Origin of the sequence: Helicobacter pylori (assembly GCF_011175115.1) — a bacterium.
In the GTDB taxonomy this organism is placed as follows: domain Bacteria; phylum Campylobacterota; class Campylobacteria; order Campylobacterales; family Helicobacteraceae; genus Helicobacter; species Helicobacter pylori_DF.
The window spans coordinates 576,355-634,025 of sequence record NZ_SHOW01000001.1; the positions used below are offsets into that span (position 1 = coordinate 576,355).

Annotated in this window: 45 protein-coding genes, 1 tRNA gene and 2 pseudogenes (2 of these 48 only partly in view); 20 read left to right on the top strand and 28 right to left on the bottom strand. The window is 37.9% G+C overall.

Annotated elements, in window-relative coordinates; all coding sequences use genetic code 11:
- Both EXS92_RS02750 and EXS92_RS02755 read right to left on the bottom strand, forming a co-directional pair.
- Positions 1-288: the 5' portion of a YgjP family zinc-dependent metalloprotease gene (locus tag EXS92_RS02750; RefSeq protein WP_165515472.1), read on the bottom strand. It extends 420 nt beyond the left edge of the window; only the first 288 of its 708 coding nucleotides appear in the window; it begins with the start codon at positions 286-288; its stop codon lies off the left edge, out of view.
- A pseudogene (locus EXS92_RS02755) lies at positions 288-3,250 on the bottom strand (type I restriction endonuclease subunit R). The gene EXS92_RS02750 and the pseudogene EXS92_RS02755 overlap by 1 nt, the downstream one beginning before the upstream one ends.
- Before the next feature lie 70 nt (positions 3,251-3,320).
- Between EXS92_RS02755 and EXS92_RS02760 the strand changes: the two are divergent.
- From EXS92_RS02760 to EXS92_RS02770, 3 genes are all read left to right on the top strand, one after another.
- Positions 3,321-5,771 carry a type I restriction-modification system subunit M gene (locus EXS92_RS02760; protein ID WP_165515473.1) on the top strand — a complete coding sequence of 817 codons (2,451 nt, stop codon included), beginning with the start codon at positions 3,321-3,323 and terminating at the stop codon, positions 5,769-5,771.
- 86 nt (positions 5,772-5,857) lie between these two features.
- Positions 5,858-6,634 (top strand): CAAX protease, encoded by a 777-nt coding sequence (locus EXS92_RS02765; protein WP_150181314.1) that lies wholly within the window; start codon positions 5,858-5,860, stop codon positions 6,632-6,634.
- A complete protein-coding gene (locus EXS92_RS02770) occupies positions 6,622-7,896 on the top strand; it encodes a restriction endonuclease subunit S (protein ID WP_165515474.1) in 1,275 nt (424 codons plus the stop codon). Before EXS92_RS02765 ends, EXS92_RS02770 begins: the two co-directional genes overlap by 13 nt.
- Before the next feature lie 333 nt (positions 7,897-8,229).
- Here EXS92_RS02770 and thyX read toward each other — a convergent pair whose 3' ends face one another.
- The 4 genes from thyX to EXS92_RS02790 are packed head-to-tail and all read right to left on the bottom strand — an operon-like array spanning position 8,230 to position 11,499.
- A complete protein-coding gene (thyX, locus tag EXS92_RS02775) occupies positions 8,230-8,856 on the bottom strand; it encodes an FAD-dependent thymidylate synthase (RefSeq protein ID WP_000451936.1) in 627 nt (208 codons plus the stop codon).
- A gap of 22 nt (positions 8,857-8,878) precedes the next feature.
- Positions 8,879-10,672 (bottom strand): glutamine--fructose-6-phosphate transaminase (isomerizing), encoded by a 1,794-nt coding sequence (gene glmS, locus EXS92_RS02780; protein ID WP_165515475.1) that lies wholly within the window; start codon positions 10,670-10,672, stop codon positions 8,879-8,881.
- Positions 10,673-10,912: a DUF2443 domain-containing protein gene (locus EXS92_RS02785; RefSeq protein WP_000461837.1), complete on the bottom strand. Its 240-nt coding sequence runs from the start codon at positions 10,910-10,912 to the stop codon at positions 10,673-10,675.
- Between the two features lie 44 nt (positions 10,913-10,956).
- Positions 10,957-11,499 carry a purine-nucleoside phosphorylase gene (locus EXS92_RS02790; protein ID WP_165515476.1) on the bottom strand — a complete coding sequence of 181 codons (543 nt, stop codon included), beginning with the start codon at positions 11,497-11,499 and terminating at the stop codon, positions 10,957-10,959.
- 152 nt (positions 11,500-11,651) lie between these two features.
- Between EXS92_RS02790 and dnaA the strand changes: the two genes are divergently transcribed.
- Together dnaA and EXS92_RS02800 are read left to right on the top strand one after the other, a co-directional pair.
- Positions 11,652-13,019, top strand: a complete 1,368-nt coding sequence (dnaA, locus tag EXS92_RS02795; protein WP_165515477.1) for a chromosomal replication initiator protein DnaA — start codon at positions 11,652-11,654, stop codon at positions 13,017-13,019.
- A 229-nt stretch (positions 13,020-13,248) separates the two neighbouring features.
- Positions 13,249-14,691: a competence protein gene (locus EXS92_RS02800; RefSeq protein ID WP_165515478.1), complete on the top strand. Its 1,443-nt coding sequence runs from the start codon at positions 13,249-13,251 to the stop codon at positions 14,689-14,691.
- Between the two features lie 2 nt (positions 14,692-14,693).
- On the opposite strand, the gene EXS92_RS02805 is transcribed toward EXS92_RS02800, so the two are convergent.
- A tRNA-Phe gene (locus EXS92_RS02805) sits at positions 14,694-14,769 on the bottom strand.
- Positions 14,770-14,870: 101 nt separating this feature from the next.
- Between EXS92_RS02805 and EXS92_RS02810 the strand changes: the two genes are divergently transcribed.
- Positions 14,871-15,623, top strand: a complete 753-nt coding sequence (locus EXS92_RS02810; RefSeq protein WP_165515479.1) for an exodeoxyribonuclease III — start codon at positions 14,871-14,873, stop codon at positions 15,621-15,623.
- On the opposite strand, the gene EXS92_RS02815 is transcribed toward EXS92_RS02810, so the two are convergent.
- Both EXS92_RS02815 and EXS92_RS02820 read right to left on the bottom strand, forming a co-directional pair.
- On the bottom strand, positions 15,620-16,255 hold the full coding sequence (locus EXS92_RS02815; RefSeq protein WP_000668059.1) for an outer membrane protein: 636 nt from the start codon (positions 16,253-16,255) through the stop codon (positions 15,620-15,622). The two genes, EXS92_RS02810 and EXS92_RS02815, sit on opposite strands and share 4 nt — an antisense overlap.
- A 3-nt stretch (positions 16,256-16,258) precedes the next feature.
- Positions 16,259-16,606, bottom strand: a complete 348-nt coding sequence (locus EXS92_RS02820) for a hypothetical protein (protein WP_165511087.1) — start codon at positions 16,604-16,606, stop codon at positions 16,259-16,261.
- A 76-nt stretch (positions 16,607-16,682) separates the two neighbouring features.
- Here EXS92_RS02820 and recG point away from each other — a divergent pair, with 76 nt between their 5' ends.
- From recG to EXS92_RS02845, 5 genes are all read left to right on the top strand, one after another.
- Positions 16,683-18,554 carry an ATP-dependent DNA helicase RecG gene (recG, locus tag EXS92_RS02825; RefSeq protein WP_165515480.1) on the top strand — a complete coding sequence of 624 codons (1,872 nt, stop codon included), beginning with the start codon at positions 16,683-16,685 and terminating at the stop codon, positions 18,552-18,554.
- A gap of 57 nt (positions 18,555-18,611) precedes the next feature.
- The gene (locus EXS92_RS02830; RefSeq protein ID WP_165515481.1) at positions 18,612-19,982 is read left to right on the top strand and encodes a site-specific DNA-methyltransferase; all 1,371 of its coding nucleotides are present in this window, start codon (positions 18,612-18,614) and stop codon (positions 19,980-19,982) included.
- A 4-nt stretch (positions 19,983-19,986) separates the two neighbouring features.
- Positions 19,987-20,574 carry a site-specific DNA-methyltransferase gene (locus EXS92_RS02835; protein ID WP_207633355.1) on the top strand — a complete coding sequence of 196 codons (588 nt, stop codon included), beginning with the start codon at positions 19,987-19,989 and terminating at the stop codon, positions 20,572-20,574.
- A 2-nt stretch (positions 20,575-20,576) separates the two neighbouring features.
- Complete coding sequence (locus EXS92_RS02840) at positions 20,577-23,486, top strand: type III restriction-modification system endonuclease (protein WP_165515483.1); 2,910 nt, start codon at positions 20,577-20,579, stop codon at positions 23,484-23,486.
- 117 nt (positions 23,487-23,603) lie between these two features.
- The gene (locus EXS92_RS02845) at positions 23,604-27,365 is read left to right on the top strand and encodes a type IIG restriction enzyme/methyltransferase (protein ID WP_165515484.1); all 3,762 of its coding nucleotides are present in this window, start codon (positions 23,604-23,606) and stop codon (positions 27,363-27,365) included.
- A gap of 745 nt (positions 27,366-28,110) precedes the next feature.
- Here the strand turns inward: EXS92_RS02845 and EXS92_RS02850 are convergent.
- The 7 genes and pseudogenes from EXS92_RS02850 to plsY form a co-directional block, all read right to left on the bottom strand.
- Positions 28,111-28,314, bottom strand: a pseudogene (locus EXS92_RS02850) (hypothetical protein); the annotation flags it as partial.
- Between the two features lie 56 nt (positions 28,315-28,370).
- Positions 28,371-29,558: a transcription termination factor NusA gene (gene nusA, locus EXS92_RS02855; RefSeq protein ID WP_165515485.1), complete on the bottom strand. Its 1,188-nt coding sequence runs from the start codon at positions 29,556-29,558 to the stop codon at positions 28,371-28,373.
- A 95-nt stretch (positions 29,559-29,653) separates the two neighbouring features.
- Positions 29,654-30,826 (bottom strand): aminotransferase class V-fold PLP-dependent enzyme, encoded by a 1,173-nt coding sequence (locus EXS92_RS02860; RefSeq protein ID WP_165515486.1) that lies wholly within the window; start codon positions 30,824-30,826, stop codon positions 29,654-29,656.
- Between the two features lie 225 nt (positions 30,827-31,051).
- Entirely contained in the window at positions 31,052-33,643 is a 2,592-nt protein-coding gene (locus EXS92_RS02865) for a TonB-dependent receptor (RefSeq protein ID WP_165515487.1), read from the bottom strand.
- 169 nt (positions 33,644-33,812) lie between these two features.
- The gene (locus tag EXS92_RS02870) at positions 33,813-34,139 is read right to left on the bottom strand and encodes a Plug domain-containing protein (protein ID WP_120868360.1); all 327 of its coding nucleotides are present in this window, start codon (positions 34,137-34,139) and stop codon (positions 33,813-33,815) included.
- Complete coding sequence (locus tag EXS92_RS02875; RefSeq protein ID WP_156578108.1) at positions 34,123-34,476, bottom strand: FolB domain-containing protein; 354 nt, start codon at positions 34,474-34,476, stop codon at positions 34,123-34,125. The genes EXS92_RS02870 and EXS92_RS02875 overlap by 17 nt, the downstream gene beginning before the upstream one ends.
- Positions 34,473-35,135, bottom strand: a complete 663-nt coding sequence (plsY, locus tag EXS92_RS02880; RefSeq protein WP_232261807.1) for a glycerol-3-phosphate 1-O-acyltransferase PlsY — start codon at positions 35,133-35,135, stop codon at positions 34,473-34,475. The genes EXS92_RS02875 and plsY overlap by 4 nt, the downstream gene beginning before the upstream one ends.
- 105 nt (positions 35,136-35,240) lie before the next feature.
- Between plsY and ccoG the strand changes: the two genes are divergently transcribed.
- Complete coding sequence (ccoG, locus tag EXS92_RS02885) at positions 35,241-36,617, top strand: cytochrome c oxidase accessory protein CcoG (RefSeq protein WP_165515489.1); 1,377 nt, start codon at positions 35,241-35,243, stop codon at positions 36,615-36,617.
- 9 nt (positions 36,618-36,626) lie between these two features.
- Here ccoG and EXS92_RS02890 read toward each other — a convergent pair whose 3' ends face one another.
- Positions 36,627-37,826 carry a saccharopine dehydrogenase family protein gene (locus EXS92_RS02890; RefSeq protein WP_165515490.1) on the bottom strand — a complete coding sequence of 400 codons (1,200 nt, stop codon included), beginning with the start codon at positions 37,824-37,826 and terminating at the stop codon, positions 36,627-36,629.
- An 85-nt stretch (positions 37,827-37,911) separates the two neighbouring features.
- Between EXS92_RS02890 and gltS the strand changes: the two genes are divergently transcribed.
- The 4 genes from gltS to EXS92_RS02910 are packed head-to-tail and all read left to right on the top strand — an operon-like array spanning position 37,912 to position 43,244.
- Positions 37,912-39,138: a sodium/glutamate symporter gene (gene gltS, locus EXS92_RS02895; RefSeq protein ID WP_165515491.1), complete on the top strand. Its 1,227-nt coding sequence runs from the start codon at positions 37,912-37,914 to the stop codon at positions 39,136-39,138.
- The gene (locus EXS92_RS02900; protein WP_165515492.1) at positions 39,135-40,169 is read left to right on the top strand and encodes a dihydrofolate reductase family protein; all 1,035 of its coding nucleotides are present in this window, start codon (positions 39,135-39,137) and stop codon (positions 40,167-40,169) included. Before gltS ends, EXS92_RS02900 begins: the two co-directional genes overlap by 4 nt.
- Positions 40,151-40,867 carry a tRNA1(Val) (adenine(37)-N6)-methyltransferase gene (locus tag EXS92_RS02905; protein ID WP_077652100.1) on the top strand — a complete coding sequence of 239 codons (717 nt, stop codon included), beginning with the start codon at positions 40,151-40,153 and terminating at the stop codon, positions 40,865-40,867. The genes EXS92_RS02900 and EXS92_RS02905 overlap by 19 nt, the downstream gene beginning before the upstream one ends.
- A gap of 25 nt (positions 40,868-40,892) precedes the next feature.
- The gene (locus EXS92_RS02910) at positions 40,893-43,244 is read left to right on the top strand and encodes a heavy metal translocating P-type ATPase (protein WP_165515493.1); all 2,352 of its coding nucleotides are present in this window, start codon (positions 40,893-40,895) and stop codon (positions 43,242-43,244) included.
- Here EXS92_RS02910 and EXS92_RS02915 read toward each other — a convergent pair.
- Entirely contained in the window at positions 43,241-43,678 is a 438-nt protein-coding gene (locus EXS92_RS02915; protein ID WP_000338917.1) for a CopD family copper resistance protein, read from the bottom strand. The genes EXS92_RS02910 and EXS92_RS02915 overlap by 4 nt on opposite strands.
- Positions 43,679-43,860: 182 nt before the next feature.
- On the opposite strand from EXS92_RS02915, the gene EXS92_RS02920 reads away from it, so the two are divergent.
- Positions 43,861-45,024 carry an outer membrane protein gene (locus EXS92_RS02920; protein ID WP_165515494.1) on the top strand — a complete coding sequence of 388 codons (1,164 nt, stop codon included), beginning with the start codon at positions 43,861-43,863 and terminating at the stop codon, positions 45,022-45,024.
- Between the two features lie 57 nt (positions 45,025-45,081).
- On the opposite strand, the gene EXS92_RS02925 is transcribed toward EXS92_RS02920, so the two are convergent.
- The 10 genes from EXS92_RS02925 to EXS92_RS02970 are packed head-to-tail and all read right to left on the bottom strand — an operon-like array spanning position 45,082 to position 54,135.
- Positions 45,082-46,698, bottom strand: coding sequence for an AlwI family type II restriction endonuclease (locus EXS92_RS02925; protein WP_165515495.1), 1,617 nt, complete (start codon positions 46,696-46,698; stop codon positions 45,082-45,084).
- A gap of 6 nt (positions 46,699-46,704) precedes the next feature.
- Positions 46,705-47,604, bottom strand: a complete 900-nt coding sequence (locus EXS92_RS02930) for a Dam family site-specific DNA-(adenine-N6)-methyltransferase (protein WP_165515496.1) — start codon at positions 47,602-47,604, stop codon at positions 46,705-46,707.
- A complete protein-coding gene (locus EXS92_RS02935) occupies positions 47,601-48,602 on the bottom strand; it encodes a DNA adenine methylase (protein ID WP_165515497.1) in 1,002 nt (333 codons plus the stop codon). The genes EXS92_RS02930 and EXS92_RS02935 overlap by 4 nt, the downstream gene beginning before the upstream one ends.
- Positions 48,603-48,658: 56 nt before the next feature.
- Positions 48,659-49,726, bottom strand: coding sequence for an LptF/LptG family permease (locus EXS92_RS02940; protein ID WP_001236142.1), 1,068 nt, complete (start codon positions 49,724-49,726; stop codon positions 48,659-48,661).
- 54 nt (positions 49,727-49,780) lie between these two features.
- Positions 49,781-50,341: an aminoacyl-tRNA hydrolase gene (pth, locus tag EXS92_RS02945; RefSeq protein WP_165515498.1), complete on the bottom strand. Its 561-nt coding sequence runs from the start codon at positions 50,339-50,341 to the stop codon at positions 49,781-49,783.
- Positions 50,342-50,350: 9 nt separating this feature from the next.
- Entirely contained in the window at positions 50,351-50,887 is a 537-nt protein-coding gene (locus EXS92_RS02950) for a 50S ribosomal protein L25/general stress protein Ctc (protein ID WP_000889304.1), read from the bottom strand.
- A gap of 54 nt (positions 50,888-50,941) precedes the next feature.
- Positions 50,942-51,892 carry a transaldolase gene (gene tal, locus EXS92_RS02955; protein WP_165515499.1) on the bottom strand — a complete coding sequence of 317 codons (951 nt, stop codon included), beginning with the start codon at positions 51,890-51,892 and terminating at the stop codon, positions 50,942-50,944.
- Positions 51,893-51,894: 2 nt separating this feature from the next.
- The gene (locus EXS92_RS02960; RefSeq protein ID WP_165515500.1) at positions 51,895-53,238 is read right to left on the bottom strand and encodes a UDP-N-acetylmuramoyl-L-alanyl-D-glutamate--2,6-diaminopimelate ligase; all 1,344 of its coding nucleotides are present in this window, start codon (positions 53,236-53,238) and stop codon (positions 51,895-51,897) included.
- Between the two features lie 3 nt (positions 53,239-53,241).
- Entirely contained in the window at positions 53,242-53,853 is a 612-nt protein-coding gene (locus tag EXS92_RS02965) for a hypothetical protein (RefSeq protein ID WP_001168589.1), read from the bottom strand.
- 12 nt (positions 53,854-53,865) lie between these two features.
- The gene (locus EXS92_RS02970) at positions 53,866-54,135 is read right to left on the bottom strand and encodes a NifU family protein (RefSeq protein ID WP_000569296.1); all 270 of its coding nucleotides are present in this window, start codon (positions 54,133-54,135) and stop codon (positions 53,866-53,868) included.
- A gap of 141 nt (positions 54,136-54,276) precedes the next feature.
- On the opposite strand from EXS92_RS02970, the gene EXS92_RS02975 reads away from it, so the two are divergent.
- From EXS92_RS02975 to EXS92_RS02985, 3 genes are all read left to right on the top strand, one after another.
- A complete protein-coding gene (locus EXS92_RS02975; RefSeq protein WP_165515501.1) occupies positions 54,277-55,878 on the top strand; it encodes an inorganic phosphate transporter in 1,602 nt (533 codons plus the stop codon).
- 104 nt (positions 55,879-55,982) lie between these two features.
- Complete coding sequence (locus tag EXS92_RS02980) at positions 55,983-57,332, top strand: hemolysin family protein (RefSeq protein ID WP_165515502.1); 1,350 nt, start codon at positions 55,983-55,985, stop codon at positions 57,330-57,332.
- Positions 57,329-57,671, top strand: the 5' portion of a protein-coding gene (locus EXS92_RS02985) for a TolC family protein (RefSeq protein WP_165515503.1). The gene runs 1,190 nt beyond the window's last position; the window shows 343 of its 1,533 coding nt (coding positions 1-343); it begins with the start codon at positions 57,329-57,331; the stop codon falls past the right edge of the window. The genes EXS92_RS02980 and EXS92_RS02985 overlap by 4 nt, the downstream gene beginning before the upstream one ends.

Below are 57,671 nucleotides of genomic sequence, written 5' to 3' on the forward strand. Positions count from 1 at the left end.
GGTGTGTTCAATCTTTAACAAATAGCGTTTCCCAAAAAGATAATGGCTTTCTCTTTCTAGCATTCCTCTTTGGCTTTGTCTGTTTTGGTTTAAAAAATTTTGTTGCTGTTCTTTTATCCAAGGGAGTCTTTTAATCAAAGAAAGCCTAAGGCTCTCATCGTTTAAAGCTAGGGGGCAAGACACATGCACAGAGCCATCGGGCGGGCAAACGCTAATGTGTAAATGCTTAATATCCTTTTTTTCTATAGCGATGTTGGTATTATTTAAAGTCAAACAATAAGCGTTCATTAGCGATACTCCTCTATGTGTTTGGCTAAATTAAAAATATTTTCTAACAAAACCTCATCGTTTATGATTTTTCTTAAAGCGATTTTAAGGTTTTTTTCTTTTTGATTATGCCCCACCCAACCATCTTTTTTATTACCCCTTATGCATGCATCTATTTCTAGGGCTAAGGCTTCATTTTCATCTAAATTATCATAGAGGGTTTTTAAAGCGTTAGTGTTGATCTTTTTAGGGTAATTTCTATCTTCTTTATCAATAACTTTTTTGGCTAGAGCCTGGATTTGTTGCAAGTATTCTAAATAGGTTAATTTCTTTTCTCTAAACTGGAGAATCAAATCGTTTAAAAGCGAGGATAATTCTCCGTAATACTTAGGGTCGCTCGCTTCTTTTTCTATAATGCGTTTTCTGGTGTTATTAGCGATGCTTTCTGCCATAGAGCTTTCATTTTTGAATGCTTGAGATAACGCCTTATTGAAATCATTAATATCCATTTGGACTAAAACTTCGCACAGCCCTTGATCTTCTATTTTGAATAACACCTCGCTATCCGTGGTCTTAATGTAAGCGTCTAAGATCCTGCGCATGTCTTCGCTATAGCTTTTTAAATCCACGCTATCCCCACTACTCAAGCCAATCACCTTTTGTAAATGCCTATAACATTCCGCTTCTTGTTTGATTTGTTGCGTCTCTTCTTTAGAATGAATGGGCTTTTCTAAGTTATTCAATTCCACAAACATTCTTAAAAACGCGCCAACAAGCTGGTAAAACAACCGCCTTTTTTGAGCGTTTTTTTCTAAATCGCTCCCACAAAAATAAGCGATATAATCCTCTTCATCTTTTGGCTCTTTCACGCTTTCACAAAGCGATTTTAACTGATCTCTAGTTTCTTCTAATTTTTTCTTAATCTTTTGGGATTTGTCAGAGATCAGCCCTTGAATGTCTTCTCTTTCATAGTTTTCAAACGCTTTATTGGTGTAATCGCTGTGTGCTTCTTGTAAGCTATCAAATAAATCCTTATAGTCTATGATACAGCCAAAATCCTTATCTTCGCTATCCAATCTATTCACCCTGCACACCGCTTGAAAAAGCCCATGATCTTGCATTGTCTTATCCATGTATAAATAAGTGAGGCTTGGCGCATCAAAACCGGTCAATAGCTTATCCACCACGATCAACAGCTTCATTCTATTAGGCTCATTAATAAAACGCTCTTTAACTTTTTCTTCAAACTCTTTAATTTGATTAAGGGCTTTTTTCTCATCTTTTTCATGAAAAAAGTTTTGCAGCATTTTGCAATAAGTGCGGTATTTGTAACTCTCTTCGCTCTCATCGCTCCCGCAATCTTTCAGATCGGCGATATTGGGTTCATAGCTTGTGATCACAGCCACCTTATCCTTTAATTCTGTTTCTAAAAAGAGTTCAAAATACCGGCATGCGTTATACACGCTTTCAGCCACCAGCATGGCATTCCCCTTTCCATTCCTTAATCGTGGGAGTTTTGCCATATCCAATACAATATCTTGCACAATATTTTCCAATCTGTCTTTAGTGGAAAAAACTTTTTGCAAATTAACCCATTTCTTTTTAAGCTCTGTTTTAGCCGTCTCATTCAAGCCTTGGGTTTTCAATTCAAAATATTCGTCTAGCTTTTCATGGTCGCTGACATACTGATTCACGCTTCTGGCTTCATAGTTTAAATCCAGCACCACTTTATCGCTAACGGCTTCATTAAATTTATAGCAATGGATATAATTCCCAAACACTTCCTGGCTTGTCTTTTTATCTTGTTTCAACAAAGGCGTGCCGCTAAAGGCGATAAAAATCGCATTAGGGAGCAGGCTTTTCATGGCTTTATGCAATTTAGCGCTTTGGGTTCTGTGGCATTCATCCACTAAAACAACCCATTCCTTTAAAACAGGTTGTTTTAAGTCGTTGTCATCAAACTTATGCATAAGCGAGCTAACCAAAAATTCCTTATTTTCAAACAACACGCTCAATAAATCCTTCTTGCTGTCTGCGCGATAAAGATCCTCGCCTATTCCCAAAAACACGCCTTGAATTTGAGCGTCTAATTCCCTCCTGTCCGTAACGATTAAAATCCTCGCTTGTGTGGTATTTCTTCTTAGCCATTGAGTGAGCCACACCATAGTTAAGCTCTTACCGCTGCCTTGCGTGTGCCAGATAATCCCCCCTTCTTTTCTTTGGATAAATTCTTGCGTTTTTTTAATCGCAAAATACTGGTGGAACCGGGCGCATTTCTTTTGCCCCTTATCAAAAATCAAAAAATCATGGATAAATTCTAAAAACCTTTTTTTTCTAAAAAGCATTCAATCGTTTCAAACAAATTTTTTTGAACGCCCTCTTCTTTCCAAGAAAGGTAGTATTTTTCTTTAGTTTCTATGACGCCATATCTTAGCCCTTGACTTTCATTGCCCGCCATAACCAATTGGATCGTTTTAAAAAAATCTCTAATAAACTCTTTCTTTTGGTTGTCTAAATTTTGCCTAATACCGCTTTCCACGCTCACGCTGGATTTTTTCAATTCTAGCACCCCTAAAGCGATCCCATTAACGTAAAGCACGATGTCCGGCCGTTTCATGTTTGGCCCTTTAACGCTCACTTCTTCAGCCACGCTAAATTCATTCTTAGAAACGTCTTTCCAATCAATGAGATAAGTCGTTTGAGTGTTTTCATTCTGGCTTATTTTAGTTTTCACGCCATAAATCAAAAGCTCGTAAAATGTTTGATTCGCTTCGTATAAATCGTTTTTTAAAGCCTCATGGATTTTCTGCTCAATTTTATGCCACCTTTCATGCTCAATTTTTTGACTTTTAATGAGCCATGCTTTCAAGCTTTCTTTATTGATGTTTTCGTTATCGCTCTTTGTTAAATCCCCTAAATACGCATAGCCCATGCTTTTAAAAGTTTCTATGACTTGATTTTGAACTTCTTTTTCTGTTTTCATCATTAAACCCCTTAAGAACGCTTTTTACCGCTTTATATTATAATCCTAAAAACAAAATAGGGCGGTTAAAATGGCGATCAAAAAAAGCGAATTGTATAGCTCTTTATGGGCTGGAGCGGACAGCTTAAGGGGCGGAATGGATGCGAGCGAGTATAAAAACTATGTTTTGAACCTGCTTTTTTTAAAATACATCAGCGATAAAGCCAGAAGTAATACTGATAGCGAAATAGAAGTGCCACAAGGGTGCTTTTATGAAGACATCCTCGCTTTAGAGGGCGATAAGGAAATAGGCGACAAGCTCAATAAAATCATCGCCAAGATCGCAGAGCGAAACGATTTAAAAGGCGTGATTGACAGCGTGGATTTTAACGATAACACTAAGCTAGGCGAGGGTAAAGCGATGATGGACACCCTTTCTAATTTGGTTAAAATCTTTGCCGATTTAAGTTTGGGCGCGCATGGGGCTTTAGACGATGATTTGTTGGGCGACGCTTACGAATACTTAATGCGCCATTTCGCCAGCGAATCCGGTAAATCCAAAGGGCAGTTTTACACCCCTAGCGAAGTTTCGCTTTTATTGTCCCTTTTGCTTGGCATTGATGAAAACACCAGACAGGATAAAAGCATCTATGATCCCACTTGCGGGAGCGGTTCGTTATTGTTAAAAGCTTCTAGCTTGGCTGGTGAAAAAGGGTTAACTATCTATGGTCAAGAAAAAGACATTTCCACGACAGCCCTTTGTAAAATGAATATGATTTTACACAATAGCGCTGATGCTGATATTGCTAAAGGGGGTTCTAGCACCCTTTCTAACCCCTTTTTTATTAAAAATGGCATGCTGCAAACCTTTGATTATGTTGTGGCTAACCCTCCTTTTAGCTTGAAAAACTGGACTGATGGGCTAAGCATAGACCCTAAAAGCAAGCAAGTCATTAATGATCATTTCAATCGTTTTGAAGACGGCACGCCCCCTGAAAAAAACGGCGATTTCGCTTTTTTGCTCCACATCATCAAGTCCTTAAAAGACACAGGCAAAGGGGCAGTGATTTTGCCTCATGGGGTGCTATTTAGAGGGAATGCTGAGGGCGTAATTAGAAAAAATCTTTTAACAAAAGGCTATATTAAGGGCGTGATAGGCCTAGCCCCTAATCTTTTTTATGGCACTTCCATTCCTGCATGCGTGATCGTTTTAGACAAAGAAAACGCACACGCCAGAAAGGGCGTTTTTATGATCGATGCGAGCAAGGATTTTAAAAAAGACGGCAATAAAAACCGCTTAAGAGAGCAAGATGTCCAAAAAATGATAGACACTTTTAACGCTTACAAAGAAATCCCTTATTATTCCAAAATGGTGAGCCTAGAAGAAATTAGCGCTAACGACTACAACTTGAATATCGCGCGCTACATTGCCGCCAAACAAGAATCAGAAAAAGACTTGTTCGCTTTAATCAACAGCCACAAGGCTAGTTATTTGCCCAAAAAAGAAATTGAAACCTACGCCCCTTATTTTCAAGTGTTTAAAGAGCTTAAAAACACGCTTTTTAAAAAGAGCGATAAAGAGGATTATTACGCTTTAAAAACAGAATGCGAAAACATCAAAGAATTAATCACTCAAAGCTTAGAATACCAAACCTTCCACGCTTCTGTTTTGAGCGCTTTTGACCGATTGGAACTATTTACAACTTTTAATGATTTAGAGCCAGGTTTTAACCCAAAAACCCTCATAGAAAGCGTTTGTTCAAAGGTTTTAAAAGAATTTGAAAAAGTGGGAATTTTAGACAAATACGGCGTGTACCAGCTCTTCAAAGATTACTACAACGAAGTCTTGCAAGACGATTGGTTCCTCATCTCATTCAATGGCTTTGAAAGCGCTAAAGAATTGAGAAAATTAAACCCCCTAAAAGACAAAAACAAAAAAGCCAACTATTTAGAGGAGCCGGATTTTATCATTCAAAAAACCTACTACAAAAGCGATCTAATCCCTAAACATTTGATCAAACAACGCTTTTTTGAAAAAGAAACGAAAGAATTAGAAGAATTAGAAAACGCCCTTAATGAAAAAGAAGCTCTTTTAGATGAATTTATAGAAGAGCATTCTAACGAAGAAGGGCTTTTTGATGGATTGAAAATCAATGAAAGCGTTTTGAAAAAAGAGCTAAAAAACGCCACCGATTTAGAAGATAAAGAAACCCTAAAAACCGCTTTAGAATGGCTAGAGGCTAAAAACAAGGCGCTGAAAATGAAAAATAAAGCTTATGAGGAGCTGGAATTAAAAGCGTTCCACCAGTATAAAAACCTTAAAATCAATGAAATCAAGGATCTCATCATCAAAGACAAATGGCTTAATAGCTTGAAAAACGCCCTAGAAAACAAAATTTTAAAACGCATCAACGCTTTTACTAGCGCCCTTAATGAAATCATTTCAAGCTATTCTAACAGCTTGTTAGAATTAGACAAAGAAGTCAAAGAGAGCGAATCAAAAGTTTTAGAGCATTTGAAAGACTTGGAGATTGTCGTTTGATATTAAAAAGTTTGGAGTGCCTTTTGACTAGCGTACCCTCGCTATGAGACCCCCAAACTGAAAACGATTATAGCGCAGGAAATTTAATGGAACTTGAAAATGAAGTTTTTAATCGTATTTTAAAACATCTAGCCCTAAAAAACCCTCTCGCTTTCAAAGATAAGGGTTTGGATCAATTAAAAAAATCTATCAGCGTGTTACACTACGACTACCTCATAGGCGCTAGTAAGGAATTGGGTATCGTGTTACAAAAATACCCTAATAAAGAAAATGAAATCAATAACCTTTTTGATTTTTTAATGCATTTTTACAACAAACGGATTAAAACGCACCACATGCTTTTTTTATGGATACATTTTTTTGAAACGGCTTTGCGCTCTAAAATGGCGGTTATTTTGGCTCAAAAACGCAGCAGCAAGGATATTGACGATTGGTTTTTGTCTGAAAAGCTTAGGCATAAGATTGAACGCTTAAAAAACACCCACCATTTAAAAAGTTTAGGAGGATACAATGGCTTTCAAATTTTAAATTTATTCACTCTTGGCGCTTTAGAAACCATTATTAAAATGTATTGGAGCGATTTTAAACCCTTATTCGCAGATCACAAAACACACAACGAACATGCCTTGCCAGCCTATGGCACTTGGGATCATTTTTTAAAGGCTTTCAGCTTGATACGGAAAGCCAGGAATGACTTATTCCACAACAACCCTTCTAAAATCAAAACAAGTTCGCTAGTTAAAAACATTGAGATTTTACTATTAAGGCTGGATTTTAACCCTAAAAACGCTTTTGATAACACCCTAAAAATAGAGCGCGTTATCTTTTTTAAAACCATTCAGGAGGACGCATGGACGCATTAACAACGCCCTTACCAAAGGATTGGGAAGCGGTAAAAGTAGAATATATTTTTGAAATCATCACGGATTTTTCAGCTGCTGGATCCTTTGCACAACAAAGTCAAACGGTTCAATATACAAACGATAGAACAAATTATGCACAACTAATACGAACAACCGAATTAAAAAATGGTTTTAACAATACAAATGCTATTTATATCAACAAAGAGGCGTTTGAATTTCTGTGGCGTGTTAATCTTAACAGCGATGCAATTATATTGCCAAATATAGGAATAAATTGTGGAGAGATTTATTATGTGGATATTAAAAAATTAATTCATAAACATAACGCATTGGCGCCAAATGCCATTTTGCTAAGAACAAAGAAAGCCAACCTAAAATTTTTATTTTATGCTTTTTTAGATACATGGTTTCAAAAACAATTAATAAATATTATAACCTCATCAGCACAACCAAAATTCACTAAAACTGACTTAAGAGATTTACTAATCCCCCTACCCCCTCTAGACGAACAAATCGCTATCGCTAACATTTTAAGCGCTTTGGATCGTTATCTTTATGCATTAGACGCTCTCATTCTTAAAAAAGAGGGCGTTAAAAAAGCTTTAAGTTTTGAACTATTGAGCCAAAGAAAACGCTTGAAAGGATTCAATCAAGCTTGGCAAAGAGTAAGGCTTGGGGATATAGGAATAACTATAAGCGGATTAGTAGGAAAAACAAAGCAAGATTTTATCAATGGCAATGCTAAATATATTACATTTTTGAATGTTTTAAATAATGTTATAATAGATACTTCTATACTAGAAAATGTAAAAATATACCCAAATGAAAAACAAAATTCCTTTAAAAAATATGATTTATTTTTTAATACTTCTTCAGAAACTCCAAAAGAAGTAGGCATGTGTGCCGTGCTTTTAGATGATATAGATCAAGTTTTTTTGAATAGTTTTTGTTTTGGTTTTAGAATATTTGACAAGGCAGTTGATAGCTTGTTTTTATCATACTTAATTAATAGCGAAATAGGTAGAAAAGCTTTTGAAAATTTAGCACAAGGTTCAACACGATACAATTTATCAAAGAGTGGTTTTAATAATGTTTGCCTTTTTTTACCCCCTCTAAACGAACAAATCGCTATCGCTAACATTTTAAGCGCTTTGGATAATGAGATCGCAAGCCTTAAAAACAAAAAACGCCAATTTGAAAACATCAAAAAAGCTTTAAACCACGATTTAATGAGCGCTAAAATCAGGGTTTTAGAAAAATAAACGCCCCAAAAGTCAAGGACAAACCCACTTTACAAAGCAAACCCCTAAGCTTTTAAGCTTAAGGGAACGCTCTTAGAAAAATCAGCGTTTCACAGAAACGATCACTTTAAGCCCTAAAAAAGCAAACTCAAAGTATAATGATTTCCAAGAGCGTTTGTTATGTGTCTTAGGCATAACATGCTCCTTACAATGTTGGTCTGCCCCATATCGCAACTATGGGGCGTGATGAAATCCTACAACAAACCCCCTTAAACTTCATCTAACCAAACGCTAAAAACAAGGCGTTTTTAAAACATTAAAGAATTAGCGTTATTGAAGCGGTATTTTTTAAATCTAGTGCTTCAAGCAATCTTCAAACAAATATTGATGCTCGCAAGGCAAAGCGTCAAATAAGGCTTTGGCTAAATCTTGCATTTCTTTTAGGGCTTTATTACTGCTTCTTAAAGTCAATAAATTTTGCAAGCTCCTAGCGTTAATGCTATAGGCTAAATGCGTTTTATAACTCTCTGGCATGGCGTATTTGGCTAAATCGTTTTTAATGTTATGCTCGCTCAATAAAACCCTGAGATTTTCCAAAGCTAAAACGCTCATTGCATCCACTTTTTCATTATCCACAAACACTAAAAACTCTTTGGCTCTTTCTAAATTCGTTTCATTAAGGGGTAAAAAGCTCTCCACTTCTTTCAACTCCCTTAAAGTGTAGCGGCTTGATTTCACGCTCAAGCTCGCTATGCGGTGCCGGCTCAATTCTTGCAACGCTCCCCTACTCAAACCCTTGATTTCAAAATTGTAATAAAGATGCTCTAAAGTGGAAGAATGCCTAAAAATATTCCCCACCCTGTGGATCAATTCCTTATCTTTAGAGCCTCCATCATCGCTGTATTCAAAGCTCTGCCAGCAAGTGCGAATCGCTTGGCTTGCAATGTCTAAAGGGGTGTAATGCTTACAAATCACTTCCATTATTTGACTCCTAATATCGCTTTTATTCCACGGTAACGCTTTTAGCCAAGTTTCTTGGGTGATCCACATCGTGGTTCAAACGCATAGCGATTTCTAAAGCTAAAAGCTGCATCGCTAAATTCATGCGGAAAAATTCCTCCATGTAGCTTTCGCTCTCTTCTAATTGGATAAAATCATCAGCGATCTCTAAAATTTCAGAACTTAACACGCAAATCGTAGAATCCCTAGCACTCAATTCTTCAATATTGCTTTTGGTTTTATCAAATAACAGATGCTTAGACAATAAAGCAATGGTAAAAAGGTTAGAATCCACCAACGCAATAGGCCCATGCTTCATTTCCGCGCTCGCATACCCCTCAGCGTGCAAGTAGCTGATTTCTTTAAGTTTTAACGCCCCTTCTAAAGCGAGCGGGTAAAACACATCGCGCCCGATATAAAAAAAGCCATGCCCATGCAAGTAGCGTTTGGATAAACGCTTGATCTTTTCATGCAATTTAGGCTCTACTTTCATCGCCTTCACGCTATTGAGCATGTTTTTAGCCTGGATTTTTTCTTCTTCTTTAGAGATGGTCCCTAATTGTTTGCCTAGATACACGCTCAAAAGCCATAAAAGCATCACTTGCGAAGAAAACGCCTTAGTGGATGCCACGCTCCGCTCCACCCCCGCTCTAATCAAAAGCGTATGATCACTAATGCGACTCATCATGCTAAAAGGGGCGTTACACAAACTAATGGTTTTAAGCCCTTGGGCTTTGGCTAATTTTAAGGCTTCCAAAGTATCAGCGGTTTCACCGCTTTGAGAAATCGCTATAAAAAGCTCGTTAGGGTTGCTTTTAAAATGGGCGTAGCGGTATTCGCTCGCTAAAATGGCCCTCGCTCTTATTTTGGCTAATCTTTCAAACAAATACACGCTCGCCAAACTCGCATGGTAACTGCTCCCGCAAGAACACAGCGTGATTTCGCTCACGTTTTCTAAAAATTCAGGATCGATCTCGCAATACACACTCAAGGCTTCCAAGCGCCCCTCTAAACACTCTAACAAACTGCTGTGCTGCTCATAAATCTCTTTTTCTAAATAATTCCTAAAATTGCCTTTAGAATAATCCTTATTTTCAAAAGCGTAATCTTTCATGTTTTCAATATTGTTTAAATCTTTAAAATTTTCTAAAGAAATCTGCCCCACGCTGTTTTCTTCTAAAATGACAAATTGATCCACTTTAGGGGCCAACACGCTCAAACTGGACGCAAAAAACACCCCTTCTTTGCCCTTACCCACGATCAAAGGCGAAGAAGATTTAGCGTAAAACAAGCTTTCTTTAGCCCTTTTATGGAGCATTAAAATCGCATAACTCCCTTTTAAAAGGCTGATGCTTTTTTCAAAGGCTTTCAATAAATCGCTCTCGCTTTTAAGCGTTTCTTCTAATAAATGCGCAATGACTTCCGTGTCCGTTTGGCTTAAAAACGCATGCCCTTTATTTTCCAATTCTTTTTTCAAGCTTGCGTAATTTTCAATGATGCCATTATGCACTAAGGCTAAATTTTCTGTAAAATGCGGGTGGGCGTTCGCGCTGCTTGGCTTGCCATGCGTTGCCCATCTGGTGTGAGCGATACTCACGCCAAAATTTAAAAACTCTTTATTTTTAAGCTCTAGTTTAAGGTTTTCTAATTTCCCTTGAGTTTTAAACACTTCCAAACGATTGCCGCTCAATACGGCTAAACCCGCGCTGTCATAACCTCTGTATTCCAATTCCTTTAAACCCTCTAAAAGAATGGATTTTTTCTCGCTATCCCCTATATAACCTACAATCCCGCACATTTAAAACACCAATAACCCTTTTTTGATCTTATTTAAAGCGTTGATAAGCTCCTTTAGGCGCTCCACTTCTTCGCTTAATTGCGTAAAAAACGCTTCATTCACGCCCTTTGGCATGTCCATGCTCCCTCTTTTAATTTCAATAAAATCCCCCAAACTCAAATTCGCTAATTTTAAAAGCATTTCAATTTCATTTTGCGAATCTTCAATATCCGCTAAAATCTTGCGTATTTTTTCAAACATGTGATCGCCTTTAATTTAGAATGCTCCATGATACTCCATGATAGCTAAACTATCAAACTATCAATGATGTTTTCTAGAATCTGTTTGACTTTGGCGTGGTTTTCTTTAAATTCCTTATGCGCGTTAAGCCCCACATGGTTACTCACGCAAAAGATCCCTTTAGCCTTTAAAGAAAAAATTTTAGCCACGCTTAAGACGCTAAAAAACTCCATGTTTTCTAATAAAACGCCCTTTTGAACCATTTTTTTAGCAAACATTTCGCTGGTGTGGATATAGTTACTGCTATTCACACGCACTCTTTCAAAAAGAGCCTGCTCTTCAGTTTCTATGTGAATGGAATTATCCAAAGGCGTGTAGCTGTTTAAATGGCTAAAACTCTCTTCAACTTGATAGCCTTGAACGCTTTCAAACACGCTCAAAAGCTCCGTTTCTGGGCTATAACTCCCCGCGCTCCCTATAAAAATAAGGCTTTCTGTATCAGGGTTTTTTAAACACATTCTCGTTAAATTAATCGCGCTCTCTATCAAACCCACACCAATAGGCGCCACCCCTTTTAAAGTTTCATTCCTTCCCGCGCAAAGCAGCATGAAAATCCTTTTTTCGCATCCATTAGCTTATTATAAAGCAAGCATTATAGACAAACCCTTAAAAGAAACACCTTAATTTTAAGGCTTCATTCACATTTCATTCACATGCCATTCCTTTTTCATTCACCACTTATTCACGCTATAATAACGCCATGGATACCAACAACAATATTGAAAAAGAAATCTTGGCGCTAGTCAAACAAAAAGTTAGTCTAATAGAGTATGAAAATTGCTTAAGCCAGCTCAAATACAACCCTAACGCGAGCAAGAGCGACATTGCCTTTTTTTATGCCCCTAACATGCTCTTATGCAATTGGATTACGGCTAAACACGGCGCGTTGCTTAAAGAAATTTTAAGCCAGAATAAAGTCGGCATGCACTTAGCCCATAGCGTGGACGTGCGTATTGAAGTAGCGCCTAAAATCCAAATTAGCACCCAAGCTAATATCAATTACAAAGCCATAAAAACGAGCGTCAAAGACTCTTACACTTTTGAAAATTTTGTCGTAGGCTCATGCAATAACACCGTTTATGAAATCGCTAAAAAAGTCGCCCAAAGCGATACCCCCCCTTATAACCCGGTGCTTTTTTATGGCGGCACAGGGTTAGGCAAAACGCACATTTTAAACGCTATCGGTAACCATGCCCTAGAAAAGCATAAAAAAGTCGTGTTAGTGACTTCAGAAGATTTTTTGACAGACTTTTTAAAGCATTTAGACAACAAAACCATGGATTCTTTTAAAAAAAAATACCGCCATTGCGACTTTTTCTTGTTAGATGACGCCCAATTTTTGCAAGGAAAACCCAAGCTAGAAGAAGAATTTTTCCACACTTTTAACGAATTGCACGCCAACAGCAAACAGATCGTGTTGATTTCAGACCGATCACCTAAAAACATCGCCGGATTAGAAGATCGCTTAAAATCGCGCTTTGAATGGGGGATAACCGCTAAAGTCATGCCCCCTGATTTAGAAACCAAACTTTCCATTGTCAAACAAAAATGCCAGCTCAATAAAATCACTTTGCCCGAAGAGGTGATGGAATACATCGCCCAACACATCAGCGACAATATCCGCCAAATGGAAGGCGCGATCATTAAAATCAGCGTGAACGCGAACTTAATGAACGCCACCATTGATTTGAACCTCGCTAAAACCGTTTTAGAAGATTTGCAAAAAGATCATGCTGAAGGTTCAAGTCTAGAAAATATCTTACTCGCTGTCGCGCAAAGCTTGAATCTCAAATCCAGCGAAATCAAAGTCTCTTCGCGCCAAAAAAATGTCGCTTTAGCGAGGAAATTAGTCGTGTACTTCGCTAGACTTTATACCCCTAACCCCACGCTCTCGCTCGCTCAATTTTTGGATTTAAAGGATCATTCAAGCATTTCTAAAATGTATTCTAGCGTTAAAAAAATGCTTGAAGAAGAAAAAAGCCCTTTTATCTTAAGCCTTAGAGAAGAAATCAAAAACCGCCTGAACGAATTGAACGATAAAAAAACCGCTTTCAATTCAAGTGAATGAAAAAAGGCTTATTAAAAAGCGTTTCATTCACTTTTTTTCAAATCCCACAACCCCCCTAAAAACGCACGTCTCTAAAGCTTTTTAATTTTTCATTCCATCCATTCACCCCCCCTACTACTGTTACTAATTATTATTAATTAAAGTGTTACCTATCTATAACTTATCTATAACTTTTATTAAACCTCTTTTTAAGATATAATCCAAAAATCTAAAATAAAAAGGAATAAGCATGAAAAAATCCCTTTGTCTGTCTTTCTTTCTGACCTTCTCTAACCCTCTTCAAGCCCTTGTCATTGAGCTTTTAGAAGAGATCAAAACTTCGCCGCATAAAGGCACTTTTAAGGCTAAAGTCCTTGATTCTAAAGAACCCAAACAGGTTTTAGGGGTTTATAATATCTCCCCACACAAAAAACTCACGCTCACAATCACTCACATATCCACTGCAATCGTCTATCAACCCCTTGATGAAAAACTTTCTTTAGAAACGACCTTAAACCCTAACCGCCCTACTATTCCTAGAAACACCCAGATTGTTTTTTCTTCAAAAGAATTAAAAGAGCCGCACTCGCACCAAATGCCTTCTTTAAACGCACCCATGCAAAAACCACAAAACAAACCCCATTCATCGCAACAACCTCCTCAAAACTTTTCTTACCCAGAGTCCAAACTAGGCTCTAAAAACTCTAAAAACAGCCTTTTACAGCCTTTAGTAACTCCTAGCAAAGTAAGCCCTACTAATGAAGTTAAAACGCCAACAAACGATGCTAATCCCCCTTTAAAGCATTCTTCACAAGATCAAGAAAACAATCTCTTTGTAGCGCCACCCACTGAAAAAACGCTCCCTAGTAACAACACCTCTAACGCTGATAGTAATGAAAGCAATGAAAATAACGAAAATAGGGATAATGTGGAAAAACAAGCGATTAGAGATCCTAATATCAAAGAATTCGCATGCGGGAAGTGGGTTTATGATGATGAAAATTTACAAGCCTATCGCCCAAGCGTTTTAAAACGCGTTGATAAAGACAAAGAGATTACAACAGACATTACCCCTTGCGATTACAGCACCGCTGAAAATAAAAGCGGTAAGATCATTACCCCCTATACTAAAATTTCTGTTCATAAAACAGAGCCTTTAGAAGACCCTCAAACTTTTGAAGCTAAAAACAATTTCGCTATTCTCCAAGCTAGAAGCTCTACAGAAAAGTGCAAAAGGGCTAGAGCGAGAAAAGACGGCACGACTAGGCAATGCTATCTGATAGAAGAGCCTTTAAAACAAGCGTGGGAAAGTGAGTATGAAATCACCACGCAATTAGTGAAAGCCATTTATGAGCGCCCCAAACAAGACGATCAAATAGAGCCGACTTTTTATGAAACCAGCGAATTGGCTTATTCTTCCACACGAAAAAGCGAAATAACGCGTAATGAATTGAATTTGAATGAAAAATTCATGGAATTTGTGGAAGTGTATGAGGGGCATTATTTAAACGATATAATCAAAGAGAGCAGCGAATACAAAGAATGGGTTAAAAACCATGTGCGCTTTAAAGAGGGGGTGTGCATGGTCTTAGAAATAGAAGAGCAACCACGAGCTAAAAGCACGCCTTTGAGTATTGAAAACTCTCGTGTTGTGTGTGTCAAAAAGGGGAATTATTTATTCAACGAAGTTTAAAATGGTGGCTTGAGGCGGAATCGAACCACCGACACGAAGATTTTCAGTCTTCTGCTCTACCGACTGAGCTATCAAGCCAAGCAAAAAACAATTATTACATAAAAAAGGTAAAACAAAGCTTAATTTTTAAAAAAATGACTAAAAAGATATAATTCACTCAAAATCAAACAAGGATTAAAATGAAATTGATTTCATGGAATGTGAACGGGTTAAGGGCCTGCATGACTAAGGGCTTTATGGATTTTTTTAATAGCGTTGATGCGGATGTTTTTTGCATTCAAGAATCTAAAATGCAGCAAGAACAAAACACCTTTGAATTTAAAGGGTATTTTGATTTTTGGAATTGCGCGATTAAAAAGGGCTATTCTGGGGTGGTAACTTTCACCAAAAAAGAGCCTTTAAGCGTGAGCTATGGCATTGATATAGAAGAGCATGACAAAGAAGGGCGCGTGGTAACTTGCGAATTTGAATCGTTTTACTTGGTGAATGTTTATACCCCTAATTCCCAACAAGCCCTATCCAGGCTCAGTTATCGCATGAGTTGGGAAGTGGAATTTAAGAAATTTTTAAAAGCTTTAGAATTGAAAAAACCGGTCATTGTGTGTGGGGATTTGAACGTGGCCCACAATGAAATTGATTTAGAAAACCCCAAAACCAACCGAAAAAACGCCGGCTTTAGCGATGAAGAGAGAGAAAAATTCAACGAGCTTTTGAACGCCGGTTTTATTGACACTTTCCGTTATTTTTACCCTAACAAAGAAAAAGCTTACACTTGGTGGAGTTACATGCAACAAGCGAGGGACAAAGACATTGGTTGGCGCATTGATTATTTTCTATGCTCTAATCCTTTAAAAACGCGCTTAAAAGACGCTTTAATCTATAAAGATATTTTAGGGAGCGATCATTGCCCAGTGGGGTTGGAATTAGTCTAAAGGTAGAAAGTGTGCGAAATAAAGACAGAAAAAAGCCTTACAAAGGGTGAGTTGTATTCAAAAGCAAAGGGCCATTTGATCCCCACTTCAATACTAGCGTCATGGTGGAATAGCACGGTTTGGAATTTAAACCCCACTAAACCCAACATCCTAAAATTTGAAGTTTTGAGCGAAAACCCTTGAATGCTGCGCCAATCGTCAATGATGAAATTCGCGCTGTGCTTGGAAATCGTCCATGTGTTTTCAGCAACTTGCATGCCATAGAAGAGGGAAAAAACATACAAGGGGTTTTTATTGTATTCTACGATCAAATCCCCTCCAAAGCCGTAAGTGAACATGTTCGCTTGAGCGCCCGTTCTTTTATTGAGGATGACATTCCCGTAATCCATAAAAAAGTAATAGCGCGAATAAAACCAATAGTTAGTGGGGTTAATCTCCCAACCTAAAGAAAAGCTCGCCCCTTCAATCGTGCGTTTGAGATCGTTGTATTTTTTCATGATCATTTTCCCTACCTGGTATTGAGAAGCCACATAAAAACGGCTTTTGGCTTGCGTAAGGGTAGGGTTTAAAAAATAAACGCTTAAAAATAAAGGGGTTACTTTTTTAAATAAATCCTTTGAAAAAAATTTCACACTTTAATACTTCCTGTTGAGTGGGGAGCTGAGATTGTCTTGGTGGTTAGTGGCTCGTTGCAAAACGTTGTTCGTTCTTTTTTGTGAAGGATCAGCGTTTTCTTCATTATTGATTTCATCAATTTTATTTTCGTTATTGATCAGATCATTCACCTCTTTAGTGACTTTTTCATCTTCTTCTTCATGTTCAATCTTTTTTATATCCTTATTAGGTTGATTGATTGGATTGTTTTGAGTGGTTTTAGTGTTGTTTTGGTGCGATTGGGACGATTTTTTAGGCTCGTCTTTGCATGCGTTCAACACGCTTAAAACAAAAGAGATAGCGATAAAATGAGTGATTTTAGATTTCATCAATTAAATTTCCTTAAGTCAATGTATAATTTGTTTATTTTATCATAAAAACGATTAAGGATTGACTAAGAACAAATTGCAAGAAACAGATGACTTATTAAAAACATTGAACGTGAAATCGCTTTTGGAAGCCTTGCTTGTTTATACGCCTAAGGGTTATAAGGATTTAAATTTGTTAGAGCGTTTTGAAACGGGCTTGAGCGGCGTTTTAGAGGTGGGTATTTTAGAAAAAAGAAACTACGCCAAAGTTTTAAAGATTTTCGCCTATTCCAAACGATTTTACAAAAATTTAGAGCTTGTTTTTTTCAATCACAGCGCGTTTCATTACAACCAGTTCAAAACCGGCGAGAGTTTGTTCATTTATGGTAAATTAGAGCAAAGCTCTTTTAATCAAGCTTATATCATTAACACGCCTAAAATCCTTACCGAATTTGGAAAAATTTCTTTAATTTTTAAAAAAGTTAAAAATCATAAAAAAATACAAGAAAATTTACAAAAACTCATTTCATTAGAAAATTTAAAAAAGGAAGGCGTTAAAGAAAATATCGCGCGTTTGTTGTTGGAAATCTTTTTCCCCACGCCGCATTTTGTCAAGGATTTTGAAACGAATAAAAATTTCCCTTCGCAACATTTAAATGCATTAAAATACATTGAAATGCTTTTTTATATGAAAAATTTAGATCGTAAGAAATTGCAATTCAACGCCAAAATCGCATGCCCTAATAACAGCGAACGCTTGAAAGCGTTTATCGCTTCTTTACCCTTTAAGCTCACGCACGATCAACAAAACGCCATTAAAGAAATCCAAAACGATCTCACCAGTTCTATAGCGTGCAAGCGTTTGATTATAGGCGATGTGGGGTGCGGGAAAACGATGGTGATTTTAGCGAGCATGGTATTAGCTTACCCTAATAAAACCCTTTTAATGGCACCCACTTCCATTCTCGCTAAACAGCTTTATCACGAAGCCTTAAAATTTTTACCCCCTTATTTTGAAGTGGAATTATTGCTCGGTGGGAGCCATAAAAAGCGATCCAATCATTTGTTTGAAAAAATCACGCATGTTGTCATAGGCACGCAAGCGTTGTTGTTTGATAAGCGCGATTTAGATGAATTCGCTCTAGTGATCACTGATGAACAGCACCGATTTGGCACCAAGCAGCGCTACCAATTAGAAAAAATGGCAAGCAGTAAGGGCAATAAACCCCATTCCTTGCAATTTTCCGCTACCCCCATTCCTCGCACTCTGGCTTTAGCCAAAAGCGCGTTTGTGAAAACGACCATGATTAGAGAAATCCCTTACCCTAAAGAGATTGAAACTCTAGTCTTGCATAAAAGAGAATTTAAAATAGTGATGGAAAAAATTAGCGAAGAAATCGCTAAAAACCACCAAGTCATTGTCGTTTATCCGCTGGTGAATGAGAGCGAAAAAATCCCGTATTTATCGCTCAGTGAGGGGGCGAGTTTTTGGCAAAAACGCTTTAAAAACGTTTATACCACTTCAGGGCAGGATAAAAATAAAGAAGAAGTGATTGAAGAATTTAGAGAGTTAGGGAGCATTCTTTTAGCGACCACGCTCATTGAGGTGGGCATTTCTTTACCACGATTGAGCGTGATGGTGATTTTAGCGCCCGAAAGGTTAGGCTTAGCGACTTTACACCAGTTAAGAGGGCGCGTGTCTCGTAACGGCTTGAAAGGCTATTGTTTTTTATGCACGATCCAAGAAGAAAACGAACGATTAGAAAAGTTTGCTGATGAATTGGACGGCTTTAAGATCGCTGAATTGGATTTAGAATACAGAAAAAGCGGGGATTTACTCCAAGGGGGGGAGCAGAGCGGGAATAGTTTTGAATACATTGACTTAGCCAAAGATGAAAACATTATTGCTGAAGTGAAAAGGGATTTTTTAAAAAACGCTAGCGTTTCACAAGGAACATTTGAAAATTGAAAATTGAAAATTAAGGTGGAATTGGGTAATTTAAATCATTTAAAATAAAGGATAGAAATGCAAAATAAAGAAATTGGTGGAGAAAAAAGCGTTAATGAAAAAAATGTAGAGGTTTTTAATCGTTATTTTCCCGGTTGCTTGAGTATAGAAAATGATAACCAACTCACGCTGGATACAAGAAAATTAAAAGCGTTACTAGGGGATTTTAGCGAGATAAAAGAAGAGGGCTATGGGTTGGATTTTGTGGGTAAGAAAATCGCCTTAAATCAAGCTTTTAAGAAAAATCATAAGATTTTAAAGCCCTTAAACGAATCCACGAGCAAGCATATTCTCATCAAGGGCGATAATTTAGACGCTCTCAAAATCTTAAAACAAAGCTATAGTGAAAAAATCAAAATGATCTACATTGACCCCCCTTACAACACGAAAAACGAGAATTTTATCTATGGCGATGATTTCTCGCAATCCAATGAAGAGATTTTAAAAACATTGGATTATTCTAAAGAAAAGCTGGATTATATCAAGAATCTTTTTGGGTCAAAATGCCATAGTGGGTGGCTTAGTTTCATGTATCCTAGATTGTTGCTCGCTAAAGATTTGCTCAAACAAGACGGCGTGATTTTTATCAGCATTGACGATAACGAGTGCGCCCAACTTAAACTTTTATGCGATGAGATTTTTGGGGAGGATAATTTTGTGGCTGAAATGCCAAGATTAACAAAGAAAGCAGGAAAATCCACTAATCAAATCGCTAAAAATCATGATTATGTTTTGTGTTATCAAAAGAATAGTATCAATTTTAAACAGATTGATATTGATGAAAACGATTACCCTTTAAAAGATGAATTTTACAATGAAAGAGGTGGGTATAAATTAAATCAAAATTTGGATTACAATTCACTTCAATATAATAAAAAAATGGATTATGAAATTGTAATTGGTAATGAAAAGTTTTATGCTGGCGGATTGGAAACTTATACTGAAAGACAAAAAGGTAATTTTGGAACGATTGATTGGGTTTGGCGTTGGAGCAAAGCAAAATTTGATTTTGGATTGGCTAATGGTTTTGTAGAAGTTAAAAACAATAGAATTTATACAAAAACTTACACAAAGGCTAAAATATCTGATAGTAAGCCTTATAAAATAGAATATTTTAACCGCACTAAAAATATTTCAAGTATAGAATTTTTAGATAATAAATACTCTAATGATATGTCAAATAAAAAATTGCAATCAATTTTTAATGTTAAGAATATTTTTGATTATTCTAAACCTGTTGAATTGATAAGTTTTCTCATAGATCAAACTACCAACGAGAGCGACATCATCTTAGATTTTTTCGCCGGGAGCGGGACGACCGCGCATGCCGTGTTAGAGAGTAATAAGAGCGATTATCAAAAATTAAGTGAGGGGGGGGGGGTTATTTAATGGCTTGAACGCCGCATTTAAAGAAAGGCGCTTCATTCTCGTCCAGTTAGATGAAAAAATTGACCCTAAGAAAAACAAAAGTGCGCATGATTTTTGTTTAAACACCCTAAAATCACCCTCCCCAAGCATTTTTGACATCACCGAAGAAAGGATTAAAAGAGCGGGGGCTAAAATCCAAGAAGCTTGCCCCAATTTAGATGTGGGGTTTAGAGCGTTTGAAATCATTGATGATGAAACGCATGCTAATGATAAAAATCTCAGTCAAGCCCATCAAAAGGATTTGTTCGCTTATTCTAACCCTGAAAAAAGGGAAACCCAAACGATTTTAATCAAGCTTTTAGGCTGCGAGGGTTTGGAGCTCACTACGCCTATAATTTGCTTGATTGAAAACGCCTTGTATCTGGCTGAAAATACGGCTTTCATTGTGGGGGATATAGAAATGAGCGAAGTTTTAGAAAACTTGAAAGATAAAGGGGTAGAAAAAATTAGCATGTATATGCCCGCTATCAGTAACGACAGGCTGTGTTTGGAATTGGGCAGTAATTTGTTGGATTTGAAATTAGAGAGCGGCGATTTAAAGATTAGGGGGTAGAGATGAAAATCAAATTCAAACGATTGGATTATCAGGAGCAATGCCGGGACCAAATTTTAGGGGTGTTTAAGGGGATTGATTTGAGGGAGCCAGAAAATGATATTCAAAGGATTGCTAACCCTGTTTTTGAAATAGGGGCGATCAAAGATCTTTTATTAGAAAATATTGAGAATTTGCGATCGAAACAAAAAATAACCCAGGGAAGCATGGGGATTGAGAAGTCGTTAAACTGCGATATTTTAATGGAAACAGGCACCGGGAAGACCTTTTGCTTTTTGGAATGCGTTTATGCCTTGCACAAAAACTACCATTTGTCAAAATTTATCGTTTTAGTGCCAAGCAACGCCATTAAATTAGGGGTTTTAAAGAGTGTTGAAATCACAAGAGAATTTTTTAAAAGCGAGTATTCTAACACGCATTTAGAAAGCTATGAAGATGCAGAAAGATTCATTCTAGCGAGCAACCATAAATGCTGTGTGTTGGTGATGACTTTTTCCGCCTTTAATAAAGAGAAAAACACTATCAATCAATCATGCTTAGAAAACACGAATCTGTTCAATGGCGCAAAAAGTTACATGCAAGCTTTAGCCAGTATCCGCCCTATCGTGATCTTAGACGAACCGCACCGATTTTTAGGCGATAAAACAAAAAAATATTTGGAACAATTAAACGCTTTAATCACGCTCAGGTTTGGGGCGACTTTTAAAGATGATTATAATAATCTGATTTACGCGCTAGACAGCAAAAAAGCGTTTGATTGCACCCTAGTGAAAAGCATTAGCGTGGCGTCTGTGGGGGAGAGTGATGAGTATTTTTTAGAGCTTAAAGAGGCTAACAAAAAACAAAATGAAGCGACGATCAATTACACGAATTTAGAAAATAAAATTCAAAGCGTCAAAGTCAAAACGCATGATAATCTAGGCGCGCTAACTCATATCAGCGCTTTAGAAGATTACATTGTAGAAAACATCACTAAAAATGAGGTGCGTTTTTTGAACGGCGTTAATTTGTTACTGGATCAAAAAGAGCCTTTTTCTTATTTTGTAGAGGGCGAGCAAGAAGTGATGCTGAAAGAAGCGATAAAAAGCCATTTTGAAAGAGAAGAAGGGCTTTTTAAAAAGGGGGTTAAAGCCTTGTGCATGGTGTTTATTAACGGGGTGAATAGCTATTTAAGCGAAAATGAACAGCCGGCTAAATTAGCCCTTTTATTTGAAAAACTTTACCAACAAGAGCTTGAAGAAGTCTTAAAAAAGCCTTTAGATGAAAATTATAGAGCGTATTTAGAGCGCACTAGAGAGGACATTAAAAAAGTGCATGGAGGGTATTTTGCTAAAAGCAAGAAAGAGAGCGACGAAGCCCAAGTGATCGCACTCATTTTAAAAGAAAAAGAAAAATTGCTGAGTTTTGATTCCGATCTCAGGTTTATTTTTTCGCAATGGGCGTTGCAAGAGGGGTGGGATAACCCTAACGTGATGACGATTTGCAAATTAGCCCCTAGCCATTCCAATATCACTAAATTGCAACAAATCGGTAGGGGATTAAGGCTCGCTGTGAATGATAAGGGCGAACGCATCACTAAAGAGCATGCTGATTTTGATTTTGTCAATGAATTGGTGGTGATCGTGCCGCAAGTTGAGGGGGATTTTGTGGGAGCGATCCAGCAAGAGATAAGCGAGCATAGCTTGATTAAACAAACATTTAGCGCAGAAGAATTAGAAAAAAGCGGCATGGTTAAAAAAGGGTATTATGGGGTTTTGTTTGAAACATTAGAGGGTTTGGGTTTTGGAGAAAAAACAGGTGATGAAAACTTTAAACTCACTCTCAATCAAAACGAATTTTTAAAAAAAGAGCCGGAATTAGAAAGATTAAAAGATGAAAAATACCTGGATCTTGAAAAATTAAAGGATTTTTTAAAAGATCGTTTGATTGGCAATCCTAGAGTTAGGAACAAAAACGAGCGAAAAACTGAAAAAATCAAAATCAATAAAGAAAATTTTAAAAAATTTGAAACCTTATGGGCGGGTTTGAATCATCAAGCCCGGATCGCTTATGCCATTGATAGCGAGAGCTTGATTGATGAGATTATCAAAAAAATCAATGATTCTTTTAAGGTCAGTTCAAAAATCATTTCGGTTACGACGCATAAAAAAGTAGAAACTATAAGAAATAACGCCAAAACAGAGATTTTTGAGCGAGAAAGCGCATGCGTGTGGAGCTTGCATGAATTTATCAGCGCTTTGTCTAATAAGGTGAAATTGAGTTTTAAAAGCGTGGCTAAAGTGTTGGAAAAAATTGATGAAAACAAATTTGATCTAATTAAGAAAAACGAACAAGAGGGCTTAAGGCGCTTAGAAGAGCTGTTTTTGGAAATCATTTATCAAAATATTAAAGATAAAATTTCCTATCAAATGCGCGAAACGACGATTAAAAACAGAAAAAACGATGCGTTTTATGATGAAAAAGGAGAAATTAGAGAATTTTTAGACGGGAGTTTGGGGGTGGATAAATATGAGATTAAAAATTCAAGCGCGCGAGAAAAATGCCTGTATGAAAATTTCATGCAAGTGGATAGCGAGATTGAAAAAGACACGATTGAAGAATCTAACGACACTAAAATCATTGTTTTTGGTAAGCTCCCTAGGGTTAAAATCCCAATAGGGTTAAATCAAACTTATAGCCCTGATTTTGGGTATGTGGTTGAAAATAACGATAAAAAAGTGTTGTTAGTGGTAGAAACTAAGGGGGTTGATAAAAAAAGCGAATTACGCCCTGAAGAAGAGCGGAAAATTTCAACCGCTAAGAAATTTTTTGAAGCTTTAAAAAAGCAAGGCGTGAACATTGAATACAAAACCAAAATGAAAAAAGATCAATTAAGCGCGTTGGTTAATGAAGTTTTAAATCGTAAAGATTAGAGTTAATAAGCTCAATTACCCTAATGTTTCACATGAAACAATTTCAAAGAAAAGCGTTTTATTTAAAATTCATGGCGCTTTTGTTATAATCGTTTTATCCAATTTCAAAGGCGTTTTATGATGAGTTTCACTCGCATTTTACTCAAGGACTTCATTAAAAAATACAATCCCCCAACACCCACAACAGAAACTATAGAAAAATTTGAAAAAGAAATAAACAGCTTACTAGAAAACGCGCCAAGACAAGATGATGAAGAGTTTCAAAAAAATGAAATCAATTCTTTTTTAAAAAACACTTATGGCTATCGCTGCAACACCCATAAAAAAGTGGATAGCGCGATCTATGTGGATAAGGAAGTTCAAGTGCTTATTGAAGTCAAAGCCCTAAATAAAAAGACAGAATTCCCTAAAAACAGAGAAAACCCACTCAGTAAAGCCTTTTGTCAAATGGTTTTGTATTTTTTAGAAGAGAGAGAAAAAGAAAAAAACAATTCCCTAAAACACACCATTATTTGCAACGCGCATGAATTTTTTCTCTTTGATTGTAAGGATTTGCTTTTTTTAAACGAAGATAAACGCATCAAAAAATTCTATAAAAATTACGCTCAAAAAGAAGGCACAGACTCTTCAAAACCAAGATTTTACGAAGATTTAGAACAATATTTGAAAGAAGATTTTCAAGGCGAACTCCGCTATACTTATTTTAATTTAAACGATGATTTTAAAGAACTTCCTTTGATTTATCAAGTTTTAAGTCAAGAAGTCCTTTTAAAACAAAAGAAAACCCTTGACGCTAACACGCTTAACAAAGATTTTTATGAAGAATTGCTTTACATTTTAGGGTTAGAAGAGAAAAATGAAAAAGGGAAAATTTTAATCAAGCCCAGCCGCACCAAAAACTCCCTAAGCGATGCTTTAAAAGAGCAATACAAAAATTTAGACGATGAAGAAGTCATGGCGTTACTCATCGCTTGGAATAACCGCATCTTGTTTTTACGGCTTTTAGAAAGCCTTTTAATCTCGTTCGATCATTTTGAAAAAGAAAAATATTTCTTAACCACAGAAAACTTTGAAAATTTCAACGATTTAAACACCCTCTTTTTTGAAGTCCTAGCCAAGAAAAATAACGAGCGTTTGTCAGAAATTAAAGAAAACAAGATTTTAGAAAAAATCCCTTATTTGAATTCCAGCTTGTTTGATAAAACGCCTTTGGAATTAAAGGGGTATGAGATCAAGCTTTTAGACAATAAAAAGCTAGAAATCTATAAAAATTCCGTTCTCAAAAAACATAAAGATTATCAAAAAGAAAAAGCTTTGCCCTTGCTAAAATACCTTTTTGAATTTTTGCGCGTTTATAAATTCACCACCACCCCTAAAGACATTAAAGATAATACTGATACCAACGAAAGCTATTTGATTAACCCTAGCGTTTTAGGGCTTGTTTTTGAAAAACTCAACGGCTATAAAGAGGGGAGCTTTTATACCCCAAGTTTTATCACAAGCTACATGTGCAAAGAGAGTATCACGCCCATCGTGTTGGATAAATTCAACGCCATTTATCAGTGGGGTTGCAAAGATTTAGAAGCGTTGAAAGGAAAAATAGACAGAAATTTTTCAAATGAAAAAGCTAAAGAATACCTAAACACGCTTCTCACTTTACGCATTTGCGATCCGGCGGTGGGGAGCGGGCATTTTTTAGTCTCTGCGCTCAACGAAATGGTGTGGATTGCTTATGAGCTAGGGCTTATTGCTTCCTTGTATCGCCACGAGCTTAAATTAGAAAACGATGAAATCATCATTCACACGCCAAAAAATGAAGTTTTTAAATACACCATACCGCATAGCGAAAACGATCCCCACCACCACATCCAAAAAGAACTTTTTGAGCTTAAAAAATCCATTATTGAAAACTGCCTTTTTGGCGTGGATATTAACCCCAATTCATGCGAAATCACCAAGCTCAGGCTATGGATAGAGCTTTTAAAATACAGCTATTATATTTTTGAAGAGGGCAAAAACACTAACGCGCTTGAAACCCTCCCCAACATTGACATTAACATCAAGTGCGCTAACAGCTTGATCTCACGCTTTAATTTGAATGATGATCTCAAAAAGATCCCCAATATCAAGAAAAAAATCCAAGAATACAAAGATTTAGTCGCCCAATACAAAGACCCAAACCCTCTCTATCCCTTAAATAAAGCAGATCTTATCAACAAAATCCAAGACTTAAAAAACACTTTTTCCCTCACGCTCAAAGACCCTAAAACCAAAGCAGAGCTTGAAAAGGCTATTGAAAAACACATCAAAAAATACAATTTCTTTGCCCTAGACGATAAGAGTTTGCTAGATGGGTTAAATTACTTTATCCCAAGCCTTTTTGGCACGCTTAAATTAAGCCCCAAAGAAGAGGAAGAGGCTTTTGCGTCTTATGGGCGTATTAGAGCTTTGAGAAAAAAGCTTGATGATGCTTTAAGTGGTGGAGAGTATCACAATGCGTTTGAATGGCGCTTTGAATTTCCTGAAGTGCTAGACGATGAGGGGAATTTTTTAGGCTTTGATTGCATCATCGGGAACCCGCCTTATATCCGCCAAGAACAAATCAAAGACATAAAGCCTTTATTAGAAAAGCAATACCAAAATTTCTACAACAGCACCGCTGACATTTACACCTACTTTTTTGCCCTATCTTACCGCCTTTTAAAAGACGATGGTTTTAACGCTTTCATCACTTCCAACAAATACGCGCGAGCCAAATACGGCGCCAAATTGAGAGAATTGCTGCTCAAAAAAACCACCATTGTTAGCTACATGGAATTAAACGCCTTAAAAGTCTTTGAGAGCGCCACCGTGGATACCAGCATCATGAATTTCATCAAACAAACGCCCCCTAAAGAGAGCGATTTTAAATATTACGAACCTACCCCAAACGATAAAGACGATTTGAAAAGCACCCCCCACCTCTCCATGAAACAAAACGCGCTTTCAACAGAAAGCTTTATTTTTGCCAACGCCACGCTTTTAGATTTGAGAGACAAAATAGAGAGTGTTGGCACCCCGCTTAAAGACTGGGACATTCAAATCAATTACGGGATAAAAACCGGCGCGAACGAAGCCTTTATCATTCCCACTGAAAAAAGAGAAGAGATTTTGAACGCTTGCAAGACGCAAGAAGAAAGGGAGCGCACAGAAACGCTCATCAAGCCTATTTTAAGAGGGAAAGACATTAAAAGGTATTCTTATGAGTGGGCGGGGGAGTGGCTGATTAACACCCATAACGGCTACACTTCTTTTTCTCATAAAATCCCTCCCATAGATATAGAAAAATACCCCGCAACAAAAGCGCATTTAGACTCTCATTATGACGCTATTGTAACACGATGCGATCAAGGAAACACCCCCTATCACTTAAGGAATTGCGCGTATTTAGAGGAGTTTGAAAAAGAGAAAATTGTGTATGGCGAGATCGTGCAAGAGCCGCGATTTTATTTGGATAATGGAGAATGCGAATTAGGGTATTTTTATGCAGAAGCCACGAGCTTTATTCTCACAGGAGAGCATTTGCGCTATCTTTTAGGAATGTTACATTCTAAATTGATCACTTTTGCTTTCAAAACTTTCCATGCTGGCGGAGGACTAGGCGAGAGTGGCTATCGCTATAAAAAGGCTTTTATAGAACGGCTACCCATTCCCCAAATCACTCCTAAAAACCAAGAATTAGCCGATAAAATCACCGATGGCGCGAAGCAAATCCTAGCGCTAAAAGAAAAAGACCCTAAAGCCAACACCCAAGGATTAGAAAAAGAAATTGACGCCTTAGTCTATCAGCTCTACCACCTCACCGATGAAGAAATTAAAATTATTGAAGATGGGCAGTGAAAAGCTGATTTCCACTTAAGGATGACCCCCTAATCTAGGGGGCAACTCTTTTTAAGAATTAGCGTTTAATCACTAGATCAAACTTTAAACCTAAAAAACTGATTTTTAGGTATAATTCTCTCCAAGAGTGTTTACTACATTTTTCATAGTAAGCTCCTAAAAGTGGATTTTACCCCCTAATCTCTAGTAGAATAAAAATTAGGGGGTGATCGTTATTTTATCCTAATCTTAAAAAAACGATTTTTATAAAAGCTTTAAATCACTAATTTAAAATCATATTAAAAAACTTCACAAGCAATAAAAAACGCTTTACCTTAAAGGAAACCCCTTAAATAGGGGAAACCTTTGGCTTAATGGGTTTTTTTAACAACGATTTTAACCCTATACTTAAAAAAAGGCATTTTTAAGTATAATATAAGGGCTTTTTACCATGTTTTTTGGACATAGTAATCCTTTGAAGGTGATTTACCCCCTAATCTCTAGCAAAATAAAAACTAGGGGGTAATCGTTATTTTATCCTAACCCTATAAAAACAAGCAAGAACAATCAAATGCGATTTAAAGATTAAAAAAGCTTTTTCTACCGCATGGTTTTGGACTAAAACCATAAATAGTAGGGATCGTGATGCTTAAAACAAACGCCTTAAAAATTCGGTGTAAAAAATACCATAGAATTGCTTTTGAATCTGTATATTGGCAACAGGAAAACTTTCAAAAAGAGGGTAATGTTAGTGGAAGAATTAAATAAAAAACGGCTCTTGTGTTAAAAGGATTGTTAAACAATGATCTAAAGCGTTGCGTAAATAAATCTCTAAATTAGAAATTTTAGGCGTGATAGAAGCAATGAGTTTTAAATTTTCTTTGTATTGCTCTAGGCTGTCATAAGTATCTAATCTGTCTTTGGATAGAATGAGCGTAATATCATTTTTAAAATCTTGTAAATCTTGCATAGTATTTTCTTAAAGTCCTTTTGATTAAGAACTCAATAAGTTTCACAGAAATCATTTCAATTCTTAAACAAAGACTTTAAAGCTTCGACCCCTACTTTTGGCGTTTCTTTTTCGTTTTCATTTTCTGCGTTTTCTTTGACGCTAGGAATGGTTTCAAACTCTATGTGATAGCCTGTAAGCATGGACGCTAAGCACACATTCACCCCGCCTTTACCGATAGCCTTAGATTTTTCAATGTCCAATAAACGCACTTTAGCCTTTTGCAAATGGTTATTGACGATAAAACGCTCTTGAATGGATTCTTTTTCTTCAGCATTCAATTCTTCTATGGGGATTTTTTTGATTTCAACGCTTAAAATTTTGGCTGGAGCGAGCGCTAAAGTGATATAAATTTCAGGCACATTAGAATACTCTATGCAATCAATATTTTCTTTATTCAATTCGTTACTGATCGCATTGATGCGCACGCCCTTAACCCCCACGGCCGCGCCTATGGGATCAATCCTAGAGTTATGGGAAAAAAAGCTCACTTTCGCTCTGTTGCCTGGGATTCGCGCGCAATGGATGATTTCAATTTCTTTATCTTTAATTTCAGGGACTTCTAATTCCAACAAGGCTTCAAGCATTTTAGGGGTGGTGCGGCTCAGCTCTAGTAGTAAGCCCTTTTTCGTGCGTTTGACTTGCGTTAAAACCGCTTTGATGCTATCGCCTATTTTAAAACTCTCGCCCTTAATGCGATGGCGCATGGAAAGAACGCCTTGGAATTGCTGCTCGATTTCAATAAAAGTGTTTTGATTGTGATCCACTAAAATCACTTGCCCCATTAAAACGCTGTTAAGGTGCTTTTGGAACGCTTCAAAATGGCTGTCTTCTAACGCCTTTTCTAGCTGGTATTGCAAATCTTTAAAAAGGCGGTTGATCGCTCCTTGCTTCATGCTCTCCAAACTCAAGCTATAGGACAATTCGTCTTTGATCTTAACGCTTGGATCCATTTCTTTGGCTTTAGACAGGCTGATGTATTTAGAAGGATCGTTAACCAACCTTTCATCATCGTCTTCTAAAACTTCCACCAATTGGATAAGCTGGAGCTGCTTGTTTTCTTCAACCACCAAGTAACGCGCTAGGGGGTCTAATTCGTTTTGCGCCATTTTTAACAAACAGCCTTGAATCACTTTTGAAATCATTTCTTTAGGCAAATTTTTTTCATACGCAATGCATTCTATAAGGTCGCTGATTTTTTCCATTCTTAAGTTCCTTTAAATTGATGTTCTGTCGTTTTCTATCATTCTCTATTGTGGGGGAGCGGCACATTTAAAAGAAATTTTATTATAGCGAATTTTTAAGCCCTGTTAAGGATTTCTTTTAAAACCAGAGCGATTTTTTCAAAATCTTTTTCATTCAGGCTAAAGACTTCAAAACACACAAATTCGCATGAAATTCTTGTAATAACGCCTTTTTGAAAAAGCCTTAAATAAAGTTTCTCACCATTTAAAGTGCGGGTGTTTTTGGGCTGGATTTTCACGCAAAAGGATTCCAATTCCCTACCAAACAAATTCCCTATTTTAGAAAAGCTAGAGGCGATGCTCACGTTCAATTCTAAGGGTTTTAAAAGGGCGTAGAGTTTCAAGGCTTTTTGCAATAAGGCGTCTTTAGTTTGGTGGAGTAGCGCATGGATTGTGATTTCTTCTTGGTGATTGACCCATGCGTTTAGGCTGCAAAAAAGCAAGGTGAGCGTGATTTTATCCGCTCTTAAGGCTCTATAAAGGGGGTGGTTTTTTAACGCTTCAACCCATTCTTTTTTCCCCATAATAATACCGGCTTGCACGCTGTTAAAGCATTTATCCGCACTAAAGCTTAAAAGCGATGGTTTTAGGGCTAAAACCTCTTCTAAAGCCGTTCTATTTAACAAATCCACATCCCCTAAATTGTAATAATCTATCAAATCATGCTCTTTGGCTAGGGCTTGCAAATCTTTAAAGGGCGTGTCTTTTTTAAAATGGGGGTTGTGGGTTTTAAAGAGCATTTTGCTGTTCTCATTCAAGGCTAAGCGGTAATCCCTTAAATAAGCGCGATTAATATTCCCCACTAAATGCAGCCTAGCCCCACTACTCAATAAAATATCTTTAAGGTTAAAATTCCCCCCCACTAATTCGCCATAAGAAACAACGATTTCTTTTTCTTGCACTAAAGCGTTAGCGATGAGAAATATCGCGCTGGTGTTGTTATTGACAATTAAAATTTCTTCAGTGCCAAAGCACGCCTTAAAAAGCTGTTTTAAAGGGGTTAAGCGGTTCGTTTTTTTAGCGGTGTTGAGATCGCATTCTAAATCAATGGGTTGGGTTAAAACTTCTTTTAAAGAAGGTTCGATTTTTTCATAAAATTGCGGGCTAAAAAACGATCGCCCATGAGTTTCATCAAAAACGCTCGCGCTCGCATTGATGATCTTTTGATAAGGGCTTTTCAAAAGATCCGGGGTTATTTCGGGCGTTTCTTTAGTCGTGATGTTAGCCATGATGAAAGCGTTTGGTTCCTTTTTTGAGAGCTAAAATAAGCGTTATTTTAAACTAAACCCGCTAAATTTTTGATAAAACTACTTTTTTAAAATCCTTAAGAGCGTTTGAATGAGTTTGTTGAGCGAGCGGAACTTTTTCCATAGAGTTTGGCGGTTTCTATAGGGCCTTTTCATGTTTGTTTCCATGTTCAAAATTCAAAAAGAAATCCTAAGATTTCTTTAATTTTAGAACTGATAGGATACCTCAAAACGCGCATTAAATCCAGGGGCTGGGAGTGCCATGCGTTTATTTTTAGGGATCATATCGCTCGCTGGAGCGTCCGCGCTCGCTTGCCACACGGAAGCCTGGCTGACATATTGCTTGTTTAAGATATTGTTAAACACGGCTGAAATCCTTAAACCCTGCCATTTTTTAGAAGTGGGAGTCCAGTTGATAAAGACATTATGCACGCCATACCCGGGTTTATGGATTTTCATCAAGCCGTATTGGGGGTAGTAGATAGAATAGCCTTCATAGAACATATTGGTTACAAAGCGTGAGAGCCAAGTTAAAGTAAGCCCCCATTTGTGGATATTGTAATCGGCTTTTAAGATAAACACATTCCCAGTCGTGGCGGCTAAAGCGTAAGTATCGGCTAATAAATGCCCCCTAGCTGTCGGCCAAGAGCGAGCTACTGAGAAAGTCCCTACGAAATTTTTATATTGCACATTCCCTGAAACTTCATAACCATAAATATTAATGGTTTCGGGTAAATTCCCTGACATGTTTTTTGCAGTCGCGTTACCCCCACCATTTTTAGAAGTGTCTTGCCCGTAGCTGTTGATGAAGTTATTGATGACTTGATAGAACGCTGCCCCGCGCACATTGAAATACTTGCTGTTGTAATCCACATTGAATTCCACATTTTGACCGATTGATGGGCGCAAGTTCCTTTGATAAATCACCGTAGGATCGCGCATCAAAACGCCATCGCCAGGCAAAGCCCCCTTAGTCACATACGCATAGCTCACTTTCAAACCGATGCTTTCAATGGGGTTATAAAGCACGGTTGCAGAAGGTGAAAATCCAGAAGTTACATGCGTGCGGCCATTTTTATCTAGCAAGGTGTAAATATCATAACGAGTTCCCGCACCCACGATGAGGTTTTTCAAGAGATTGTAGTTCGCTTGCATAAACCCACCGATGATATTCCCAATCGCATGCGAATTTTGGGGCATGTTACGATAGAGCGGGTTAGGCGCGTTCAGATTTTGAGGGTATTGAGAGCTTTGATCGGTGTAGTAATGGCGGTAAGGCAAGCCCGGCCCGTTAGGGTCGTTAGGATCAATGTTGTTTTTATAATAGCCGTTTTTGCCTTTATCCAATCCAGAGAAAACGCTCAGGTTTTGATAAATCATGCCGTATTCAAACACATTCCCATAATCTTCGCTAATGGGGTGGGTAACTTTAAAATTAACGCCCGAGTTGATTAAGAAAATCCTTCTGGCTAAAGTCCCCTCAGCGTCCGCATTCCCTAAAGTCCAATCGTTCGCGCTAGGGTTTTGAGCGTTAGGGGGGGTCATGTCATAATCAGGGTTTTTAGGGACAAGCCCATGATAAATATTAGATCCTGTGGAAATTGCAGAAGCGCCTTGCCAATTGATCGATCCCGGCTGCCCATAGCCTATTTGATAGCCTCCATCAGAAGGTCTGATAGCCCCTTGCGTGCACTGGCTGATATTGTCCGGGTTGTTACACCAATCTTTAACTTCAGGGATATAATCCGGATTAGCCGGCTCGTTAGAATTGTAAGCGAAAGGATTCACCACAGGGTTATAATCGCCCCCCCTTACCCCTAAAAAGGCCGTAGATTCAACGCGCGGCTGACTAAAACTAGTGCCTCCATCATGCTTGTATTTCAGACTCAAATTGTGGTTGAAGTTGATCGTATGGGCTAATTCTTTCCCAAAGTCAATCACAAAAGGCGCTGGCTGGCTTCCTGGGTCGTTGGCTTTGGAGAGGGCTGAAGTGGTGTTAGGGCGTAAAAGCCTAGTGGAATTCTCCCTTGTCATGTTGTAGCTTAAGCTGATGGTATCCGTGTCGTTGATATAGCCATTGACTTTACCTAAAACGCTATTGACTTCACTCGGAGTCCCTACGCCAATGTCGCTATTGCTCGGATCTTGCAAGTCAAAAGTAGGGTGGAAGAGATCCCTAAAAGCGTTGTTCCCGTCTCTGTAATAAAAAATATTTTGATGGTTGTAATAGGCTAGGATGTCCCAATTTTTACCGCGATAGGCTGCAGTGGCGTTCATGCGGTATCCAAAGTTAGTGTAAAAGCCCGCTTCCGCTTTAGCCCCATAAGTTTGGTTCTTTCTTAAAAAGTCGTTAGCGTCAATCGTGGTGAAAGACAATTTACCCGCAACCGCGCCTGGACCTGCTGAAGCGTTTGCTGCCCCCTTAATCACTTCCACTTCTTTAATCATGTTGGGATCGATCACGGTGTTAGCGTCATGGTGGAAAATGTTACCATTTTGAGCGACGCCATCTATCGTTACCCTTAAGAGACGGCTCTCAATCCCCCTAACATAGATCTTTTGCGCCATCAAGCCCCCACTAGCCACATTCACATCCGCTCGAGTCCTAAAAATATCACGGATTTGGTTGCTTTGGCGTTGTTGGAGCTCTTTCCTTTCAATATACATTTTATTGTTGTATTCAAAAGTCCTTTCACCCTTAGTGGTTACCTTACCCAAAGTGTGGGTATTTTCTTGAGCTTGCAAACTGCTAGCGACAATACAAGAGACAAACACGATACGAAATTGATTTCTAAGCATTTCTTTTAGCCTTTTTATTTACTTTTTTCTAAAAAATTTAGTCAAGTTTTAAACTTAAGGTTATTATTACATTATTCTATTTAATAATACCTTAAATTTGTTTTAGGATTAAGAAAATATGAAGAAAAATGTGATTGAATAAAGTTTTAGCATTTTATTGAGCGGCTGATTACTGAGCGACCGAATCGATCACTATGCGTGAAGAAGCGCTGCTGATCCCTCTTAAAAAAGTTTGAGAAGACACATTGATTTCAGCGTTCTGGCGGAAAATATCGCTTGGCTGGTTGCTTTGGCGTTCTTCTAAATCATGGCGTTTGATGATAATGGTATTCCCCCATTGAAAGGGCCTATAAGCGCGCTTTTTTTTAATAACAAAATGAGGTTCTAGATTTAAAAATTGCGCGTAACTCGGGAAATATAGCGGCTCTAATAAAGGGTTTATGGGGTGTGCTTTTAAAACCATAAGGAGGAAAAAGAGGCTAAAGATTGGTTTCATAGTAAATTTTCACGCTCGCTCCCACTTGAGAATTGGGAGAAATTTCTAACTTGCTGATTTTCAAATAAAGCTCAGAGATTTCATTATAGCGCGTTTTTAAAATTTGGCTCAAATCTTTCAGGGCGTCTTCAATGAGAAGGTATTGTTTTTCTCGCATGGTGTTTTGAATGATTTCTTGGATTTCCATGTAGTCCAAATAAGCCTTATTGGGTAATTCCGTGTAGAAAAGATCCACATTCACGCTTATTTTTTGGGGTTTTAAGCGTTCAAATTCTAAAATCCCTAAAATCGTTTCAAACACCAAGTGGTGGATATGGACGGCTTGTTTAGTTTTCATAAGATTTTCTTTTCTTTACCGGTCAATAAATTGAAAATATTGCCCAAATGCTTGATAAGGGTAAAAATAAAAATAAGCACCATCGGCGTTTGCGTGCCGACTTCTTTAAGGATATTGACGCTATCTGGGATATGCATATAAGGCACAAAAAAGATAAGAACAGTCGCTGTGCCTACCCCTAAAATGCTAGCGAGTGAAGAGATTTTAAGCACCTTACCCACAAAAAACCACACCGTCAAGCCGATCAGACTTTCAATAGGGATGAGTAACACCACAGAGCCCATGATCGTAGAAACGCCCTTGCCTCCATTGAAATTCAAAAAAGGCGAATAACAATGCCCTAAAATGCTCGCAATAGCGACCATCCATTGCAAACTATAATCCAACCCAAACAATTTGCTTAAAAAAACCGCAAACATGCCTTTGAATAGATCCAAGATTAAGACTAATAAGGCCATTTGTTTGGCGTTACTCACGCCCTTACTTTGTAAAGCGCGCAAGACATTCGTCGCGCCAATACCCCCCGATCCAATCTTAGTAATATCCATGCCATAAAAGATTTTCATTAACGCATAGCCAAAAGGAATCCCCCCAATCAAATAGCCCAAAAGGGCGAAAATCACATTGATATTGGTTAGGAAATTTAAAACGCTTTCCATAAATACCCTTTCAAATAAAATAGCGATCATTATAACATGTTGCTTTTTAAGTGAAAGCGTTAAGTTGTTAGGGTATAGTGGCTTAAAAATTTTAGGATATTGAGAATGCTTGAAACTTCTAGCCATTTTTTAAAATCGTTTCGTTTGAAGCGTTATATAGGTTTTTTATTGATTTCTTTAGCGTTATTAATCACGCCTTTCATTCGTATTGATGGGGCACATTTGTTTTTGATCTCTTTTGAGCATAAGCAACTGCATTTTTTAGGCAAGATCTTTAGCGCTGAAGAATTGCAAGTCATGCCTTTTATGGTTATTTTGCTTTTTATAGGGATTTTTTTCATCACCACTAGCCTTGGGCGTGTGTGGTGCGGTTGGGCTTGCCCGCAAACCTTTTTAAGGGTGCTTTATAGAGATGTGATTGAAACCAAGATTTTCAAACTCCATAAAAAGATCAGCAACAAGCAAGAAAGCCCCAAAAACACCCCAAGCTATAAGATCTGTAAAGCATTGAGCGTTTTATTGTTCGCTCCTGTTGTGGCGGGGCTAATGATGTTGTTTTTCTTTTATTTCATCGCCCCAGAAGACTTTTTTATGTATCTTAAAAACCCTAGCGATCACCCTATTGCTATGGGTTTTTGGCTTTTTAGCACGGCTGTGGTGCTGTTTGATATAGTGGTGGTTGCGGAGCGTTTTTGCATTTATTTATGCCCTTACGCTAGGGTGCAATCGGTGTTGTATGACAATGACACCTTAAACCCCATTTATGATGAAAAGCGCGGCGGAGCACTTTATAACAATCAGGGCCATCTCTTTCCCTTGCCCCCTAAAAAGCGCAACCCAGAAAACGAATGCGTGAATTGTTTGCATTGCGTGCAGGTTTGCCCCACGCATATTGATATCAGGAAGGGCTTGCAATTAGAATGCATCAATTGCTTAGAATGCGTGGATGCATGCACCATTACCATGGCTAAATTCAACCGCCCTTCACTCATCCAATGGTCTTCAACTAACGCCATTAACACGCGCCAAAAAGTGCGCCTGGTGCGTTTAAAAACGATCGCTTACATGGGGGTTATCGCTATTGTGATCGCTCTTTTAGCCATCACTTCGTTTAAAAAAGAACGCATGCTCTTAGACATTAACCGCAACAGCGATCTGTATGAATTGCGATCTAGCGGGTATGTGGATAACGATTACGTGTTTTTATTCCATAACACGGACAATAAAGACCATGAGTTTTATTTCAAAATTTTAGGGCAAAAAGACATTCAAATCAAAAAGCCTTTAAACCCTATCGCCATTAAAGCCGGACAAAAGATCAAAGCGGTAGTGATCTTAAGAAAACCCCTAAAAAGTAACGCCACAGAATACAAGAGTGCTAGAGACGCTTTAATCCCTATTACCATACAAGCTTATAGCGCAGACGATGAGAATATTGCGATAGAAAGGGAATCGGTGTTTATCGCACCTAGTGAAGATTGAAGCCTAAAACTAGCGCTCAATCACTTCGTAAGGCAAGCCTTGTTTGATCAATTCTTCCATGAAAGGATCGGTGTTTAATTCTTCTATGTTAAACACCCCGGCCCTAAAATGATCCGTGCTCCAAGTGTCATTGCAAATCATTTTAGCCGCACACATCGCTGGCACGCCGGTGGTGTAGCTTATGGCTTGCGAACCCACTTCTTCATAGCATTTTTTATGATCGCACACGTTGTAAATGTAGAGCGTTTTGTCTTGGTTGTTTTTAATGCCGGTCATATAGCACCCGATGTTGGTTTTACCGGTGGTGTCTTTGGCTAGAGTCGCTGGATCAGGAAGCAAGGTTTTTAAAAATTGTATCGGCACGATTTTTACGCCTTGATGCTCTATTTCTTTAATGCCTAGCATGCCGACATTTTCTAAGCATTTCATGTGGGTTAAATAATTTTGAGAGAAAGTCATAAAAAACCTCGCCCTCCTTAAGCCCTTAATGTTTTTGACTAACGATTCCAATTCTTCATGGTATAAAAGATACGAATCCATTTCGCCAATCTGCGGATAAGCCCACACCTGCTTGATTTCTAAAGGCTTGGTTTCAATCCATTTGCCATTTTCATAATAACGCCCTTTAGAGCTGACTTCCCTCAAATTGATTTCAGGGTTAAAATTCGTGGCAAAAGGGCGTTTGTGATCCCCAGCGTTGCAATCTAAAATATCTAAAGTGTGGATAGTGTCAAAATGGTGTTTTTGAGCGTGAGCGACATAAGCGTTAGTCACGCCCGGATCAAACCCAGCCCCTAAAACCCCTAAAATCCCTGATTCTTTATAAGCCTTATCAAACGCCCATTGCTCTTTGTATTCAAACTTCGCTAAATCCGGGTGCTCGTAATTGGCGGTATCAATGTAATGCGTTTTAGTCTCTAAACATGCTTGCATGATCGTTAAATCCTGATAGGGTAAAGCCACATTAACAACGACTTTAGGCTTGTATTTTTGGATTAAAGCGACTAAGGCTTGCGTATCATCAGCATCCACTTGTTCAACGCCAATTTCCCCCAAACCCTTTTTGAGCATGCTTTCTTTAATCGCATGGCATTTGTCTAAGCTCCTGCTCGCCAAAATGATATTTTTAAACACGTCTCTGTTCATGCCCATTTTGTGCACTACCACACTACCTACGCCACCAGCTCCAATTTGTAATACTGTATGCAAGGAACACCTACTTTCTAACTAATCTCGTTCTTTTAGGGGGGTATTATATTATAATAAGATAAATTTGATTAATAAGGATGCAGGCTTGCAAGAAATTAAGTTGGATATTTATGCCACTTTGGTGTGCATGGTTTTAGTGTTACTCTTGGGGCGTTATGTGATTTCTAAAGTCAAGTTTTTACGCGATTATGATATTCCAGAGCCTGTTGTGGGTGGGGTTTTAGTCGCTTTTTTTATCATGTTAGTGCGTCAGTTTTACAATTTTGGCTTGCAATTTGATTCTTCTTTAAAAGATCCTTTAATGCTGACTTTTTTTATCACCATTGGTTTGAGCGCGGATTTCAAATCTTTACAAAAAGGCGGGAAAATGCTTGCGGTCTTTTTGCTGGCTGTGGCGGGGTTTGTGGTGTGCCAAAATGCAGTGGGGGTTTCTATCGCTAGCCTTTTAGGGGTCAATCCTTTAATGGGGCTTTTAGGGGGGTCTATCGCTTTAGTGGGAGGGCATGGCACTAGCGCGGCATGGGCTAATTTTTTCACCCAAGCGCCTTATAATTTTAGCTCCAGCTTAGAAGTGGGTATGGTGTGCGCGACTTTTGGCTTGGTGAGTGGGGGGATTATTGGAGGGCCTGTCGCTAAATATTTGATTTCTAAATACAAACTAGAGCCTAAAGACACTAAAGAAAAAGACACTTTAGAGGGCGTGGTGTCTAAAGGCTTTGAAACCCCTAAAGAGCAGCGCCTAATCACCGCATCCAGTTTTGTGGAAACCTTAGCTCTAATTGCGATCGCTTTATTAGTGGGGACTTTTTTATCGCATCTGATGCCTAAAAGCTTCACTTTGCCGACTTTTGTGTGGTGCTTGTTTGTGGGGGTTATTTTAAGGAACGCTTTGTCGTTTTTTAAGATCCATAGCGTGTTTGACAGAGAGGTTTCAGTTATAGGGAACGTGAGTTTGAGTCTGTTTTTAGCCTACGCTTTAATGAGCGTGAATTTATTGGAATTGTTAAAACTCGCTGTGCCATTGGCGGTTATTTTGAGCGTTCAAGTGGCGGTTATGATCCTTTATGTGGTGCTTGTAACCTTTAGGGTATGCGGGAAGGATTATGATGCGGCGGTGTTGTGCGCGGGGCATTGCGGTTTTGGGCTTGGAGCGACCCCAACGGCTATGGTGAATATGCAAACCATCACCAACCACTATGGGCCATCGCATGTAGCGTTTATCGTCGTGCCTTTAGTGGGAGCGTTTTTTGTTGATATTATTAACGCTTTAGCGATTAAAGGCTTTTTGCTCTTGCCTTTTTTCCCATCATGAGACTTTATGAAAGTTTATTAGAAATTTGCTTGAATAAGGCGTGGGAGCATCAAACCCTAGCCTTAGAAAACCCAAGCGTGGCTTGCATGGTGCTAGATAAAAACCATGAGATCTTGAGTTTAGAAACCCACAAAAAAGCCAAAACCCCGCATGCAGAAGTCTTAGCCGCCAAATCAGCGCTAAAGATTTTACGCCCCAGTTTGAAAAACGATTTAGAAAAATTAGAAGACCCTAAAACTTTAAGCGATTTTTTAAAAACGCGCCACGATAACGCTTTTACAGACTGCGTTTTTTTAATCACCCTAGAGCCATGCAATTCTTATGGTAAAACCCCGGCATGCAGCGGATTGTTAGAAATTTTAAAGCCTAAAAGAGTGGTCATTGCCGCAGAAGAAAACGAAGCTAAAAAAGGGGGCTTAGCAAGGCTACAAAAGGCTCATATTGAAACAATGATTTGTCATAATTTAGAAAACAAGGCTAAGGACTTGCTCTTGCCTTTTAGAATAATGGAACAAAAGGGGCGTTTTAATTTGTTCAAACTCGCTTTAAGGATGAATGGGGATTATTACCATGGCAAGATCACCGGGCAAAAAAGCGTTATTTTCACGCACAACCAGCGAGCGGTATGCGACACTCTCATCATTTCTGGGAAAACCATAAGAACGGACAACCCCTTATTAGATACCCGCTTTTGCGATAATTTTTATCAAGGTAAAAACCCCAATATCGCTATTTTATCCAAGCACTCAATTAGCCCCCATTCAAAAGTTTTTTCTGCGCCTAATCGCTTAGTCAATACTTTCCATGACCCTAAAGATTTACCCCTAGAGAAAGGGTTTAATTTCATTGAAGGGGGGTGGGGATTGTTTGAGAGCTTGAGGGATAAAATTGATGTATTGCTTTTGCATTCGCATGCGTCTATGATTAATGAAGCGTTTAACGCATTCGCTTTAAAAACCCCTTTTAAAGGGCGGTTGTTGCATGCGCAAATCTTAGAAAATGAAGCCCTTTTATGGATAGAAAACTCTTAAGATTATACCAGCCCTTAAACGCTTATTCTTACAACAGCGATTCGCTTTTTTTATACGATTTTTCACGCCCTTTTATCAAAAATAGCGGCGCGATTTTAGACATAGGCTCAGGGTGTGGGGTTCTAGGCTTGCTCTGCGCTAGAGACAACCCGCTAGCGAGCGTTCATTTAGTGGAAAAGGATAGCAAAATGGCGTTTTGTTCCCAAAAAAACGCCCTTAAATTCCCTAACGCTCAAGTGTTTGAGAGCGATTTTTTAGATTTCAACCCTCCGATTTTGTATGATGTGATTGTGTGCAACCCTCCTTTTTATGCTTTAGGCTCTATTAAATCTCAAATTAAAGGGCATGCGAGGCACCAGAGCGAATTAGATTTCGCTTCTTTGGTGGCTAAAGTGAAAAAATGCCTGAAACCTAAAGGGTATTTTATTTTTTGCTATGAAGCCTTGTCGCTTTGCTTGGTGGTAGAGGGTTTAAAAAGCACTAAGCTCACGCTAGAGGCTTTAAGGTTTGTCCAAAGTTTTAAAGACAAAAACGCCCATTTGATGCTTGGAGCGGCTAGGAATAATTCCAAAAGCGCTCTAAAAGTTTTGCCCCCTTTAATCACGCACAATTCCAAAAACCAAAGCGACAACACCAAAGAAGTTTTAAGCATCTATCAAATTTGTAACACTTATTCTATCAAAGCGCTTCTAAACTAGCGCCCTTAAATTAAGGATTAAAAAAATGAAATGTTCGCATTGCCAGTTGGAGTTTAAAGAAAGTGAGCTTTTTAAAGAGGTGATCAATCATAAAGAATTGTATTTTTGCTGCACGGGGTGCGCTAGGGTGTATGCGTTATTGTTAGATTTGAATTTAGAGAGCTTTTATGACAAATTAAACGATTCCACTTTAGCCCCCGTAACGCCCCAAGATTCAATGAATATTTTAGAATTAGAACAAGCCCTTGAAGAAAACAATAAGGGCGAATTAATCCTTAATCTTTTGCTAGAAAAAACGCATTGTAACGCTTGCTTGTGGCTCAATCAAAAGGTTTTAGAGCGCTTAAAGGGGGTTAAAAAAGTGAGCGTGAATTTCACCACCCACCATTTGCAAATCGTGTTTGACAAGTCCTTAAACCCTAAAGAGATTATTCAAAAAATTGAGAGTTTGGGCTATGGGGCTAAAATTTATAACGCAAAAAATTACACCCTGAAAGCCCAAAAAGAGCAACGCTCCTACTTGCTCACTTTAAGCGTGGGGTTTTTTGCCACCATGAATTTGATGTTTATTGCCATTGCCAAATACGCAAGTTATGGTAGCGCGAGTTATGGTAGCGGCATGGATAAACTCATGCAAAGGAATTTGGATCTCGTATCGCTCTTTTTAAGCTTGTTGGTGCTAGTGGTGGTGGGGCGTTTTTTCATTAAGGGGGCGTTTTATGGGCTAAAAAATGGCGTTTTGGGCATGGATTTGAGCGTGTCTTTTGGGGCGTTATCGGCGTTTGTTTATTCCATTTATGCGATGTTGGTGTCCCAAGAGACTTATTTTGAAGCGAGCAGCACGATTTTAACGCTTGTTTTTGGCTCTAAGTTTTTGGAATTAAAGGCTAGGCTGTTTGCGAATGAAAAATGTCTGGCCCTAGAATCGCATGAAATCCATAGCGTGATTATTGTAGAAAATGGCAAGCAAACAGAAAAACACCCTAAAGATGTGGCGATAGGCTCTGTTGTTTGGGTGCCAAGCGGGGCTAAAATCGCTTTAGATGGCGTGCTTTTAAATAACGCGAGCGTGGATGCGTCTTTGATCAGTGGGGAGTTTAAACCTTTGGAATTGGGGGTTAATGATCCAATTTTAGGGGGTTATGTGAATGTGGGCGTGCCTTTTAGCTATCAAGTGAGCGCTGATTTTCAAAACTCACGCCTTTCTGGTTTGTTAGAAACTTTAAAAAAGAGTTTTTTAGAAAAACCCTTAATTGAGAGCAGCGCGAATCAAATTGCGGATATTTTTTCTAAAGCGGTGTTGTTTTTAGCCTTTATAAGCTTTTTATTATGGCAATTTGGTTTGGGGGGTGATTTTGAAAAAGCCTTAATGGTGTGTATTAGCGTGTTAGTCATCAGCTGCCCTTGCGCATTCGCCTTGGCCACGCCCATTGCGCTAGTGATAGGGGTGTTTAAAAACCCTTTGATCGTGTTTAAAGAAGCGTTATTTTTAGAAACTCTGGCTAAAGTGAAAAAAATCTTTATAGACAAAACCGGCACCCTCACGCAAAAAGAAGTCCTTTTAAAAGAAAAAATCATTTATGAAGAATTTGATGGAAGGCTTTTGAAGAGCCTTTTAAAAACCAGGGAGCATTTAGCCCATAGCGCGATCCTTAAAACTCTAAATGGCGATGAGGTTGATTTAGAAAAGATAGAGTTTTTCGCTCATGGCCTGAAAGCGAATTATCAAAACGAAACCCTGCTAGTGGGGAGTTTGAAATTTTTAAACGCTATGGGGGTTAATATAAAGGCTAAAGAGGGCGCTAATATCATGGTAGGCTTTGCGAAAAATAAGACTTTATGCGCGTTATTCATTTTAGAAGAGCGTTTGAAAGCTAACGCTAAAGAAGTCATTCATGCTTTGCAAAATAAAGGCTTAGAATTAGAGATTTTAAGCGGGGATAATGAAAGCTCGGTTAAGGAGTGCGCGAAAAAATTAGGGATTTCTAAATATCATGCCCATTTGACCCCTGAAGATAAGGCTCAAATCATCAGTTCTTATAAGGGCGTGTGCGCGATGATAGGCGATGGCAATAATGACGCGTTGGCCTTAAAACAAGCGAGCGTTTCTTTAGGGTTTGAAAAAAGCGCTTTGAGTAAAAGCGCATGCGATATTTTGCTTTTAGAAGAGGATTTGAGTTTGCTAGAAAAAGCGTTTCATAACGCTCAAAAAGTCTATCAAGTGGTGTTGCAAAACATTGTTTTGAGCTTGATTTATAACGCTATTTTAATCCCAGTCGCTATGCTAGGTTACATTAACCCTTTAATAGCGAGTTTGAGCATGAGCGCTAGCTCTCTCTTAGTGGTCTTAAATTCTTTGAGGTTGAAACGCTCTTAAACAAACCACATCGTCTTGGCTAAAATGGCGATTAAAAAGCCAAAAGCTAGAGCGATGTGATGGATGTATTTACCAATAGGGTTTTTCTTACCCAAAAACTTACATAATAAAGAAAAAAGCACCAAAAGAAAAATGCTTAACGCTAAGATCACTTTAAGCATGAGTATCTTTTGAAAAGGGGTTTCACACCAGCCTTTATCGCCCCCCATGTATTGACTAAGCATCATGCCCCCTGTTAAAACAAGCCCTAAAACGCATAAGGGCATGATTTTGATCGCTCTTTGAGTGATTCCTGTATTTGCCTTATTAGCAAACTCTTCGCCAAACATTTTCTTCACATTAGGGAAAATTACCATATCAAAAAACAAGTAGCCAATAAAAATAATGGCGCACAATAAATGAACAACTAACACATAAGGATAAATCGCATCCATTTAAAATCCTTTATTCATGGGAAAATTAAAGAGTTTTTAATCTACTATAAAAGGATTTTATTGTCAAGTAGCCCATTATTATGGGAATTTTAGGGGTGGTTTTTGTTTGACTTTTAAGATTGCAATTAGCTATAATAAAATAATTAAAAAAGTAACACTTAAGCGGAGTACCCTAGAGAGTGATGCTCAATTTTATGACAAAGAAGAAAAATAGAATGCAAGGTTGCAAAATGGTTTGTAAAAATTTTAATCGTAAGGAATCTGTTTTGATAGCTCAATCTTTAGATATTTCTAAAAAAGGTTCGGTAATTTTAGGCGCTCTTTTGAGTTCGTTATGGCTGACAAACTCCTTAAATGCCCATGAAAAGAATGGCGCGTTTGTGGGGATTAGCCTGGAAGTGGGTAGGGCTGATCAAAAGACCAACGCTTATAGAAACGGCGAGTTGTTTCAAGTGCCTTTTGGCGATGTTTCAGCCAATGATGATGGCAAAGTTCCTAACGGGCAGACCGGTGGCTGTCAGCCGGCTTCAGGGACGCCAGGAACGCCAGGCTATACTAAAGCTAACTGCGTGGTCAATTGGACTTCTCGCACCATGCTTAGCACCAATAAGGACATTCCTGGACGTAACCAGCCGATGTATGGGCTAGGCGTGATGACAGGGTATAAGCATTTTGTGGGTAAAAAAAGGTGGTTTGGGCTGCGTTATTATGGCTTTTTTGATTACGGGCATACCAATTTCTCTAACTCTAGGGCCGCTAACGCCATATCGCCTTTTTATTTGAGCGATCAAAAAGCAGACATGTATACTTATGGTTTTGGCACAGACATGCTTTTTAACATTATAGACAAGCCTAAAGCTACGGCCGGGTTTTTTGTGGGCGTGAATTTTGCGGGTAACACTTGGACTAATAATCGTGTGGGGTATTTTAAGGACGGGTATGTTTATGGCGTCAATACAGACGCTGACGCTTACATGACTAACGCTGATGGCACGATTACATGTGGGGACACGACGCCGGCGAGTTGTAATGTGGGGATTAACCCTAATAGCGTCTATACCACAGGAAAATTGAACGCTAAGGTGAATCACACGATTTTCCAATTTTTAGTGAATGTAGGCATTAGAACTAATATTTTTGAACACCATGGCATTGAGTTTGGTATCAAAATCCCCACGCTCCCTAATCACTTTTTTAAAGGCTCTACCACTATCAAAGAGCAAAGCCAAGGCCCGCTAAAAGACGGCAAACCAACCACTATCACCGGAGCAGAAACCAATTTCAGCTTGACCCAAACCTTACGCCGTCAGTATTCTATGTATTTGCGCTATGTTTATACTTTTTAAGTTTGGTAGGGTTTTAGGCAAGGATTAGGCAAGGCTTAGAGATGAAAGCTTGATTTGTCAAGCTTTAGGGTTGTCATTGAGTTGCAATAACTCTGTGCTGTTTTCTACTTTTTTGATAAAATCATTGATAGCATAACAGCGTATATTAATATTGTCTTTGAAATGGGCAAATCCCGCATATTCTTTGGCGTCATCATGGATATTTGGAGCCACAAAAACACTAAATTTCTCTCTAATATCAGCGCTATTTTTAATCAATTCTTTTAAATGTCTGGCAATAGGTATCATTTCCAAGGCGCTTTGACTTCTATCTCTAATCAAGCTCACTTCTATATAACTTTGGGCTTTTGTGTCCATAGCTACAATATCAGGTTTATTACCGCTTGCTGTGTATACGGGCAAGCCTTCATCATCGCTTTTATAATTGGGCATCACGCTTAAATTTTCAAAATGTTGTTTCAAGAAAATAGCGCTTAAAAATTCTAAGCGTAAAGGTTTATCAATGAGTCTTAAAAAATTATCTTTTGATTCTTGCTTGTTGCAAGTAATGAGTAATTCTTGCTTGATAAAATCTTTAGTATAAGTGGTTGCTAGTTCATTCAATTTACTTGATTTAACGCTCTCATTATCGCTGATTGGAGTAACGCTAACAAGAAAGCTATCCACGATCGCCATGTAGTTAAAAAAGGCGAGTCTGTTAGCTTGAGTGTCGTTTAAATAATCCCCTTTAAAAGTCTTATGGGTTTGTAAAATATAATCTATTTTATTACTTTCATTAGTATTAATATCAATAAACCTACCATTACCACGCAATGAAATAAGTCCTGTAATACGCATTTTTCTAATGTATTCATCAACGGCTTCGTTAGTGATTTGGCTCATTTTGAATCGTGTTTTATTAACACTTTCTAAAAGTTTTAGGCATTTTTCATAGATAAATTCATCTGAGTAACTGAATTCTGTTTTATTGATAGTAACAATTTCTTGTCTTAAATGAATGATGTAGTCATAAAGCCCATTAGCGTTATCGTCTTTCCAACAAAGTAAGATAGGGATTTCTTTGACAGAGAGAGGAGTCAGATTGGCATTTTTGAGCCGTTTTAAAAGCGAGAGCAATAATTTGAAAGGGTTGTTATGGTTTAAGTTCTTTTTGTAAGGGTTTCCCACTTCATATTTAGACAGAGCGTTTAAAAATATAGCCCCAACTACGCTTTCATCAACGCTTTCTTTAAAAGTATCGTTTTCTTTATCATAATAAGCAAGAATAAGCATCTTAGTGCTATCGCTGATGAGTATCTTCTCATATTTTGCATAGTAGCAAAACCCAAACTCACACATAAGCTTATACCAAGTGTCAAACCGACTTTCCCATCCATGCTCAAAACCCATCTCTTTATGATTTTGTGGGGATATTTCTATAATGCGTTCTAACTCTTCATCGCTAAAGATATATTCATTGGAGTCAAATTTTTCTTTCAATTCTTTATTTTGATTGATAGAAGTAGGTCTATAAAGCCTATGAACCAAAACGGATTTGACAATTTGCATGATCGTTGAAGATTGAAGAATTTGATTTTCAAACTTTCCTAAAACAGCTAAAAATTGTCCTATTCTTTTAGGGTTTCGCATAGTGGTTGAAAAGCTTAAAATTTTTCGTGCCGGTTTTTTAGTCATAATTAATCACCTATAATTAGTTACAAAGATTTCTTGACTATCTTCTTTAATGGTATTGTCATTATAACTGATATAATTACTTTTGATATTAAAAATATAATATTTTTTAGCCCATTCTTTTAAAATAAAATTAGTCTCTCCCTTGTGATAAACAAGATTAGTTATACCAAATAAAACTCCCTTTTTATCTAGGCCATCTAAAACACCATATAAGGCTATCTCATTATCGCTATCCCATAACTTGTTGTATTCACTATTGGAGATTAAATAAGGGGGGTCAAAATAAACATAATCATCTTTTAAATAAGTGGTGTGGTTAAGGAAATCAATATAATCATTATTATGAAAAATAATGGTGTTTTGTTGCATGAAGTCTAGGTAGTTTTTTAGGGCATTATAAACATTTTCGTTAAAATCTACATTACCTACGGGTAAATTAAAAAGCCCTTTAGAATTAAATCTAATCATGTGATTAAACCCATAAATTAAAAGCAAATACAAATAAAGCATGTTGTTTTGATTGGAGTTAAAATCAGCCCTTAGTTTTTCATAAGCTATTTTATTGTATTTAGCGTAGTAAGTTTTTATATATTGTTTTTTTAATTCATCAGGAGCTGTAATCCCCTTAAAAGAGAAAGACAAGCCATAATGAATGATGATTTTAGACAATTCATCAAAAAGCTCATAAGCATTGAACTTGCTTAAAGTTTTATGTAAATTGATAATATTAGTATCTATGTCATTAGCTAAGTATCTTTTAGCCTTAGTGTTTAAAAACACGCTACCTCCACCCACAAAAGGCTCAATAAATTGATTAATGTTATTTGGGAATAGCTTATTGAGCTGTGGCATGAGTTTATATTTATCCCCTACATAGAAAAAGGGAGAACGAATACTTTTTTTCAAGGTTTCACTTCCACTATAAATAAAAATTCTTTATGCTCTTTAAAATCAGTCTTTCCTGAATTAAAAAAACTATGAGCCTTTTCTTTAACGCTTAATTTTCCTTTTTGACTCAAAATTCCCACTAAATCTTTAAAGTCTATTTTATTTTGCGAAGAGCTAGACTTAGAATTATAGGTATTATTATAAGTTAAAGCAATCCTTTTACAATCTAGTTTTTCAATTAAATCGCTCAATTCTTTCTTGGCATTAGAGCGACAATATTCGCTCATGTTCTCGCATGATGGCTTTAAAGCTGTTCCATAGAGTTTGGGTTTTTTCCACTGCACTAAGTTTTCATAGAGATGATAAAACCGGCTGTATTGCCTTGAATTGTATGGAGGGTCAATAAAAACTAAGTCTATTTTTAAGGTTTTAGCCAATTCGTTAGCATCTTTTCTCTCTATCATGATATTTTTATCATGCTTTATAGGGCTAATAAGTTCAAAAATAAATCTATCTTGCAAAATCTCTTTTTTCCTATAAGCTTCATAATGCCCTACTGTGTTAGCTATCTTATCCATTGAATAAATCAAGCTTGTTAATAAAATATCTTTATTTAATTTATCTAAATTCAAGCTTTCTATATGCTCTCTAATGCTACCGATTTTGACGCAATCTTTATAACTGAAAAATTTGTCGCTAAAATGTTGGCTAAAATAATTTTCTTCTAGCTTTAAAGCTTGAGTATAATATTCTTTCAGTTCTTCAAGCGCTTTAAAATCAGCGTCTTGCCCCCTAAAAAAAGCATGGTAAATGACTTCATTAGAAAATAAAATATCATTTATAATAATATTTTTAATGTTAGGAATAGTGGCAAATTGACCAGCCACTACCCCACTTCCGGCAAAAATATCGCACACGCTTTTGATATTATTTAATTTTAAATTCCCAAATACCCACTCTATGAGTTTGGTTTTTGAGCCGATATACCGGCGGTTTTTTAGATTAAATCTTTCCACTAGCCACCTTTAAACTAAGAGGATAAAACCACTTAGTAATATGTAAGATTTAAAAATCATAATCTCTTATTAAGCTTTTTAAAATACCAAAGGCTAAGAGCTAAAAATAAGAAAAAGGGCGATAGCACGCCTATTTCAGGAATGAGTATCCCTGAAATGCTGAACTTCCCTAAAGCAAAGAATAGCCCCCAAACAACGAGCGTGATAATGATAAACTTTAGCCCTAAAAGAGCCAGGTTTTCATAGCGGGCGAGACTGGGCGAAAAATAAGCGATTAAAACGCTTAAAAACGGCACAAAAAAGGGCAAAATCGCAAACACATACAAAAACGAGCGCACTTTTTTCGTGTCGGCGTTTTGGCGCACTAGAGCATGCAAGGAAAAAAGAGCGTCTGTGATAGAAACCGCGGGCTTGTTTTGGTAAATGGTGTCTAAAACTTTAGGGCGGAAATTTTTGAGCGTTTTAAAGGTTTCTAAACGCGTGGTGTTTAAAGCGTTTGCGCCCAGTTCAAAACTTAAGGGCATCTCATAGATAGTAGTGTCATGCAAGATCCAATATTTGTCTTCAAAAAAAGCCTCTTTAGCTTCAGCATAAGATTCTAAAGTCCTGTCTTTTAAGCGAAACACCTTGATGTTTTGGGCTTTTTGCAATAAGGGATTAATCTTATCAAAATACACGTAATCATCGTTATATTTCACTAACAAATGCTCTGAAACGCTCAAAGAATTGTCTTTATAGATCAAATTTTGCGTTTTTTCTTCCATATACACAAAAGGAGTCGCGTTCAATCCCACATAAACAGCCGTGAAAAACAAGCTGATGAAAAAAATAGGGTTTAAAATCTGGCGTTTGGAAAAGCCAATGGAGAGCAGGGCGGTGTATTGGTTGGATTTAATGAACGCGATATAAAATAAAACCATCGCTAAAAGCAAGGAAATGGGCAAGGTGTAATTGAGCGCAAATAAAATGTCATAGGTGAAAAATAAAATGATCATGTTCGCAGAATCAGGCATTTTATCGGCGTATTTCAGGCTGTCAATGCCCACAAAAAACAATTCCAAAGCTAAAAGCACGATTAAAAAATATTTGAAATAATACCACCCCACAAATCTAAACAAACGCACTTAAAACCCTTATTCAAACCATGATAAAAACTTAAAATTTTGGATAGAGCGCATCTAATTTTCTATTTTTAAAGGTTTTTTAAGCGTGAAACGATTTTGCATGGCGTTAAAATCATGGCTTTCTATAAAAAATTTTAAGGCGTTTTTGGCATGTTCAAACGCAGCGTTTTTTAAAGGCTCTTCGTTGTTGTGGAATTTTGAAAGCACATGCTCAGTGATATTGATCCCTTTAGAAATCCCTACTCTCAAGCGGTAATAAGAACTAGAACACAATAAATCAATGGATTTTAAGCCGTTATGCCCCCCATTCCCCCCACCCTTTTTAAATTTCACAACGCCCAAAGGTAAATCTAAGTCGTCATGGACAATTAAAGGCTCTTCAGTTTTGTAAAAATTTTTAGCGCTTAAAACGCTCTCGCCGCTCAAATTCATGTAAGTTTGGGGCTTGAGTAAGATAAAATCCTTATAAACGCACAAATAAGCGTTGTGTTTGGGAGAAAAAGCGAAAGAAAGATCCAATTCGCTAACGAGCGAATCTAAAATATCAAAACCAGCGTTGTGTCTGGTGTGGGCGTAACGCAAAGTAGGGTTGCCTAAACCCACTAAAAGCGTCATGACCTGAAATCACTTCGCTTTAATCACACCGATCACAGCGATAGAATCATGATCTAAGATCTTCACATTCTCGTGTTTTTCTAAATCGCGCACCAAAATAGACTCATTCACGTCTAAAGGGGCTACATCCACCAAATAGTGATCGGGCAGATGCTCTGGAGCGCATTCCACGCTGATACGCTTTTTAGAGAGCATCAAAATCCCTTTATTTTTCAAGCCCACTGGAGTGCCTTGGTGTTTGACGGGGACTTTAAACTTGGACTTCACGCCCTTAGTAACAGCGAGTAAATCCACATGGATAAGCTCGTTAGTAACAGGGTTTTTTTGGTATTCTTGAACCACGACTTCAAAAGTCTTATCCCCTAATTTCACCGGGAAAATCAAATGCTTTTTTTCCTTAAGGTATTTAATAAAAGGGTTTAATTTGAACGCGCAATTCACGTTTTCAATACCCTTTCCATAAATGTTTGCGATTAGATAGCCATCTTTTTTTAAAGCTTTAGCGTTAGCTTTAGTAATACTCTCTCTAATAACGCCTTCTAACATGTCAATCCTTTAAAATAAAATAAGGGCTTATTCTATCCAAAAAACCCTTAAAAATCAAAAACTGCTTAAAAGCTTTTCAAAGGATTGTTTGAACGCTATCAAGCCTTCTTTAAGGAGTTTTTGAGCGGTGTTTTCTAAATCAATGTTTTGCACTTTTAATTCTTTTTTGAACGCTTCAATTTCTGTACTTTTTAAAGGGGTTTGATACTCGGTGTTTGGGTCAAGCAAATAAGCGTTTAAAGCCTCTAGGGGGGCTGTGTTGATAGAGTTTTTAAAACACAGCGCTTTAATGTAATAATCTTTAGCTAAAGCGTTGGATTTAACGCCGGTGGACGCAAAAAGGGTGCTTATCAGCTTATTGGCATGCTGGTTGATTTGGTGATAGCACTCGGTAGCGTTGATAATCCCGCTTTGAGCTTGCAAGTTTTGCGCCACTAAAGGGTCTATTTCTTTGTCAAATCGTGAGACAAACACGCTAATGACCGCTCTTTTTCGCGCTTCTTTGGCTAAGATTTGAGCGATTTCACCGGCAATTTTAGGCGAAAAGACTAAAGTTACATTAATAGGGATAGAGGCTTTAGTTAAAGCGCTAATCACTTCAAGAGCGCTTTCACTCGCCGGGACTTTAATCATCACATTAGGGCGGTTTAATGTTTTGAATAACCGCTTGGCTTCATCAATGCTTTTAATAGCATCATCTTCTAAAAAAGGGTCAATTTCTAGGCTAATGTAGCCATTGTTAGGGTCTTTTTCATATAAAGGCATTAACGCGCTAGAAGCTTGTAAAATATCCTTTAGCGCCAGAGTTTCATAAATTTCTTTAGCTTTTTTGCCTTTGAGTTTAGCGATTTCATCTTGATAAAACGCGCTTTTGGTGATCGCTTCACAAAACAAACTGGGGTTACTCGTCGCCCCGCAAATAGCCCCCTTATTAATGAGCTTTAAAAAGTCGTTTTCTAAAAAATCCCTTTCTATAAAATCGCACCACAGACTGAATTCTTGCATGTTTATCCTTGTTTTAAATTGAGATAATAATCTTTAACGACTTCTTGGTCGCTAAAAAAAATCGTTTTGTCTTTAAAGATTTGAATGTTTTCATCGCCCTTGCCTAAAATCAACAACACCTCATCGTCTTTTAAATTTTCTAAAGCGTTTAAAATGGCTTTTTTTCGGTCTTTTTCTATAATGACTTTAGAAGAATCATTGATGCCTTTTAAAATATCCTTAATAATGTCTTCTTCATTCTCGCTTCTAGGGTTGTCTGAAGTTAAGACGATTTTATGCGCATAACAACTCGCTATCGCTCCCATTTTAGGGCGCTTGGTTTTATCCCTATCGCCCCCTGCTCCAAAAAGAGCGGTGATTTTTTGGTTTTTAAAGCTTTCAAAGACTTGTTGCATGCCGTCTGTGGTGTGGGCAAAATCCACGACCACTAAAGGTTTAGAATGCACCACTTCCAAACGCCCCTTAACCCCATAAAAGTTTTCTAATAACGGCACAATCGCTTCTAGCGGTAATTGAGTGAGTGATTTGACCCCTAAAACGCCCGCTAAGATATTATAAAGGTTGTAACGCCCTAAAAGGGGGGAATGGATGAGAGCGATTTCTTTAAGATTGGGATCTCTTAAATCTTGTTGGTAGCATAAAGACGCGCTAATGGAGGGGTTGAGCGAAAAGGCTTGAACGTTCAAATGCGCTTTTTTATCTAGCGCGTAAGTGCGTGCGTTAATGGGGTTAAAAAGGGCGTTTGTTTCATCTCTGTTGATGACTTTCAAGCCCTCATCTTTAAAAAAGCTGTTTTTAGCGTCTCTGTAATTTTCTATATTTTGATGGAAATCTAAATGATCGCTTGTGATATTAGTGAGGACTTTAAGGGCAAAATCAAGCCCAGCGGTGCGCTTTTGGACAATCGCATGGGAGCTCACTTCCATGATAAAGTATTCACACCCCAAACGCACCGCTTCTTCTAAATCGCTATAAAGCTCTAAAAGAGTGGGCGTGGTCAAGCCCTTTTCTTTGATGCGTTCATCGTTAATAAAAAACCCTCTTGTGCCTAAAAGAGCGGTCTTTTTATTCAAATCTAAGAGCAAGGAATACATTAAACTCGCTGTGGTCGTTTTACCATTAGTGCCAGTAATTCCTACAATTTTAATCTTAAAATCAAAGTAGTTTTTAAGCTCATTGAAATCCAAAATAGCCAGGTTTTTTTCTGCAATTAAGGGAGAGTATTTTTCATTTAAAGGCGTTTTGACAAAAAGGATTTCTTCAGGGTTTTCTAAAACTTCATTCGTGTTATCGCTTAAAAAAGAATAGGTGCGGTTGCGATAAGTTAGGGTTTTTTTAAGTTTCATTCTTTAAGCCTTATTGGATTTGAGAGCGTCTTCTAAAAGAGAACGCAAAAATTCATCGTAAATAAAAGAATCTTCATGCATGTTTTCAATGTAATTTATTGCTAATTCGTAATAGCCATAGTGGTTCAATTCTTTCAAAAATTCATAAAAATCCTCTTTATTGTCAAAAATCACCCTAGAGCTGAACATCAAATCCTCAAACGCTTCCTTAAAACCGCGCTCCAGGCTCAAGCGTTTGAAATCCGCATACAAAATGCCGTTCAATTCCTCGCCTTTTTGAGAAATTTGCGCATCAATCTTTTCAGTCATTTGGTTCAATCCCTCATCAAAAGAAGCGATCAAATTGATGATTTGCTCTTCAGCTTGGTTTTTTAAACTTCGTTTTTGCATAGCGATCAAGCTTTGATACAATTCATAAAAGCTATGGGCTTCTTTAGGGAAATCCTTAGCGATGTCGCTTAATAACGCCCCCACTTTGGCTTTTTGGTTGTCTTTATCCAAAAACAAAACTTCAGAAAAAAGGCGTAACGCTTCAGCGTAATGGGCTTGCTTGAACGCTAAAAAGCCATCTTTAATCAACGCGCGCTTTTTAAATTCATAATCAAACTTCTGCATGCCTAATCATCCTTAAAGTTTATCAAACTCCTTAGCGTTTTCTAAGCACACCACTTCTAAATTGGGGTGAATGTCCATTTTAAGCTGCCTTTCAATGACATTTTTTAAAGTGATTTTACTGCTAGAGCAAGTCTTACACGCTCCCTCTAAAGCTACATAAATTTTCATGCTTTTCACCCCTAGCACTTCAATATTACCGCCATCTTTGAGCAAGTAAGGGCGGATCTTTTCTATCACAATACGCACCGGTTTTTGTAAATCTTCATCGCTAAATTCTATCATTTTTAAAAACCTTATTTTTAAAATTTTACTTTAAGATACCATATAATGAGCCATTTTTATCAAACAACGCTTTTTAAGAGTGGCTCAAGGGCTAATTGGATAGAATAGAGCCATATATTAGAATAAGGTTTTGATGACGATATGGAAATTAGAAACATCAAAGAGTTTGAAAAAGCTTCCAAAAAACTCCAAAAAGACACTTTAAAGATCGCTCTCGCTCTTTTGTTCCTCATCGGTGCCGCTTTGCTCGCTCTCATTTTTGGGCAGGCTAATTCTAAGGGATTGTTGCTCATCTTTGCGGCCGTGATTGGGGGGTATATGGCGATGAATATTGGTGCGAACGATGTGTCTAATAATGTCGGCCCTGCCGTAGGCTCTAAAGCCATTAGCATGGGCGGGGCGATTTTGATCGCTGCGATTTGTGAAATGCTTGGAGCGATCATTGCCGGGGGGGAAGTGGTTTCTACGATTAAGGGCCGTATCGTTTCGCCTGAATTTATTAATGATGCGCATGTTTTCATTAATGTCATGTTGGCTAGCTTACTCAGTGGGGCGTTGTGGTTGCATGTAGCGACTTTAATAGGCGCTCCCGTTTCCACTTCACACTCTGTAGTGGGGGGGATTATGGGGGCTGGAATGGCAGCAGCTGGAATGGCAGCGGTCAATTGGCATTTTTTATCCGGCATTGTGGCTAGTTGGGTAGTCTCGCCTTTAATGGGGGCTTTGATAGCGATGTTTTTTTTAATGCTCATTAAAAAGACTATCGCTTATAAAGAAGATAAAAAGAGCGCGGCTTTAAAGGTCGTGCCTTATTTGGTAGCGTTGATGAGCTTAACATTCAGTTGGTATTTGATCGTTAAGGTTTTAAAACGCCTTTATGCACTGAATTTTGAAATCCAGCTGGCTTGCGGCTGCATCCTTGCGCTTTTAATCTTTATTCTTTTTAAAAGATTTGTGTTAAAAAAAGCCCCACAATTAGAAAACAGCCATGAAAGCATTAATGAGCTTTTCAATGTCCCTTTGATTTTTGCCGCCGCGCTTTTAAGCTTTGCGCATGGGGCTAATGACGTGGCTAACGCTATAGGCCCTTTAGCGGCTATCAGTCAAACTTTAGAAGATGCAAATAGCCCTATGGGGAATACTTTAAGCTCTGTGCCTTTGTGGATTATGGTAGTAGGGGCAGCTGGGATCGCTTTAGGCTTGAGTTTGTATGGGCCAAAGCTCATTAAAACGGTGGGGTCTGAAATCACAGAATTAGACAAAATGCAAGCTTTTTGCATCGCGCTTTCAGCAGTCATCACCGTGCTTTTAGCCTCTCAATTAGGCTTGCCCGTAAGCTCTACGCATATTGTGGTGGGTGCGGTGTTTGGGGTGGGCTTTTTAAGGGAGCGTTTAAGAGAGCAATCCAGAAGGCGTTTTGCTAGAATCAGAGACAACATTGTAGCGGCGCACTTTGGGGAAGATTTAGAAGAAATTGAAGGTTTTTTAGAGCGCTTTGATAAAGCCAATTTGAAAGAAAAATCGCTCATGCTAGAGAGCTTGAAAAAAAGCAAGAACACCGCTATCGCTTTGGAATTAAAAAAGAAAGAAAAAAAGTCGCTTAAAAAAGTGTATAAAGAAGAAGTGATCAAACGCTCCATTTTAAAAAAGATTGTTACCGCTTGGTTGGTAACCGTGCCGGTTTCTGCACTTTTAGGCGCGCTTCTTTTTGTGGCTCTTGGTTTTATAGAAAAGTATTTCTAGGGTTTTTTAAAGGCTTGATTTTTAAAGTTAGGCTTAATCTTTTATGTTAAAATTCTAAGATTTTATATATTTTATATTTATCGTTAGGTTTTAGGTTTAAAGTCATGGGGAGGAATCAAGGAGCTTATTTGGATCCGTCTGAATCAATTTTGATGTTGATGGTTGCTTTTTTATTGGTGCTGTTGAACGCTTTTTTTGTGCTTTCAGAGTTTGCTCTTGTGAAAGTGCGTAAAACCCGTTTAGAAGAGTTGGTTAAAATCGGTAATTCCAACGCTAAACTCGCTTTAAAGATGAGTCAAAGACTAGACACTTATTTGAGCGCTACGCAGTTAGGCATCACCCTTTCTTCATTAGCTTTAGGCTGGGTGGGTGAGCCCGCTATCGCAAAATTGTTAGCCGTGCTGTTTGAGTCTATGGATTTGAGAGAAAATCCTATTTTTATCCATTCAATGAGCGTGGTCATAGCGTTTTTAAGCATCACTTTTTTGCATGTCGTGCTAGGCGAGATTGTGCCTAAATCTTTAGCGATCGCTAAATCTGAAAAAGCCGCTCTTTTTGCCGCGCGCCCTTTGCATGTGTTTTGGGTGGTGTTTTATCCGGTGGTGCACCTGTTTGATGTGATCGCTCATTTCTTTTTAAAAAAAGTGGGCATCAATCCTAAAGAGCATGACGGCACGCATTCTGAAGAAGAGTTAAAAATCATTGTGGGCGAGAGTTTGAGAGAGGGCATTATTGATTCGGTGGAGGGCGAAATCATTAAAAACGCGGTGGATTTTTCTGACACGAGCGCTAAAGAAATCATGACCCCACGAAAAGACATGGTGTGTTTGGACGAAGAAAACAGCTATGAAGAAAATATAGACATTGTTTTAAAAAGCCGCTTCACGCGCTATCCTTATTGTAAGGGTTCTAAGGATAACATTATCGGCATGGTGCATATTAGGGACTTGCTTTCTCGCTCTATTTTTACCCCTAAAATGCATGATTTCAAGCAAATCGTTAGGAAAATGATCATCGTCCCTGAAAGCGCTTCCATTTCTCAAATCCTTATTAAAATGAAAAAAGAGCAAATCCATACCGCTTTGGTGATTGATGAATACGGCGGCACGGCCGGGTTGCTCACTATGGAAGATATTATTGAAGAGATCATGGGCGAGATTAGCGACGAATACGATTTGAAACAAGAGGGCGTGAACAAGCTTGAAGAGGGCGTGTTTGAATTAGAGGGCATGCTGGATTTAGAGAGTGTAGAAGAAGTGCTTCACATTGAATTTGACAAAGAATGCGAGCAGGTAACGCTTGGGGGCTATGTTTTTAGCTTGTTAGAGCGCATGCCTATGGAGGGAGATACAATCGTTTCGCATGGGTATTCTTTTGAAGTCTTAAGCGTGGATGGGGCTAGGATAAAACGCTTGAAAGCGGTTAAACAAGATCAGGGAGAAAATGAAGCATGAACAAAACAACCCTCTTTGTATTGGGCTTATTATTCAATAGCTCTTTGAACGCTGTTGATGGGATTTCTCAAACCGAGCCTTCTTCTTTGAATTTGGCTGAAGACAGCCTACCTTTGAACCACCCTAACGCTCAAAAACTTTCTTTAAAAAACGCATGGAATAGGGTGTTATCCAACCATGAAGGCTTGCATGCGCAAGAATACGCCATTAAAAGAGCGAGTAAAATGAAATTAGCGGCTAAGCTTTCTTTTTTGCCTCAAATTGATTTGAGCGCTTTTTACGTGTATCTCTCTAACCCCATTAAAATGGATTTTGCCAGCCAAAAACAACCGGGCGTGC

What these genes read in the sequence shown, in the direction of transcription:
- EXS92_RS02760 (WP_165515473.1), top strand. Translation starts at nt 3,321, where the DNA reads ATGGCGATCAAAAAAAGCGAATTGTATAGCTCTTTATGGGCTGGAGCG.
- EXS92_RS02765 (WP_150181314.1), top strand. Translation starts at nt 5,858, where the DNA reads ATGGAACTTGAAAATGAAGTTTTTAATCGTATTTTAAAACATCTAGCC.
- EXS92_RS02770 (WP_165515474.1), top strand. Translation starts at nt 6,622, where the DNA reads ATGGACGCATTAACAACGCCCTTACCAAAGGATTGGGAAGCGGTAAAA.
- thyX (WP_000451936.1), bottom strand. Translation starts at nt 8,856, where the DNA reads ATGGAAGTGATTTGTAAGCATTACACCCCTTTAGACATTGCAAGCCAA.
- glmS (WP_165515475.1), bottom strand. Translation starts at nt 10,672, where the DNA reads ATGTGCGGGATTGTAGGTTATATAGGGGATAGCGAGAAAAAATCCATT.
- EXS92_RS02785 (WP_000461837.1), bottom strand. Translation starts at nt 10,912, where the DNA reads ATGTTTGAAAAAATACGCAAGATTTTAGCGGATATTGAAGATTCGCAA.
- EXS92_RS02790 (WP_165515476.1), bottom strand. Translation starts at nt 11,499, where the DNA reads ATGCTGCTTTGCGCGGGAAGGAATGAAACTTTAAAAGGGGTGGCGCCT.
- dnaA (WP_165515477.1), top strand. Translation starts at nt 11,652, where the DNA reads ATGGATACCAACAACAATATTGAAAAAGAAATCTTGGCGCTAGTCAAA.
- EXS92_RS02800 (WP_165515478.1), top strand. Translation starts at nt 13,249, where the DNA reads ATGAAAAAATCCCTTTGTCTGTCTTTCTTTCTGACCTTCTCTAACCCT.
- EXS92_RS02810 (WP_165515479.1), top strand. Translation starts at nt 14,871, where the DNA reads ATGAAATTGATTTCATGGAATGTGAACGGGTTAAGGGCCTGCATGACT.
- EXS92_RS02820 (WP_165511087.1), bottom strand. Translation starts at nt 16,606, where the DNA reads ATGAAATCTAAAATCACTCATTTTATCGCTATCTCTTTTGTTTTAAGC.
- EXS92_RS02830 (WP_165515481.1), top strand. Translation starts at nt 18,612, where the DNA reads ATGCAAAATAAAGAAATTGGTGGAGAAAAAAGCGTTAATGAAAAAAAT.
- EXS92_RS02840 (WP_165515483.1), top strand. Translation starts at nt 20,577, where the DNA reads ATGAAAATCAAATTCAAACGATTGGATTATCAGGAGCAATGCCGGGAC.
- EXS92_RS02845 (WP_165515484.1), top strand. Translation starts at nt 23,604, where the DNA reads ATGATGAGTTTCACTCGCATTTTACTCAAGGACTTCATTAAAAAATAC.
- nusA (WP_165515485.1), bottom strand. Translation starts at nt 29,558, where the DNA reads ATGGAAAAAATCAGCGACCTTATAGAATGCATTGCGTATGAAAAAAAT.
- EXS92_RS02860 (WP_165515486.1), bottom strand. Translation starts at nt 30,826, where the DNA reads ATGGCTAACATCACGACTAAAGAAACGCCCGAAATAACCCCGGATCTT.
- EXS92_RS02865 (WP_165515487.1), bottom strand. Translation starts at nt 33,643, where the DNA reads ATGCTTAGAAATCAATTTCGTATCGTGTTTGTCTCTTGTATTGTCGCT.
- EXS92_RS02870 (WP_120868360.1), bottom strand. Translation starts at nt 34,139, where the DNA reads ATGAAACCAATCTTTAGCCTCTTTTTCCTCCTTATGGTTTTAAAAGCA.
- EXS92_RS02875 (WP_156578108.1), bottom strand. Translation starts at nt 34,476, where the DNA reads ATGAAAACTAAACAAGCCGTCCATATCCACCACTTGGTGTTTGAAACG.
- plsY (WP_232261807.1), bottom strand. Translation starts at nt 35,135, where the DNA reads ATGGAAAGCGTTTTAAATTTCCTAACCAATATCAATGTGATTTTCGCC.
- ccoG (WP_165515489.1), top strand. Translation starts at nt 35,241, where the DNA reads ATGCTTGAAACTTCTAGCCATTTTTTAAAATCGTTTCGTTTGAAGCGT.
- EXS92_RS02900 (WP_165515492.1), top strand. Translation starts at nt 39,135, where the DNA reads ATGAGACTTTATGAAAGTTTATTAGAAATTTGCTTGAATAAGGCGTGG.
- EXS92_RS02905 (WP_077652100.1), top strand. Translation starts at nt 40,151, where the DNA reads ATGGATAGAAAACTCTTAAGATTATACCAGCCCTTAAACGCTTATTCT.
- EXS92_RS02910 (WP_165515493.1), top strand. Translation starts at nt 40,893, where the DNA reads ATGAAATGTTCGCATTGCCAGTTGGAGTTTAAAGAAAGTGAGCTTTTT.
- EXS92_RS02915 (WP_000338917.1), bottom strand. Translation starts at nt 43,678, where the DNA reads ATGGATGCGATTTATCCTTATGTGTTAGTTGTTCATTTATTGTGCGCC.
- EXS92_RS02920 (WP_165515494.1), top strand. Translation starts at nt 43,861, where the DNA reads ATGCTCAATTTTATGACAAAGAAGAAAAATAGAATGCAAGGTTGCAAA.
- EXS92_RS02925 (WP_165515495.1), bottom strand. Translation starts at nt 46,698, where the DNA reads ATGACTAAAAAACCGGCACGAAAAATTTTAAGCTTTTCAACCACTATG.
- pth (WP_165515498.1), bottom strand. Translation starts at nt 50,341, where the DNA reads ATGACGCTTTTAGTGGGTTTAGGCAACCCTACTTTGCGTTACGCCCAC.
- EXS92_RS02950 (WP_000889304.1), bottom strand. Translation starts at nt 50,887, where the DNA reads ATGTTAGAAGGCGTTATTAGAGAGAGTATTACTAAAGCTAACGCTAAA.
- tal (WP_165515499.1), bottom strand. Translation starts at nt 51,892, where the DNA reads ATGCAAGAATTCAGTCTGTGGTGCGATTTTATAGAAAGGGATTTTTTA.
- EXS92_RS02960 (WP_165515500.1), bottom strand. Translation starts at nt 53,238, where the DNA reads ATGAAACTTAAAAAAACCCTAACTTATCGCAACCGCACCTATTCTTTT.
- EXS92_RS02965 (WP_001168589.1), bottom strand. Translation starts at nt 53,853, where the DNA reads ATGCAGAAGTTTGATTATGAATTTAAAAAGCGCGCGTTGATTAAAGAT.
- EXS92_RS02970 (WP_000569296.1), bottom strand. Translation starts at nt 54,135, where the DNA reads ATGATAGAATTTAGCGATGAAGATTTACAAAAACCGGTGCGTATTGTG.
- EXS92_RS02975 (WP_165515501.1), top strand. Translation starts at nt 54,277, where the DNA reads ATGGAAATTAGAAACATCAAAGAGTTTGAAAAAGCTTCCAAAAAACTC.
- EXS92_RS02980 (WP_165515502.1), top strand. Translation starts at nt 55,983, where the DNA reads ATGGGGAGGAATCAAGGAGCTTATTTGGATCCGTCTGAATCAATTTTG.